The following is a 57671-nucleotide window of genomic DNA, read 5'->3' on the forward strand; positions in this document are numbered from 1 at the left end:
CGCGTGCGGGTTCACAAATTGTCAGGAACAATTTGTATCGCCACCAGGCGCCCGCAGGGGCAGCGCCAGGGATGGCGCTGAATACAATCCCGCCAGCTCCACCACATAACAAAGGCTCGCCATTCGGCGGGCTTTTTTTGTGTCATGAGTTTATTGAGTTTGAAGCCGCGTGCGGGTTCACAAATTGTCAGGAACAATTTGTATCGCCACCAGGCGCCCGCAGGGGCAGCGCCAGGGATGGCGTTGAATACAATCCCGCCAGCTCCACCACATAAAACAACCCTGTGCCATAAGGCATGGGGTTTTTTTATGTTTTGAATTTGGATGGACTTGAAGCCGCGTGCGAGCGAACGAAGTGAATGCTTAGCGCGACCTGTTAGTGAGTATCGTTAACTGGCCAGATGAACTTACGAGCCACTAAAAAAGTTACGACGCCTATGAATGCTGCGGCAGTACCACCGAAAAATTGTGCTACTGGCCACATTGAAGCCCCACCCCCTTGGTAAGGTACAAAATACTCGGTATACAGCAATACACCTAAAAGGCCTAACCAAGGTAGACCACCGGCAGCAAAAACTGATAATTTATGTCGCATATACTTAGCGACTAATAAGCCAACTACACTCGAAAGAGTTATTAAAATCAACCATACATGCATAATGAGCCTCATGGTCACTAACACACCGCTTAGAACAATAACACGTGGGCTAAAATGTTGAACAAAGTGAAAACAGCCAGCTCTATTTTTCCGTTTGAAGCGTTTGGTATGTGTTAACTTGAAACGCCATTATGAACTTAGTCTCCTCAACGCAAACCACCTGAAATCCATGGTTATTATACAGTTTTACGAGATGAGCTTCACAACGTAGATAAAAAGCCGATAGCTGTAACTCAATGGCCCTGGATTTCGCAAAATCTATTAATGCTGTTGATATACCCTTGCCCCGATGTTCTAAAGATACGTATATTCCATCTAACCAATAGTTGTAACCTGAATATTGCGGGTACTCACAATATTTTAGTTCACCAGCGCCAGCTAATTCTCCATTAATATGTGACACAAACACGGTTCTGTTGTCACGCGATGACACCTTTGCTATAACACTTTCTAGCGTCGCTTCAGGATCTTTATTATCCCACTCATTAAAGTACCATTTAGCAACAGTCTCAATTTCACTTGAACAATCAGATAAAACCGATATTTTCATATTTCTACGATAACACATAACCTTTCAATAACGGTGTAGGCTCGTACGGTATATCGCGAGGCCGCCCTGCGTGAATGTGTCCCCGCAAACGCAGTAAATGTGCTAATCAGCTTGTTATGTTGCATTACGCCAATCCCTGTTCAAATCGTTTTAAACCGTCGATCTTATTTACCCACTCTAATTGGGATTCGCAAAAGATATTTACAGCCGGACTGATCTCAAATTGTGAGTCTATAGCCCCCAGATGAACGATGATTACCCCCCCAAGCCTGGGGTTTGTGTTGAAAATTGGTGTACCACAACGAGAACAGAAATGTTTGGTGGCGTTTTCAGACACTTTGAATGAGCTAAGGTCTTGACCCGTGATAGAAAAGTCGTATTCGGGTACCACTACGTAGGTAGAAAATGAAGAGCCATTCATTTTTCTGCATAAATTGCAGTGACAATTCACAACCGCTTTAATTTCTTGGTTTGAAGTGAACGAGATGCTTTTACAGTTACAACTTCCTTTCATTTTTAATCCTTTATCTTCACTAAGCAGCATAACGTGATGTTCAGCCACAGTGTGTAGGTTGTGGTGTGTTGGGGAATACTTTGCGACGCAAACCACAAAGGCGCAACTTACACATTGTCCGGCGTCGCAGACACACGTTGAAGCCTCTTGTTAATATTTTTCTTACTGAATTTTGCAGCTGCACTTGCATGTGCTTCTTTAATTAAAGGTAGTATTTCAGTAAACGTTGATTCACTTGGATTAAGAATTTGAACCCAATTCATCCATCCGTAGATTGGATGTGGCATTAAAGTATTGAGTTCAGTAAAGTCATGACCAGTATTAATAATTCCACCCTTGGCAGGCCTTGGTGGTTTTGCACCAAATAATTTTTCATAGCTATTTTTATTAATGCCGATACTTACCCTAAAAATTCCAGCCCTGTCTAATTCAGCTGACTTGTCATTCTCGCCGTTATTTTCTTTGATTGTGCAGAAATAAACCCCATTAGGTAAGACCTTACCGGGATTATAGAATAGAGAGGTTTCGCCCCAGCTAGATTTCGGACTAACACCATGAAAATTTTCAGTGATGTACTTAATAATATTTTCAGGTTTCATCAACCTTCCTTACTGGTGATATCAACACACCGCTTAGGGACAGTAACACGTTGGCTAAAATCCGAGTGAAGCGACAAAGTCGATGTATTCCTGTCCCAGCGAACCTCAGAGTGACTTAATGGGTTTGATACAACTGTGCTTATACAGCACAAAATGCTTTAGCCACCTCGAGATTATTGGCTGAACTGTCATAAAAATCTAACTGTACAACACGCCTGATAGGTTGCCTTGCTGAGTTACTTTCTGTTGATTTCCAGCGCCATTTTCTGAGAGCTTCTTCTGATGTCTGAACAAACTGATTAGCAGGAAAACTTTCAATAAAATTAATGTCCGTTGTTGCTCCTGTCTCGTCGATTGTGACCTCGAATCGAGCACAGCCAGATTGTTTACGGATTGCTGCTGTAACCGGAAATTTAGGCTTAACAATTTTAGTGCTTACCCAGTATTCGGTAGCGGTTAAACGGTCAGTTATTTGTAATGGCGCTTTAGCTTGATAAACAGGCGAAGTAGTTGAACATGCGACCAGACAATTGACTGCCACAATAGATAAAATTCCCTTTACCATACATATCCTGCAAAAGTTGTAACTTTTAAATGAGGGTAGATAACCCGTAGGGCATAATGGCGAAGCCGCCCTGCCCGTATTCTTCCCATAGAAGGCATTGATTGTGTTAATTGAGCTGTATGGCATGTTCACCCACAACCTTCAGTTGCGATATGTCCATTACCCTTATATGCGTTTGGTAATAAAATTTACCAGTACGCTTACCCTCTGATAGAAATGCAATCTTCACCCGCTGAGCCTTACCATCAACCACTATTGTTTTATCTACAAAGTATTCCTGGGGTGGCATTCCATATTTCGCCGATAATTGTGAAATTACTTTAGGGTGTAAGGCTACCGTTATTGCTCGCTGATCACGGTAGTCTTTTTCTGTATTTAAATAGACATATTGACCTTGACGCCCCGTGGCGACTATTTGAAGAGTATATTGGCCAGGAACACCTTTGGGCGCTGAACCGGCAGCGGCCCTTATTATTTCCATGGTATCTGAAAAGGTAAACGTAGTGTGCGAAGTTGTAGAGGTGCAACCAGCGAGTATAAAAATAAACGCTAAAACAACATTTTTCATCAATTATTTCCTTATAAATGTCTTACGCTAAGCTAATGGACAGTGGCGGGGCGGTATAATCACGAGGCGCCGCTGTGTTACTGTCACAGTGTGGCGCGCAGTGTTACTCGTGTTAAGTACTTTGTGAGCGGTCATGATTTACACGGATATTGTCAAACACTGCATTCACAGAAATCCCTTTGAACTTTATTAGGTCGGGTACAAAATCAAGCTCAAGGATTGAAAACTCAAATTCTTCCGTTCGTGTTGCACCGTTTGATTGACTTAATAGCGAATCTATCTTGCGTGCTGGTTCTAATGAAATACCGAAATCATTACTTTGTAGATATACCATTGAAGCTATTTTTTCTCCGAGCGAAAACTCCATTCCTAATGGTTCTGCAAAGTCATCTGCACTATGTTTTACTAAGGGGATCAATGTGCCGTTGGTTTCCTCTAAATAAAATAGAATAGCCAAGTTTTCTTTAGACTTTGAATTTTCAAACGTTACTTTTACCAATTTATTCCATTCACTTGTAGTGTTTACACTTTCAATAACAGTGACAAAGCTTGTGTTACAAAATGTGGATCCAACTTCCTTAACGAGCTCAGAAGATGGGCCGTCCTCGACTGAAATATAAAATGTCGTTTTCGTTTCTTCGGCTTGTTCCATTTTATTTAAATCTAACGTCGTAGTTGTTGTACAGGCTGCCAGAAAAACTGCAAATACTAAAATTGATAATCTCAAAAATACCTCCATGTTAAATGACTGCTGACGCTAAGCTTTGGGGCGCAGGCGCGTGAGCGAAAATGGCGAAGCCGCCCGCATCCCAGCGACCGAAGGGTAAGCCAACAGTGTTTCGTGCGGCATAACCTGCGCTGAATCATTCCTCTTTATTCAATAAGAAAAGTACTAGGCTTTTATATTCTTGCATCGTTTTTAAATTTTTAGTCAAAGGCTTGTATTTACCATTCACAATCAGAGTTGGTACTCCTGAAAATCCTTGACTACGAATGTCTTTAGTATTCTTCTTCATTACCTTAGCTCTGGTATTAACTGAAAAGCTTGAAAATACTTTATCGAATTTTTCGGCATCTACATCATTGACCAAAAATAAGCTTTTAATATCTTTTTCGTTGTGAAAGTCGGCTTTATCTAGATGGATGTAATTGAAGATTGCTGGCACAAGTTGCTTTTCAACGTGGAGGTATTCTGCGGTAATTAGAGCCTTGGTCAGTAAATCCTCTATCTCAGATTGTCTTCCCGGCATACCGTCAACATGATTTTTATTAAAAACAGCATCTTTAGGAAGTGATGCTTTAAGATCGTTCATAAAAGCTTCCTGCCTGAAGCAAGCTGGGCAGTAAAACGAAAAAAATTCAGTTATTTCTTTTTTCTCGGTTATTTGTCCTTCTATCTCTAGATAATGATCGCCCTCAGTAAACTCAGCGGCCTGAACTGTAAAAAAGAGGAAGAATGATGTGATAACCATGATTAACTTACGATGCATGCTATTTCCTTTTGTATGCCTAACAACTTATTATGAAGACTTCATTGTAACAACGGTACATTCCCATTCTACAAATGCTTCATAGTTAATTATTTTCAATAGCTTATATCGTTTATGATGATTATTTATACTGTTTTTTTGCGTGGTTTCAATCCATGCGTAGTAACAACATGTGCCGATCTACCTTTAATTACTTAGATTTTTTGATCTTTAGGCCAGTTGTCTCTCTTGTATGAAGCGGTTTACCAAACAATTTCAGTCACCACACTCAATAGCAAAAGCGTCATCCTAAAGACCTGAGCGAGCAAAAGGTAACGCAGTTTCTGACTTATCTAGTGGGGTGCATAAAGTTGTACATAGTGACTGTCCTGATTATTGATTTCTTGCTTAATAGTTTATCAATAGCAAATTTTGTTGGCTTAAGTCAGTTCTGGCTTATGGTACTTCACAACCGTTTTATTGCCCGATATGCGACAAGCAAGCTCGTTTTCTTAACTCTGGTAGAGAACAATATTGTATGTGCATGCATACTGAACTATGAAGTACGGAATTATCAGGATGCCGCTGGGCTCAATAGAGCAGTCACTTTGCAGCGAAACACGTTATAATGGCAGGTAAATGTAAATAGGAATGAATATGAAAGTTTGTGGTGTAGATTTAAAAGGTAACGAAGCGACGGTATGTCTGTTGTCACTGATAGATGGTTTGTTTCATGTTCCCGACTGCCGTACCCGCCGGTTAACGTTAGCCGATTCCAGCGCCAAAGGGCTAAAAAGCTTCCAAAGTACTTTCGCCAAGCTTATCGCCGACTACAACATTGATGCTGTAATAATCCGCCAGCGCCAAAGTAAGGGCAAATTTGCAGGCAGTGCCATTGGCTTTAAACTGGAAGCGGCTATTGAATTAATCGAAGGGCTAGAGGTTGTGGTATTCAACCCAACTGATATTAAAGAATCCTTACGCAGAAACCCAATCGCAGTTCCTTTTTCAGACACTGGTTTAAAGCAGTTTCAGGAGACCGCCTTTACTACTGCTTATGCCTGGTTAATGAAACGTGACAGCCCATCGCAAACATCGACTAAAGCCTAGCAAATATGGCCTGTGAATAATGAGGCAGCGCATGTTACCTTTTTAAAACAAAGCTGCCTCCACTTCACAAACAGAAAGGTCCGAAGTAGAGGCTTGAAGTAGGACAGTCACTTACTACCCCAGTCACTTACTATCTCAAAGTACAGTTGGATTTTAAGCAAGCTCCGGCACAGAGAAGACATTCTCTTTCACTTTGTATGACGTAATACCCAGACCACGTCAATGCCTTATTAGATCTGAAGTGACTGTCCTATCAATTCTGCTTCCACATCACAAACAGAAAGGCTCGAAGTAGAACAGTCACTTACTATCCCAAAGTGCAGTTGGATTTTAAGCTAGCTCCGGCACAGCGAAGACATCCTCTTTCATTTTGTATGACATTACGACCAGACCTCGTCGATGCCTTATTAGATCTGAAGTGACTGTCCTATTATTATGGATGTGACTGTCCTATCACTATAATGCTTAATGGTTGCTTTAGTGGCGGTGCTCGCCTTCAAGCGCGTTACCTTGCTGGTCGTAAAAGCCGCTCGCCCCGGCTTCAATAAAGCCTTGAGTTACCATTTTTGTAAGGAAGGGGTCGGTATGGTCATCACCGATGTCAGCATAATCTGTTGACTGATAGTTAACGCGCTGAGCAAAAAATGTACTTACATCTGCATCAAAGTCAGCATTTGTTAGTGTCCAGGTGAGGTGCATATTACCTTGCTCAATATCAAATCGTTCAATCAATTGATGCTCTACCCGCCACACTAATTTAAAGGCGCTTGTCGCTGTTTTAAATTCGTATGTGTCTGTTTGATTGCAATTTTTGCCGGTAGAGCTCACTAGCGTCATGTTATCTATAAATGCGTCACTGATAAGCTGATACCGATAAGAGAAATCAGTCTCTCTTTTGCCATGTATAGTTTCACCTGGCTGATATTCGATGGCGCGCTGGTGGCCGTCGAAGTAACGTACGGGTTTAATCAGCTTATTGTGAACCAATGTGTAAACTTCAGTAATCTGAGTTGCCGGGTACTGGTGTGCCACCTTATTGTCCTTTCGCCATAGCGACAAAGTGCTGTTGCGTGCGTTTTCACCCATGGCGGTGTGTTTGGTGCTGGTAATTGTATAGTCGGCCTTAACCTGTTGGCCATCTTCTTCGCACATCTCATTGCTATCTGCCGCGTGCAAGGTAAATGTAAGGCTATAAGCAGTCACAAGAATGAGTAACTTTTTCATTTTCGCTCCAATAACGAGGGGAGCAAGTGGCTCCCCCTGGAAGGTACAATGGCCATGAGGCTTAAGCCAGGGCCTTGTGTTGGTAGTGATATCACTTATTCCATAGCGTTTTCTGCTTGTGACACAAGGTCACCCGCAAAGTCCATAACATGGAAGATAATGCTTTGTTCATTAGTCCCGCTTACTAAGAATGCACCCGGGCCTTTAGCATAAATGCCGACGTCTTCGCCTGAGTGAGTTTCTGAGCCAAGCGGTACTAACGCTTCCTGGTGATAGCCCGGGGTTGTCGTGTCTACACCGGTGATATCTTTGCGGCCAGTATCTGCTGCAGTCAGGTACGACGCATCTGAGTTCGTTGCATCACCTAAATTTCGATAGCCAAGACCATTGGTATAACCTAGTGTGGTGTAAGGCGTGCCGTCGGCGGCGGTTGCTGCTTCGTCAGACCCTACATTCACAACTTTTCCCAGAATTGGGTTGCCGCGTTTCGGGTATCCAGCAATGGTAAACACGTGGCCATGATCGGCGGTAACAATGATAAGCGTATCTTCATCATTAGTTAGCTCGTCCGCAGCAGCGACTGCTTCAGCAAAAGCCATAGTATCGTGCAAAGCACCATAGGCGTTTCCGGCGTGGTGGGCATGGTCTATACGACCCGATTCAACCATCAAAAAGAAACCTTTCTCGTTGTTATCGAGTACCTTAATGGCCGCGCTTGTCATTTCAGCTACTGAAGGTTCGCCGGCGATATCGTTGCCGCGGTCGGCTTCATATTGCATGTGTGATTCGTTAAATAATGCAAATACGCGCTCAGTGGTCTCTGTGGCTAAACTATCGAAACCAGATTGGTCAAAAACGTAGACACCGTTGGTGTAAAGATTTTGCCATTCTGCGGTCAGGTCTCGTCCATCGGTGCGATCGCCTTCAGTACTGCTTGCAGCATCGGGGCTATTAAACGCGGCGTCTTGTGGAAGGAAATGGCGACGGCCTCCCCCCATTACCACTTCGATACCGTCAACATCTAAACCACCGAATTTAGCTTCAAGGTTGGCCTCAAATTTAATCAGCTGATCGGCAATATCGGTACAGCCGGCTGTAACCGCTGCTTCAGGCATGTCTGAGATATCCTCCCAGTTACGATCGGCAGATTTTGCGTAAGTAGCAGCAGGGGTTGCATGTGTAATGCGTGCGGTTGAGATGATACCCGTAGATTTTCCCGCAATTTCTGCCAGCTCAAGTGCAGTTACAAGATCATTACCCGCTACTGTGCCGCAATCGCCGCGCTCAATGTCTTCATCAACACCAATGACACCTACATCGGTTTTGATACCACTCATCATGGCAGTCATCGTGCCTGCTGAATCAGGTGTTTGTGCATCAACGTTATACGTTTTTGACAAACCAGAGAACGGGAAAGCATCAAAGCTTAGTTGATTCTCTTCACCCGCTAAGCCTTTCATCTGGCCGTCGAGAATACGCGCTGCAGTGACCGTTGAAACACCCATTCCATCGCCAACAAAAAGAATTACGTTTTTCGCCGTACCGCGAAGGTTTTCAACCATAGCGTCAAGCTCTTGCTTAGAGTTAGCGGTCGTTACACGTACATTTGACGAAGCCGCAGATGAGCCAGAGGTTGCATTAACCCATGCACGTTTATTGTCTTCAACTTCTGTTTGACCATCAATAAACCATTCGTTGTTTAAACTGGTCAGAATTTCACTTGTTCCAACTGAGTTGACACCCGGAGCACATACAAAGCTTGTAGAGGTAATTTCACCTTCATCTAGTGAACCACTGCTGTCGGTGTCTGAACCAGAGTCTATACGAACACCACTGTTAGGGCAGTTAGCGTCGCCCACAGGTAATTCGGTTTGAACAGTAAGGCTGTTTAAACCATTATTGCCGTCAGCGCCGGCCACGCCATCAACTCCAGCAGTGCCATCAACGCCGTCCTGGCCATCATCTCCCTCTAACGAACAGGCCGATAACCCTGCAATAGCTAGCGCAATCAAACTTAACTTAAATACATTCATTTTCTTATCTCCACTTATTCGTTAACAAGGCCAAGAGCTTGATTAATTAAGTGGAAAACAACGCTTTGTTCTACCACACCCTGGGCAAGCTGGCTTCCGGGCCCTGTTGCATGCAGAGCAATGTCTTCACCAGAGTGCGTTTCAGAACCTAAGGGAATGAGCGCCTCCTGATAAAACCCCGGAAGTGTTGTGTTGATATTGGTTAAATCAACACGGCCTGCTGCGTTATCTATCGCGTAAGTAGCATCTGAGTTGGTTTCATCGCCTAAATCCCGAAAACCAAGACCATTGGTGTAGCCCAATGTCGTATACGGTCTGCCGTCTGATGCAGTGGCGGGCTCTTCTGAGCCTACATTCACTACCTTACCCAGAATTGGATTACCCCGTTTAGGATAACCGGCAATGGTAAATACGTGACCATGGTCGGCAGTAACAAGAATCAGCGTTTCTTCTGGGTCGGTATTTTCAACAGCGGTCATCACCGCTTCTTCAAATGCTAGCGTATCAGTGAGCGCACCTGCGGCATTGCCAGCATGGTGGGCGTGGTCTATACGCCCCGACTCCACCATTAGGAAGAAACCTTCCTCGTTGTTATCGAGTACTTTAATAGCAGCATTGGTCATTTCTGATACGGATGGCTCTCCGGCAATATCGTTACCGCGGTCGGCTTCGTATTGCATATGCGACTCGTTAAACAAGGCGAATACGCGCTCTGTCGATTCGGTTTCGATAGCATCAAAACCAGCTTGATCGAATACATATACGCCGTTTTTATATTTGCTTTGCCATTCAGCAATGAGGTTACGCTCATCTGTACGATCGCCTTCTACGTCACTTTGTGCATCCGGGCTGTTGAACGTTTCGTCTTTCGGCAGGAAATGACGACGGCCCCCGCCCATTGCTACTTCAATACCGTCAATGTCTACGCCTGTGTAACGACCCTCTACATAGGATTCGAAGTTGACCAGCTGATCGGCAATATCCACACATCCGGCGGCGATGGCTGCTTCAGGCATATCTGAATTGTCTTCCCAGTTACGGTCAGCCGATTTTGCATAGGTAGCGGCGGGTGTAGCATGAGTGATACGTGCGGTAGAAATAATTCCGGTAGAAAGACCTTTAATTTCCGCAAGTTCAAGCGCAGTAATAACCTCATTTCCAGCCACGGTAGAGCAATCGCCACGTTCTATATTTTCGTCAACCCCAATAACACCTACATCGGTTTTAAGGCCTGACATCATCGCTGTCATTGTGCCGGCTGAATCTGGGGTTTGGGCATCTATGTTGTATGTTTTAACAAGCGCGGTGTAGGGAAAAGATTCGAAGCTTAAATAGCCTTCCTCACCGGGGTTACCTGCTAATTGCCCTTTATGGATACGAGCAGAGGTAAGGGTAGAAATACCCATACCGTCACCAACAAAAAGGATGACGTTCTTGGCTTTGAATTTATTATTCGTCGCCAGTTTCTCAGTCAATTTAGATTGCGCATCGGTGTACCATGCGCTATTTGTTTGATGCTCTGGCAATACTGCAGCTTGTAACCCAGCGGAGACCGCCATTGCTACTGCAGTGCATGCTATTTTCCAGTTACGATTCATGATTGTTACCTAAACATTTTATTAAAATCGGCGTTGGGTGGGCGTAAACAAGAGCAAATAGCTGTTTTCCTTTGTGCTTTTGCTCAACCGCACGCTGGAGATTAGGCAGTGTTAGTGACAGCGATTTGACAGATATATTGCTAAGTTGTCACATTTGAAAATAAAAACTGAGAATTTAGAGAAAGCACGCAGAATTTCTATTATTTATTAATTACTTAAAATTTTTATCAGCAAAAGCGAATAGCAAAAAATTATTCTTGTAGGGTGGGCCGACCAGTTTCTAAGTAGCAAACATAAAACACTTTTAAAGGAATTTAATGACATTAAGGCTAATCCATCGGGTTCTACCCCGCTGTCATGAACGGTTTGCTAAAGACGTAAATTTGCTGTCTTAATTTGTTAGTCTACGTTGCATTGTTGAAATATGGACCCGCTAAACGCAGACAAATACATCCGCACTTGCTTTGTCACGTATCTGATATTGTCGATAGTTACTGCGTTGTTATTTCAATACGCCAAAGAAGCCTTCGCAGGCGGTAATGTTAGCCCAGTGGCTTACAGCGCTCATGCTACTGATTAGGTTTTCACGCTTGAGTGATTTTTAATGTTCCCTGCTGGTAAAATAAGTTTAACCAGCACAGAGCAGCACCACATCATCGTGGCTCTGACGCGGCCAACGCGCCTTTTCGACAACTCGCACCACCCTGTTTTAACAAGTGAAAAATGTAGGTTCTGAAAATTGTAAGGTGTTAGATGCAAGTAATACAACTATTTCAAGCACTGCTTAGTGCATCATTAATAATCAGCACAACAACAACTGCAAGTGCTGCTTCATCTGAGCCGCACCCGAGTATTGCAGATACAGCTTATACACCCACGCAATGTAACAAGCTACTACAAGCAAATCGTCTCCACACGTATAGTAGTCGCTATATTATGGCCAAGCCGTTCAAATTGCTTACATGGAATATTTATAAAGCACAAAATAGGAATTTGTTTACCGATTTAAATCAACTAAACGAACAGGCTGACCTTATTTTTTTACAAGAGGCTACAGACGATCCACGCCTTGTTAAGCTTAAACCTTACCAGCGATTTTCACCTGGTTATAAAAGCGGTGACACACAAACCGGAGTTATGACACTAAGCCGCTGGCCTGCCACTACACATTGTACATGGACTCATCAAGAGCCTTGGTTGCGTACCCCTAAAGCCACTAATATTACTGAATATGCTTTGGCGGGAAACCTTCGTTTACTAAGTGTCAATATGCATGGCATCAACTTTACACTAGGTACCAAAGACTATGAAAAGCAGCTACAAGACGCTTTAGACATTATGATGCAGCATGACGGTCCGATTATCTTTGCGGGTGATTTGAATGCCTGGAATGATGCCCGCCAGCAACTTATAATTAATTCACTGACAAAACTGGGGCTTACAGAAGCACATTATGTTGATGATAAACGTACTACAACATTTGGTTTCGCTCTTGACCAAATATGGACAAGGGGCGTATCGATATCTAAAACATCAGTCAAGCAATATGAAAGCTCTGATCACAATCCAATTTTAGTGACTGTAGAGCTCAGCGAGCAATAATATTAAGTGCAAATCAACTGTTTGAACTTATCGCGCCAATAAAACCACATTTACCTGTAAGGCACATCGGTTAGCAAATAGTCGGACCAACAATAATAGCCTTTTCTTGAAGCCTCAACAGGTAAAAAGCAACGTGAGGGCTTCAGATCATATTTCGTTCTCAGGTGGTAAGGGCTTGATAGTAAAAACAGCACTGCACGTAATCGGGTTGCCAGGCGTAAGCATATTAGCGAATGGCGGCGATAGGCATACCTTAAGCACTTAAGAGCAGGTGACATGCCTTTACGACTTGCTGCCGGATATCCATTCAAGCGGGAGTTCTATGTTTGAAACATTCTTATTAATGGCACTCGCAGCGTTTGCGACAGCTTTATATCTAATTATCAGCCGTAAAAGATGGATCCCCCCTCCTGATTCAAAATTAACCACGATGGGTAATATCCAAACAGCCCTACCAAATATAGCCCGGCTCACGGGTAGTGCCTTACATCATGGTAACGAGGCAACATTGTTTCAAAACGGAAAGTTTTTGGAGGCGATGCTGGAGCATATTGCTGATGCGCAAATCACCGTACACCTCGAAACATTTGTATGGCACAAAGGCAACTTTGAGAAGCGTTTGGTCAACCTGTTATCCGAAAAAGCCCAACAGGGTGTGACAGTGAGAGTGCTGGTCGATGCGGTAGGCGCTCGAAACGCCAGTAAGAGTCAGATGGCGAAGTTGCGAGATCAAGGTGTTGAGCTTGCTTTCTACCACCCCATCAATCGCTTTAGCTTGCGCCGTTTTAACAATCGAAACCATAGAAAACTGCTTATCATTGATGGCACCTCAGCTTTTATCTTCGGCCATGGTGTTAAAGATGTCTGGTACGGAAAAGCGCATGACAGCGCTCACTGGCGAGACACCGGCGTACGGCTGCGTGGACCGTCTGTTGCCTCGCTACAGTCGGTGTTTATCAAGGATTGGATTGATGCGAAGCAACCGGTACCCACGGGTGAAGGTTGTTTTGCAGAAGATGTCGGTAATGCTGGTCCGGTGGCTGTGCATGTCGTGGAGAGTACCAGCAGACAGGGTCACTCATCCGTAGCGTTGCTCTACATGCTCGCTATCGCCAGCGCACGTAAAGAAGTGATTATCCAGAATCCCTACTTTGCGACAAAAAAAAGCGTGTTGGATCTTTTAGAACAAACCGTTAAGCGAGGAGTGAAGGTGCACCTCATGTTGCCTGGCAAACAAAACGATAGCTATTTGCTGTACCGAGCCGGCAAACATTTGTACGGATCCTTATTACGAGCCGGCGTGCGAATATATGAATATGAGCCAAATATGCTTCATCAGAAGATTGTTATTGTTGATGGAGTCTGGTCGCACATTGGCACGACAAACTTGGATACCCGTTCGCTTGCGATCAATGCCGAGGTAGGTGTTGGTTTATTGGATAAAAATATTGCGCAGGAATTGCGAAGCGCTTTTCAACAAGACTGCCAACACAGTCATGAACTGACTTTTGATAAATGGCAAAACAGAAAATGGTATCAGCGCGGAGGCGACTGGGCTGCTTATCAACTTCACGGGCAGTTGTAGCCTGCGCTACTGTTTATGGGTGTTGAGATAAAGAGAAGAGATTAATAGTCCCCTCTTCTTTTGTAACAATAATCGCGTGGGGCGGTTAAAAGTCAGGGAAGCCCCCCTTCATTTTTACTTTTAACCCGGTCTCAAATACCGTCAACTCCACCACACGACAAGGGCTCGCCAATTGCCGGGCCTTCGCGTCATTAGCTTGTTGATTTTGAAGCCATTCGCGCGTTTAATGCCAGCCTGAAAAGTCCAATTAAAATTTAATTCAGCCTCGTTGTGCTTTCTGCTTTCCAGCATAGCTAAGGACAGTCACTTATCGTCCGCTGGCAAAGTTGTGTTTTGAACTAACTTTCGAAGGTAAAAAGCGATTGTCTAATGGGTGCTGATAACGATCGCTATTCGCTCAACGCTGCCATTGGAACCTTAAATATCCAATGAGCGCTTCACGTGCAGTGCGGTCCGTCTACGAACCGTTTTTGCTGTTCAGCTTCAGACAAACAGCATACGGTCGAGCTTCTTGAGCCCGACAGCCGCTTGGTGCCGAATAGCAGCCGTTAACACCAGAGACATTGGGCATGACATAGCGTTAATATTTTTTATACTCATACGCTACGCTCTTAAATATGCGAGGATGAATAGCTGCTAACTATCTTCGATATTTTCTGGGCCGCTAATTTCCATATTGCCAGACTCCCGAGTTTATAAGCTAATTTTAAGAAGTATCGGAGATAGCTTACAAAGCTATCTCCGGATTGGGAGATTAATCGTCATTCGTTTTATAGATATGCACATCTCGCTGCGGATAAGGAATGCTAATTCCTTCTTCATCAAAAGCTTTTTTTACCTTTTCCTGCATATCCCAGTAGTAAGGCCACAAATCATCAGTGGCAACCCAGGGGCGAAACATCAGATCGACTGAGTTGTCGCCTAACCCACCCACACAAATCCTAGGTGCAGGGTCGGACAATGAGCGCTCATCCTCTTCATACAGGCGCTGCAACACTTCCTTTGCTTTGTCGATATCGTCATCATAGCCTATACCAAACGTCATGTCGCAGCGGCGCTTATCGTATACGCTGACGTTTGTTAACGTGGCATTAGACAGACTACCGTTGGGGATGACAATACGCTTATTGTCGAAGGTGTTAACTATGGTATAAAGAATTTGTATCTCTTCCACGGAACCCAAGTGACCTTCTGCTTCAATGGTGTCACCTACTTTGAATGGTTTGAAAATCAGTATTAGCACACCGCCAGCAAAATTCGCCAGGCTGCCTTGTAACGCCAGACCGATGGCCAAACCAGCTGCACCAACTACGGCGATAAATGAGGTTGTTTCAATACCGATCATAGAGGCGACAGAAATAAACAACATCAATTTTAAAACGACACTAATAAGTCCGCATAAAAACTTATTTAAAGTGGGGTCTTTTCTTCCAAGCCGGTGGTCTAATAAACCCACAAAGCGATTCACCAACCATAGCCCCACCACCAAAGTAAGAATAGCCAATAACAATTTGGGGGTATAAGTCATCACCAGTGATATGGCTTTTTCGGTCAATTCCGATAAATCGATATTAGTTCCGAAGAAATTTTCCATAAATACCTCTTTCATCAATTAATCTTATTGGTTACGTTGAAAAAAAATGTTAGATCGTATTGATTCTGCCGGAGCGGAAGTGGACCGTGTACCCCACCAAATAACGCTTGTTACAGTATGCAGCTGCTGGCTTTTTTGCTTCTGATCGACGAAAACTGAGACTCAATTGAAAAGGTCCGCTATCCATACACAACTGCAATTAGCCAAACGGAGAGTATTCCTGGCGCGGTCAAAGGCTGAATAAGTGAATAGCAGTAATAGATAGATTTTTGTTACAAATTTAAGTGCTAAGAGGCATATTTACACGACTACACTACCCAGGTGTCGAGCCTCTTTGCCTCTAACAAACTTGCGCAAAGTGCTTTTACGTCAAATCAGGATAAGGAGCGGTTATGGTCGGCAAGTCAAATACCTTTGCTCCTGTTGAATGCGCATTGCGGCAAAGCGTTTACTGGGCATTGCAGCCTGTGCTGATTGGTATTTCACTGTATTCGGCGCATACCAGAGCGTCGTTAGACAGTCATACGCTGTTTATTATCGTGGCTTTTTGCTTAATTACCCTGCTGGAAGTACTTATTCCAGCCCGGCCTGAGTGGCGCAAAAGCGTTCGCGAAAACCTGGCACTGTTTGGTTTTGTGTTTGTTGCAGCCACAGCGTATGTGGCTATTGAAATGCTTTACGAAATGTCGATATTCAAATGGATGGCCGATTTGAGCACCGCATGGCAGTTAGAGATTTGGCCTTCACAATGGCCGATAATCGCGCAGGTGCTGCTTATTTTCTCAGCGTTCGAGTTGGTGAATTATTGGTACCACAGGGCGTCACATCGGTGGAGCTGGCTATGGAAGTTATCCGGCCATAGCGCGCATCACGCATTTAAAAAGTTAAGCGGGCTGAATGCGGTGGCCAATCACCCCGTCGAAGCGTTTTTTCTGATCCTGCCTCGGGCAATAGTGGGCTTTTTATTGGGTGGCGAAGTTGTAGGCGTGGCATTTGTCTCGCTAACCACCGTTACGGCGATACTGGCTCATAGCAATTTAAACCTTAATTCAGCAATCGTCGGCTGGTTTTTCACCACCAACCGCTACCATATACACCATCATTCCCAGGTAATCAGTGAAAGTAACACCAACTATGGCTGTGTCTGCATTGTGTGGGATCGCCTGTTTGGTACATTTGCCGATGCCAATACGCAAGACACGGGAATTGGCAATAAACAGCCTAGTTATAAAGCGCTGTATTTGATGCCGTTTAAACGCTAACCTTTATTGACCGCAATACAGCACAATATTTTCGCAATATCTGAGCCCGGAGTTATTTTCCGGGGCGTGTGGCTTGCCCTTCATCTGCTTTACCGCTCTACGTATTGAGCAACTTTATCAGTGATGTGCCAACTGCCGTCGTGGTTAATCAAATTCAGGTAGTCAACGTAGCCCTGTTTACCCTCGTCACCCCAGCTAAATTCCACCGTGGCATTCGCCGCATTGCCGGTGGTTTTTAAATCGGTGATTTCAATCGTGGCATTCCATTTATTGCCGGTATCTACAAGTTTGGCAAAATCATCGCGGGTGTAGTTTTGGTACTTACCATTTTTATCATAATACTGGATGGATGCCGATGGTAAAAACGCCATCTTAATATGCTCACCCGACCCAGTTTTGACCGCGCTGATATAACTGTTTACCGCGTCTTGTGGTGAGCCGAACTCATGCGCTAACACCTTTGCTGACACTAGCAAGCTCATTGCTAACGCCGCCAGCTTTATTGAACGAACTAACATACTGGTTCCCTTATTGTTTTTTGTACAGTTAACGAAGACTAGCGGCAAATTGGGTTTTAGGCAATGTGGTGTTTGTTCTTTGAGCCAATTCAGCGATAGGAAGAATGCTATTGTTTGATGGGATTTTGCTTTTTTAGCAGTTGAAGTAGTGAGCAGGAAAGTAGTGAACAGGACAGTCGCTTATCATCCCTAAGGCAATCGTTAGTGGCAGCGCACCTAGCTGAAGTTCCGTGAACAGCAGCTTTGCCATTACGCCGACCAAGATGACGACGAAGGAAAGTGCCAACTTAATCGACACTCGGATTAGAAAATAAAGCGTATTTTTCATAAGGGCCCCTAATTGTGAGCTGTTAATTCGCGCTTGCAGACAGACTATCCACAAGATGCGCCCACAGTTGGGTTCGGTAAGCGACTGACACATAACAGGCCCCCTGATGTCACAGGCTTTAATTCCAATACCACAACGCCCTCAACGGGCTCCCATCGGGACATCCACGGGTCGCAATTACCTTTTTCAAGGCAAAGGTAGAAGTCCACAGTATCGGGAAGCGTTCGCGTAGCAACCGTTTAGGGTAAATGGTGCATAAACATTTTTTGATTGTACAACGCCTGCCCTTTTGGTAACCAGCGCTGCGCTACACAAGCATAAAAAACCGACTATACGTCGGCTTTTTTATGGCAAAAAGTTAAAACTTTAGAGGCTTAATCTACAATGCGTCCACATCGGAGTTAAGTCTATTTTGTTTAATGGCAGCGGCCAATTGTGAATAATCCGGTGACTCATACACGATATTAAGGTAACCACTACCCCGCTTTAAGCCTTTTAACTCCATAAACAGGGCGCCCTCTCCAATATCCCAAAAGCTAAGCCAGTAGCCGCACCCATCATACGCCAAACATTGATAAAACTCGTCCCATTCATCGTAAAGTTCCAGACCTACGTGTTTGAGACTCTTAGGCGCATCACCGTATTTTCCGTTTAATGCCGTCTCTATTTTTTCAAAAGTCGCTTTCCCTTCCGAGCCAGTACTGTCGCTATCAATGGTATTACCAACTACCGAAACTTTTTGCAGGCCGCTACCCTCAATGAAAACCAGATAATAAAAATCGGCAAATGATAATGGTTTGGGAGCGCCTGTCGTTTTGCATACAGCGGTGCTGTCTTCGTGCTTGCAATCTTCAGGCACTAACGATTGTTTTTTGAGCTCGCTTAACGAGATACCCCAGTTAAAACCTGCCGGCGCATCAAGTTCATTCGCCGCAGCTGTCATAGATGATAATGCCAACGTAGCGGCTAGTATTAATCTTTTCATTTTTAAAAATCTTTTTCAGGCTGTTTCATTTTTCGGTGAACTGAAAGCGATAACGTTATCCAGTTCGCTTCTATTATCGTTGTTTCAAAAATAAGCGAAATTAACTACCAGTTAACCGTCGATAGTCCGGCGAAATATAATCTGTCGCTAGGTTTGCGCTTTCTTTGTCATAGGCTTCAAGTTGCATTATGACCGTACCTGTGGGCACTTCCCATAAAGAGCCCCAGACACCACAATCCTCGTCCAGCAAACAGGTATAAAAATGTTTCCCCTTCGGCACCGTTTCTACGGAGACGGCCTCGCCAAACCCTAAAGAAAACATGGTTTTCATATCACCGTATGCTTTATGCCCGCCAGTTGCGTAGTAGTCATCAATGATGAAATGTGTCAGTACCGCAGCTTTATGCAGCCCTTCACCTTCGATAAAAAACGAGATCACCGTTGATTTTGGGCCGTAGTCCTTTGCCCAATTATCCCCATCAGCCTCGCAGATGGTCGCTTTGCCACTTTGCTCACATCGACTAAAGGTCACCCCTAACTGTTTTGTCTCTGCAAGACTTTGTCCCCATGAAATGCCAAGCAAATTTTCCACAGACATTTTGGTTGATGGGCCAGCCGCGACTGCGTTTGAGGCCAGTGGCAGTGCGATGGCACCTGCCAGTAGAGCCGCTAATTTGAGCATAATTAAGTTCCGTTTATTAGTTGTATCGAGAATTATTGTCTTAAAATCATCATGATTTGACACAAGCTTACTCACTTTAGCTGGGTGCAACAAACTGTTTTGAATCGAAAAAGCCTGCATGACAGGCATTTTCTCGCTGGACGCGAACGCGCAGGGCCCGTCAATGGTGCAAAACTTTTTCAACTCTCCCCGGCAGGCGCCTGAACTATTAGTTGTCCAATTTAAGATGCTTATTCACAGCAACCAATCAACCCCAGATTAAGATGCTATCGCATCTTACACCTTATATCCCCGCCCGATTGGGAGTATAGAGTGAAAAACTTGTCTATTAGCATGTGAGTAGTGAACAGGACAGTCACTTATCACCCGGTGCTCCTCGATGCCAATACCCTAAAACCGGTGCATGTGCTTTGCCGGGGACGGCACATGGTTGAAAACAGTCAGGCGGTGGTGTGTGGCCGATTTGAGTAAACCAGTACAGGTGGTTTTGATGAATACGTATGCAAATTCAGCGTAAGACTTTTTTAATAGATTGTTAACCGCTATCTTGCTCGATGAATTATTAATTATTTGATATTAAGAGCCTGATGTCATGACCCTTTTTCGCGCCTTTATCACCGGCAGACCTGCGTTTGCCGGTAGCTTGTTGTTATTTATTTGTTCCTTTGCACAAGCCGCTGAACTGGTTCGCCACCAGCGGCTGGACAACGGCGTTGTGCTGCATCGCGATGATGGCGTGACGGTCACTGTATCAGCGCTCACTTCTGGCAGTGTTGAAGTGCTCTACCGTCAGGCTGATGAACAGCCTCTGCCTTCACTGGCGGTGCCCGATAAAAACCGCCCAGAGCAAGCAAAGATTGAAATTAGCCAGGTTACTGACGGCCTGAATATTCTTCTGCCCGGCATCAGTGTTGAAGTACAGGCGCAGCCGTTCAAACTGGCGTTTGCGCAGGATGGCCGCGCCCTGATAGAAGAAGCTGCTGGCGGCTTTTTTTACCAGACCGTGCGCGGCGCGCAATTTGCCCTAACCGCGGATGAAAAACTGTACGGCGGTGGCCAGCGGGTGCTGGGTATGGATCGGCGCGGCAGCCGCATGCCGCTGTATAACCGCGCCTCTTACGGTTACTCAGAGGGCCCGGTAGACCAGATGTATTTTGGCCTGCCAGCAGTGATGTCTTCACGTAACTATGCCATTTTATTTGATAATACCGCTTCCGGTCATTTGGATATGGGCCATACCTCGCCCAACCGGTTGCAGTTTGATGCGGTAGGCGGCCGCTTAAGTTATATCGTGGTGGCTGCCCCTGCCCTGCCCGAGTTGGTGAAGCAAGTAGTAAGCCTGACTGGACGCCAGCCGCTGCCGCCACGCTGGGCGCTGGGCAATTTTGCTTCACGCTTTGGGTATCGCACCGAGCAGGAAACCCGCGATGTGGTCGCCATGTTTAATGAGCAAGGGATCCCGCTGGATGCCGTGGTGCTGGATTTGTATTGGTTCGGTCCGGATATTCAGGGCCATATGGGTAACCTTGACTGGGACAAAAACGCCTTCCCTACCCCACAAGCCATGATTGGCGATTTTGCCGAACAAGACATTCACACTGTAGTGATCACCGAGCCCTTTGTTTTAACGTCTTCGTCAGAATACCAAATTGCCAAAGCAAACCAGGCACTGGCGAAAGGTCTGGACGGCAACCCACACACTTTTGATTTTTATTTTGGTAACACCGGTCTGGTCGATGTGTTTAACGACAAGGGCCGCGACTGGTTCTGGCAATACTACCAACGCTTGCTGGATCAGGGCATCGCGGGCTGGTGGGGTGACTTGGGTGAGCCAGAAGTGCATCCGTACGACGCCCTGCATTCCTGGGATGGCACTACTGTAACCGCCGATGAAATACACAATGGATTTGGTCATCAGTGGGCCAAAATGGTGTATGAGCGTACGCTGCACGCACAACCAGAGCAACGTCCGTTTGTACTGATGCGCTCCGGCTTTCTGGGTAGCCAGCGCTATGGCATGATGCCCTGGACCGGGGATGTGTCGCGCACCTGGGGTGGCTTCAAAGCTCAGGTGGAACTGGCCCTGCAGATGAGTGTATTTGGCCTGGCCTATACCCACTCAGATCTGGGCGGCTTTGCCGGCGGCAATACCTTTAATGCCCAGCTTTATACCCGCTGGCTGCAGGCCGGGACCTTCTTCCCGGTATACCGCCCACACGCCCATGAAGGCATCGCGCCCGAGCCGGTATTTCATGAGAATCCGACCAAACAAATTGTCAGCCGCTTTATCCAGCTGCGTTATGACATGTTGCCGTACAATTACTCACTCAGCTACACCAACAGCCTCACCGGCATGCCCTTGATGCGGCCCATGGCTTTTGCCAATAGTGAACGATTTTTTGAAGAAGGCGACCAGTTTTTGTGGGGCGATGCTTTTTTGGTGAAGCCGATAACAGCGCCAGACCTGGAGCACACTACCGTAGCTCTGCCGGCCGGCACCTGGTTTGATTTTTTCAGCGGTAAAAAATACCACAGTGAAAGCGGTCGTAATGTAGAACATGCTCTGACCCTTGAGACCATGCCGGTGTATGTCAAAGCGGGGAGTTTTGTGCCCATGCAGCCGGGCCTGGCCCGCACCGCTGATTACAACGCTGAAAATCTGGCAGTACACTACTGGGCCGATGCTTCAGTCAGCCAGGCTGCATACCGCATGTATGAAGACCAGGGCCAGTCCCCACAAACTCTGGCTGAACAGGCCTACCTCACGCTGGATTTCAGCGCGTCCCATAACACCGACACACTGCACCTGAACATTTCGCCAAACGGCAGTTATACCGGTTTGCCCGACCAGCGCAAGCTCACCTGGAAAATCCATGGGTTAACTGAAAAACCTGCACAGATGAAGCAGATGGCCGACGAAAAGTGGCTCTGGGACTCCAAAACCGGTGTGCTGACTGTGACACAGCCAATTAGCCATGCTACTGACAGCTCGCTGCATATTGAACTGTGATTGCCACCGCGGGGGAATCGTTCAAGCAAAAATTGTACAACGGCGTTTAGTGGAGATTCACTCTGGTATTTTGCTATTGCGTGCTTATTCATTAAAGGCAGGTGGGACCTGGCATCCTTACTTTAATAATGCGAAGGTTGTTCTTAACTAATTACTTACTGGGTACACTATGCGCATTTTGGTCATGACTGTTCTATGGATGGCGGCAGCCTCAGTGTTTGCTGCCACAACGGTTGAATCCACTTTTTTGGCTCGTAGTTTTGATGGCCCGTCAGGTGAGCTCAAATACCGGTTATTGCTGCCTGAAAATTTTGATCCTGCTGAAAAATATCCGCTTGTGTTGTTTTTGCACGGGGCCGGAGAACGAGGTGATGATAATAAATCTCAGCTTACCCTCGGGGCTGAACTGTTTTTAGCAAAACGCCAACAGTTTCCAGCGGTAGTGTTATTTCCCCAGGCGCCCGAAAATGATTATTGGGCAGTGGTGGAAGCCGACCGCAGTTCATTACCCTTTAGCTTTTCTTTTCCGTATACCGGCAGCAATAATGTGCCGCCGACAAACGCGATGAATAATGTGATGGCGCTGACCAGGCAGATGATGAACAAACCGTTTATTGATACCGACAGAATGTATGTCACCGGGCTGTCGATGGGCGGGATGGGTACGCTGGAGTTACTGGCCAGGCAGCCAGACTGGTTTAGCGCGGCCATTGCTATCTGCCCGGGCGCCAACCCGGCAGTCAGCCAACAGTACTCGCCGGAACTGGCACTACGTATCTACCATGGGGCTGAGGATCAAATTGTGGTGCCGGAATTATCAGCACGGGTAGCCGAAAAAGCCAAAAACCATATTGCCATACTTGAACGAAAAGTTTATCTCGGTACCGACCATAACTCCTGGGACAAAGCATTTGCAGAACCCGACTTTTTATCCTGGCTGATGTCGAAGTGATTCTTTTTCTAGTGTCAGAGCACTTTTGTCTGACCAAGGAAAAAGCGTTTTTTAAGGTGATAAAGCATATGTTCGCCAACCTTAATTCTTCCATTCAACTTATTGGGTTAAACTTACCGTCCGTACCTGATGCCACCCAGAACACTTTTGCCCTAGTATCCAAACTTCGCAATTTAGCGGCCGCCAGCGTCCTCAAAAAGAACCAATTACCTTCCTTAACTGTATTTAATGTATGCACATATTCGCTAGGTAATAAGATGACAAGCAGTACCATTTCGGGGCTACTCGATAAGCTGGTTGAAGATACCCAAAATGAGGTAACGGTTGAGGACGTGGTATCTTCTTTTGAAGAGCGTGGCTTTGGGCCGTTACTGCTGATACCTTCTTTGATGGTTATTTTACCTACCGGAGCAATACCCGGTGTACCCTCTATTTGCGGCATAACCCTATTTTTAGTGTGTATTCAGTTAGCTGCGGGGAAAGATCACCCCTGGCTACCTAAAGCTCTTCGAGAGCGTTCTGTTTCGCACGATAAGTTGAAAAAAGCGACGGACAAGGCTCGTCCTTATATCAGTAAAATGGAAAAACTATTCACGCCGCGTTTCACGGCTATGGCTAAAAAGCCTATACGCTCGGTTATCGCTGGCATCAGTGGAATTGTAGCGTTGAGCATGATTCCACTAGAGGTCATACCGTTTGGTGCAGCATTACCCGCTTTTGCGCTTGCTTTAACGGCGATAGGGATCGCATATCGCGATGGTGTAGTGGTAACAATTGGACTGATTGCTCAGGCTTCTACCGGAATTTTGTTATACCAGGTTGTGGCGATGGCATAGCCCCCATTTATAAATGCCGGGCGACGGTTGATACTTCACATTAGCCTTCAGAGTTGCTTTCTTCGGTTTGCAAAATAAGTGTACGGTTTAGTGTATTTAATCGAAATTTGTCTAAAAAGCCGCTGAAAATGTGTATCTATACGCCTTTGCATTTAGCTATTACTTATTGGTGTAATGCAAGGTTAGCCTCTCAAAAGCTCTTAACTTCTGCTTTAGCGGCTTTATATAAATGCATCCACTCTTTTTCGGGTACCGGCATTACCGACAATCTTTGACCTTTCTTAACCACGCCGGTTTGAGTAATTTCGGGCATTGTTTTGATGGATTTTAATTCAAGCACCTTTTCAAAAGCTTCTTCAAACTGCACATCGACCCGGTACCAGCGCGGATTGTCCGGGGTCGATTTAGGGTCATAGTAATTGCTTTCAGGATTAAATTGAACCGGATCAGGGTACCCCGCTCTTACCACTACGGCTACTCCGGCAATGCCTACTTTTTTGCAGCTTGAATGATAAATAAAAACCTTATCGCCTTGTTTAATATCATCGCGCAAAAAATTGCGGGCCTGATAGTTTCTAACCCCATCCCAGGGCTCGGTCTGATTCGGTCGTGCGCGCAAATCTTCAATACTAAAAGCATCGGGTTCGGTTTTAAACAGCCAGTAAGCCATAATCGGTACTCACCAAAAATTTTACTCACATTAGCATATCATAACGTGCGCTTAATCCTGACAAGCAAAACCTGAAGCATTAAACTTTCTGGCAAATAGCGAGAAGTCTACAAAGAGGTGCTATAATATGCGCCGTTTTGAATTTTGTTGTAGATTATGCAAGCCACTATTAAAGCTGAACGCAGCCTGTTCTCTTACCCCAAATACTGGGCACACTGCTACGGTACCGCGCCGTTTTTACCTACCACCCGCGCCGAAATGGACGAACTGGGCTGGGATAGTTGCGATGTTATCATTGTAACCGGCGATGCGTACGTTGATCATCCAAGCTTTGGGATGGCGGTACTTGGACGCGTACTTGAGGCTCACGGTTTTAGAGTGGGAATTATTGCCCAGCCTGACTGGACCAGCAAAGATGCTTTTATGCAACTGGGTCAGCCTAACCTGTATTTTGGTGTCACGGCCGGCAATATGGACTCAATGATAAACCGCTACACGGCTGATAAAAAGTTGCGTCATGACGATGCCTATACTCCTGACAATGTGGGTGGCAAACGTCCTGATCGGGCGGTTACCGTGTATGCCCAGCGCTGTCGTGAAGCCTTTAAAGGTGTGCCGGTTATTATTGGTGGCATTGAAGCCAGTTTACGTCGTATTGCCCATTATGATTACTGGTCTGAAAAAGTGCGTCGTTCAGTTTTATTCGACGCAAAAGCCGACATGCTGATGTTTGGTAATGCCGAACGCCCATTAATTGAAGTCACCCATCGCCTGGCTGCCGGTGAAAATATCGCCGATATTACCGACTTACGCGGTACGGCCATTATTGTTAAACAGCCCCTGCCGGGCTGGCAAGGCGTAGACTCTACGTCATTAGACAAACCGGGTAAAATTGAGCCCATCCCCAGTCCTTATCAGGAAATTCCTGACTGCGATAAAGCTGAAACCAATAAAGATGCCGGGGCGGATAAAGCACAGCCTATTGTTATTCAGCCGCCTGAACGTCGTAAGCCGTGGGAAAATGTGTATGTCAAGATGCCCGCATTTGAGACCGTGCGCGACAATAAAACTCTGTATGCTCATACCTCACGTATTTTGCATCAGGAAGTAAATCCGGGTTGTGCCCGGGCTTTGTTGCAACGCCATGGCGATCGTCATATCTGGATCAACCCTCCGGCGATGCCGCTTGAAACTGAGGAAATGGATGCGGTATTTGATTTGCCTTATCAGCGCGTGCCTCACCCCAGCTATGGCGATGCGAAAATACCTGCCTATGACATGATTCGCTTTAGCATAAATATTATGCGTGGCTGTTATGGCGGCTGTACTTTTTGCTCAATTACCGAGCACGAAGGCCGGATTATTCAAAGTCGTTCTGAAGACTCGATTATCCGTGAAATAGAAACAATTCGTGATTCGGTACCAGGTTTTACCGGCGTGATTTCAGATTTAGGCGGACCTACCGCTAATATGTATCGACTGCGTTGTAAAAGCGCCAAAGCCGAAGCCACCTGTCGTCGGCCTTCTTGTGTGTATCCCAGCATTTGTGCGCACATGGATACCAACCATGCGCCTACTATCAGCCTGTACAAACGCGCGCGAAACTTACCCGGTATTAAAAAGGTACTGATAGCCTCGGGAGTACGTTACGATTTAGCGGTAGAAGACCCTGAGTATGTTAAGGAATTGGCGCTACACCATACCGGCGGTTATTTAAAAATTGCGCCAGAACATACTGAAGATGGGCCATTATCGAAAATGATGAAGCCCGGCATGGGCTCGTACTATCAGTTTAAAGAATTGTTTGATAAGTATTCTGCCGAGGCGGGCAAAAAACAGTATTTGATTCCGTACTTTATAGCGTCGCATCCCGGGACCACCGACGAAGACATGTTGGCTTTGGCAATTTGGCTAAAAGAAAACCGCTTTAAGTTGGATCAGGTACAAAACTTCTACCCATCGCCAATGGCCACTGCAACTACGATGTACCATACCGAGGTAGACAGCCTGCGCAAGGTCAAAAAAGACAGTGAGCATGTGCCTTCTGCCAAAGGTGAGATTCATCGCCGGTTACACAAAGCCATGTTGCGCTATCACGACCCGAAAAACTTTGCGCAAATTCGTAAGGCGCTTATTGCAATGGACCGTGAAGACCTGATTGGCCGTGGGCCGCAACATTTAGTGCCGCCAGAATCTAAAGAAGAAAAACGCCAGCAGGCTGCCCGCCCTAAGCGTGGCGAGCGCGCCTTAACTAAGCACACTGGTTTACCCCCAAAAGGCTTTAAGCATAAGCGCAAACCTGTAGCGAAAGGTAAGCCTGGCCCCCGCTAAGGCAAAGCTGTTTGGCTGGGGCGGTTTACTTGCTGCCCCAGCTTTACCTGTAGGCTGCTTTTACACTGATGCGCCAATTTTGTTTATAGCGCAAAAATATTGGTGCTGAATATCAGGTAACTAAAAAAAGCGATGTTTGCGCCGCAAGTAAACACAAATACGATTCTGAAAGTACGTTTTTGTGTTTTGTGCCTGAACAACTGTTGAGCCACGCACGCCCCCGGCCAGCCCCCCAATATTGCCATTATGTGCAAAGTTAGCTCAGACACACGCCACTTTTCATGTACAGAGGCTCGTTTGTCGCGCCAGTACCATATAAAGGTAATCAGGCTCATTACACTGTAAAGCAGCGCTACGGGAGTGAACCCGGGGTCATATTGCGCTGCCAGCCACCATGCCCCAATAAAAAGAAGCGCGACCACGGTAAATCCGGTAAGTGAACGCCTGGGCGTAGGCTTCGATGTTATTCTTGCCATCTTATTAATTCCTCTTTCTGTTCTTGGTATACATTCGTCATTGTTGCTGCGTTATTGAAATAGGTACGCGTAAACGCGCTACATCTGGCACCATCGCTGCGCATAATCTATCGAATCGCTGTGATGGGCCTGGGCTTAAATTTACAGCATTTTACGATCCAGACTCACTTAGGTGTCAAAATGCGCACGAACAAAACGGCTAAACTGTTGTAGTTTTTGAGAAGGGTATACCAGTTGCGGATGAAACATCACCATATCATTCGTATCTAGAGTGTAAGATTTTAACACCTGAGACAACCGCCCCGCCTCAATATCATCGTGTACATAGTAACTGGCAATGCGAATGATACCCTCGCCCCTTAATGCCTGTTGCCGAAGTAAGTGGTTCTCGTTGGTGATAAGACTACCGGTTACGGCAATATCGATATTACCGAGAGGCCAGGTGCGCTGATGTTGAGTTACCAGGCAATTATGTTGGAACAAGTCAGGCGGGGTCTGGGGCCAACCACCTTGCTGAAGATAGTCAGGCGCTGCTACCAACACATGTTGATAGCTAAAGAGTTTGTGAACAACCATGTCTTGTGGAGGGGTGTTGGTAGCCCGAAATGCCAGGTCAAAATTTTGCTGGTACAAATTAAAAGTGGTGTAACTGCAGTTAATCTCAAAGGTTATCTCTGGGTGCTGAGCACGAAACGCATTACACACGTCAAATAAAAAGGTTTCAGCAAACATCTTAGGCGCGGTAATTTTTAGCGGCCCACTCAGGGTATGATGATGCTCACCCACACTGCGCTCTAGCTGCAATACTTGTTTTCGTATGGTCAGTCCTTGCTCTAATGCGCGTTCGCCGGCGGGAGTCAACCTTACGCTTCGCGTGGTGCGCAACAATAACGGACACTGCCATTGGGCTTCCAGCGTTTTGATTTGTTCTGACAAATAGCCTTTTGAAATGCCCAAAGCCTGTGCAGCCCGGGTAAAGTTTAACTGTTGTGCCAGTTCAACAAACAGCATAAGCCGTTCAAACCGTTTATGTTCAAGCATATTGTATGGCTCTGATTGTTTTGTTGAGTGAACAAAGAATTTCCATATATCTTATTTTGTTTATTATAAAAAACAATATTATGGTAGCTTTAAATTCCACGGGATACATCATGTCAACATCATTCGCTCTTCAGCAATACCTGCCCAAGGCCAGTCGTCTTGTTTATGGATGCATGGGTTTGGGCGGCGGCTGGAATCAGAACCCAGTTAGCCAACAAGATATAAAACAAGCGAGCGAAATAACACAAACGGCACTGAACGCCGGCATTACTGTGTTTGATCATGCTGACATCTACACTTTTTCAAAAGCCGAACACGTTTTCGGGCAGGTGCTAAAACAAACTCCTTCGCTGCGAAATCAGCTTTATATTCAGTCAAAATGTGGTATTCGGTTTGAAGATGAACACAACGCAGGCCGTTATGACTTTTCTGCCCAGTGGGTGCGCCAGTCGGTAGAACAGAGCCTGCAGCGACTTCACTGTGAACAATTAGATGTGTTGCTGTTGCACCGCCCCGATCCCCTGATGCAATTAAACGAGCTGGCTGAAACGATTAACACGTTACATCAGCAGGGTAAAATTGCGCATATTGGGGTGTCAAATATGAACACGGCACAGATTGCATTTTTGCAAAGTGCGTTGTCACTTCCTATTGTGGCAAATCAGATTGAAATGAGTCTGGCAAAAACCGACTGGCTAGATGATAGCATTGGGGTAAATACGCCTGCGTCGGCGAATGTGGGGTTTAATACCGGCTTGTTAGAGTACTGCCAAATGCATGATATTCAGTTGCAGGCATGGGGATGCCTGGCGCAAGGAACATTTTCTGAAGCAGGCTTAAACGCCGAGGATCCTCGTATTCAAAAAACCGCCCATTATGTGAAGCAGCTGGCCGCTGAATATCAGGTGTCGGGTGAAGCCATTGTACTGGCATTTTTACTGCGGCACCCGGCTAATATTCAACCGGTTATTGGTACCACGAATACCAAACGTATTGATGCATGTGCTCAGGCAACGACGGTGTCGTTAACCCGGGAGCAGTGGTACAACCTTTATGTTTTTTCACGAGGTGAGGCTTTGCCCTGATATCGCAGAGCAAGACGGGTTGACTTAATATCGCACCGTTATTACTTCTTATAAATCCAGCCAAATTGCTGGATTTATAAGATCACTATAAAGCAATTCAGCGTCCACCTAAGGACGCGTGGGAGTCTCTTCAATAAGCTTAGCAATTTCACTGTTGTCACTGGTTTTTGCTAAATCAATAAGATAACTTTTTTGCAAATCGCCTAGCATTTCAGTTGCAAGGTATTGCTTTACGCGGTTAGTTTCGCCATTAGCAATAGCCGATTCTAACCCTTTCATGCCGGCAATACTGCGATCGCCTTGTGCTTGATTATCATTCTCCATAATGGCTCCTGTGTGGGTAGAATTAAATTTATAAATGAGGATATCTACTTTTTTCGTGCCACATGCCGTTTTGGTTTACTAAAAAATGAATATTTGTCAGATTTTAACAAAGAACCGAGATTTTTGGGCGTACCAGATACAAAAAAACGCATTGTAAAAATACGTTTTTTCAGGGGTGAAATTATCGCCTACTGACCATCATCTCGCTTAAACAAATCACCTATTTTGTCTGAGGCTTTGTTCATAAGCTTATCTTTTTCTTCATTAAGCTTTTCGCGTGCACGATCTTTTTCAGCATCGATTTTTTCCATTGCACGGGCTTTTTCGGCCTCAATTTTTTCAGCAACTTTTGCTTTGAGACGTTCACGGGCTTCGGTTTTTGCTTGCTTAATTACATTATCCAGCATTGCTTTCATAACTGCTGCGCCTACCTGATCAGCCGGTAATCCGTCCGGTTTACCAATAGGGCCAGCATTAAACGTGGGCAAGGTTACCTCATAAGACTTTTGATCAATTTCGAGTTGCGCCGTTTGTAGTTCTTCAAAGTTCAACCGCAGTGTGGTGTTGCTTACCGTTACATTTTCTACAATAACACGGGGCATGGCCTGGTCAGACTCGGTCTGCTTCGGCTCTTCAGACGTGGCGGGCATATTAGCTTCGATGTTGTCTTTCAATACCAACAAGTTACTTTGACCTGACGCGTTGACTTCGTACAAAATATCCGGCGCTGCCACACTGACATTTTGAATAACATAAGGTTCAGACGTGGCGCCGCCCAAATCCAACGACATTTCACCTAAAGCAATGGCGTTGTCGTCAGAAAAATTTTCTGGATTTTTTATATTGGTTCCGGCAATAGCTAAACGGCCTTCGCTATACGCCAGGTCAACATTTTCTACGGTTACAGGTGTACCGAGATAACGGGTCCCCTGCTTTTCTATCTGGGTATGAATGAAATCACCCGCTTCGCTCAGCATATACCAGATACCGCCTACTACAAGCAGTACCAGTATCAATAAAATGGTTAAGACTTTTTTCATTTTTCATTCCTTTTTGATCGGTTCAGTCTTTTGAAGTACCACAATAACTCCATTAAGATCAAAATGGTAGCTGCCTGATTAAAATATCGACACAGTATTAACTGCAATATTATTAAAACCCATTGTAATAACGGGTCACACATTTAGCCCAACCGCCTACTTGGTATGCATATCTTTTTCACTGAAAAACAACGAATATAATACTGGAACCGCCACCAGCGTGAGTAATGTGGCAAACGTTAAACCACCCATAATAGTTACCGCCATGCTGGCAAAAAATGCGTCCCATAATAGCGGCAACATCCCCAGTACAGTGGTTAATACCGCCAGAATAACCGGCCTTGCCCTGCTTATACTGGCACCGGTGATGGCCTCATGTAAATTATCGGCACTGCGACGTCGCAAGTCAGCTTCATCGACCAGCACAATGGCATTTTTAATCAACATACCTGATAAGCTCAACAGACCCAACAATGCAGTAAAACTAAACGGCAGCCCGGTAAGTAATAGCCCTGCGGTAACACCACAAATACACATGGGCACAATAATCCAGATAAGAAGAGCCTGGCGTAAGGCGTTAAACAAAAGTATGGTAATTAGTATCATAGCCAAAAAGCTAATAGGCAATTTGGTTCCCAGGCTTGCCTGTGCATCCCGCGAACTTTCAAACTCGCCGCCCCATTCAAGCGTATACCCCTGGGGCAGTTCTATATTATTTACTGCATCAACAATAGTCGCGCGCGCTGTTGCTGCTGTTACGTTACCCTGTGGTTCGGCTTGCACGGTTAATGTGCGCACCCGGTTGCGCCGATGAATGATTCCGTTTTGAGAATGCAGCTCAAAATCTTTTACTACCTGGGCTACCGGAATAAAGCTGCGCTCTGATTCACTGTAGATTAAGCGGTCTTCAAGCCAGGACATACTGCGACGTTCTTCAGCAGGCGGACGAATAACAACCGGAATTTGCCGGTCGTCTTCGCGATACACACCCACCTGGTTACCCACACTGGCAAACGCCAGAGCCTCTGCAATTTGTGTACGAGATAACCCGGCTATGCGAGCCTTTTCATCGTCTATTACCGGTTTAACCACCAGCTCACGCTGTCGCCAATCCTGACGAATATCGGTAAGCAAAGGTTCTTGCGACATTATCTTTTGAGCCTGAGCACCTAATTTTCTAAGGACTTCGGGGTCGTTGCCCATAAAGCGCGCTTCAATTTTTGCTCCTTCTGCAGGGCCAAAGAAAATACGCTTGGCGTATATTTGTGCCTGAGGATGCTCATCGGCGATGGTATTTTGGATATATTCAACAACTGCCGGTATTTGTTCGCGCGTTGTAGTGCGCACAATAAATTGTCCGTAAGCGGGATTAGGCAATTGAGGTGCATAGGTCAGCATAAAACGACTTGCGCCCATGCCAATGACACTGGTTACCTCGGCGACCTCCTGACGCTGCAAAATTTTCTTTTCTATTGCAATCATATCGTCTTCAGTAGCGCGAATATCGCTACCTTGAGGAAGATAATAATTCACATAAAAGATGGGAGTATTAGAGGGTGGAAAGAACGATTGTTTTACCTGCCCAAAGCCCACCACACATATGGCCGTAGTAACAAATAGTATAACCAGGGTTAACCGACGATGCTTAAGCGCCGTCCCTAATAAGCTTTTGTAAAACCGAAAACCGCGGCCCTGATAAATATCGTTCGTTTGTGGGTTAGTCTCGGTTTTAAATAGATAATGGCCCAGTAAGGGGGTTACCGTTACGGCTAATACCCAGCTTAGCAGCAGCGAAATTAAAATAACGGCAAACAACGAGAACATAAAGTCGCCAGTGGTGTCTTGCGATAACCCAATACCGGCGAATGCCAGAACTCCGATCACCGTGGCGGCCAATAACGGATACTGGGTTTGCTGTGCGGCTTCTTCGGCAGCCTCTACCGACTGCTTGCCTTTTTGCATATTTAGCAGCATTGATTCAGCAATAACAATGGCGTTATCTACCAACATGCCCATCGCAATAATAAGCGCACCCAGGGATATGCGTTCCATCTGAATAGAAAATACCCACATCAGTAATACGGTACCCAGAACGGTCAGCAACAAGGTGCCTCCGACAACCACACCTACCCGCCAGCCCATCACCAACAGTAATACCGCCACCACAATGCCTACTGATGCGGCCAGGTTGACCAAAAAGTCACTAATGGCTTCGTCAACTACGTTGTGTTGTTCGTAAATAGGGTTGATTGACACTCCTAATGGCAGTTTTTCGCGCAGTTTATTTAAGTGGGCTTCAACATTATTGCCTATATCAACAATGTTTAAGTCGCTGCGCCCGGCTATGGCCAGCGTAAACGCAGATTGCCCGTTGTGGCGTGCTAACTGCTGAGGCGTTTCGGTTTCAGCACGATACACATCAGCGATATCGCCAATATTAAGCTGTTCGGTAGTGCCTGGCACCCCAAAGCTTAAGCTTCGGATGGTTGCTGCCGAGTCGTCTCCGGCAGGAATAACTAACCGAATACGCCGATCTTCAACTCGTATGCTACCTGCATCTGCAATCGCGCTTTCGGTTTGAAATACACTGGCAATTTGTGACATTGAAATGCCCAGGCTGGCCAGTTTTTGCTGACTTGCTTCAACATAAATGGTTTCTTGCACAACGCCGGCTAATTGCGCCCGGGTTACGCCGGGCACCGTCAACACTTCACGCCGTAACCTGGAGGCCAGCTCACGCTTTTGACGATTAGAAAATCCTTCGGCTGTTACCGCATAGTACATGCCATACACATCGCCAAAATCATCATTTACCACCGGGGCACTTGCGCCAGCAGGCAGCGAGCGTTGAGCAGCGTCGACTTTTCGCCGAAGCTCATCCCACGCCTGGGGCAAATTAGATCCATCAAAATCATCGCGCAGTTCAACGGTTACCTGCGACTGGCCGGGTAACGAGCGTGAGGTAATATCGCCGAGTTGGGAAAGCTGTTGTACCGATGATTCGATAGCCTCGGTAACTTCCTGCTCTACCTCTGTAGCGGTAGCGCCTGGGTAATAGGTGGTAACAATGGCGGTTTTAATCGCAAAAGCGGGGTCTTCTAACTTACCAATCTGTATAACAGCATTTATTCCCCCCACCAGAAATAATGTCATTAACAACCAAATAGTAAGCTGGTTTTTTATCGAGTACGTCGCAATTTTCATAGCACCGGTTTCTCATTGTCAAACGGGCGTACCAGCATATCGTTCTGCAGTTCACGAATGCCGGCTGCGACTATTACTTCACCGGCTTTAATGCCACTGATAATTTGTGCATTTTGGTCACGAATAATGCCTAACTTTACTGGTTGGTAAGACACACTACCCGCTGACTTATCAAACACCCACACGGCAAATTCTTCAGGTCCTGAGGTATCAATAGCGCCCATAGGCACCCACCAACCTGAATTGTTATTGCCGCGCTCAATTTCAATACGCGCGGTCAATACCATGCCAGGAAGCAGTTCTACGCCCTCAAGACGAGGTAGTTTAAAAGTGACCTGATAGGTTTGCGTGGCACTATTAACCTCTGTTTTGTGTTCAAGGTAACTCAGCTCTACCGGCTCACCCGCCTGATTTAAAATTTTATCGCCTTGTTTGTTTTCCAAAAACACCTGGTAGTGCGGCGCTTCTTCTACCGCCAATCGCATTAGTTGTTCAGGAATATTCACATGCACGCGTAAAAAATTAATATTTTGTACCCGTAATACTGGCTGATTGGGCTGAACGTACGAAAATTTCTCTACCAGACGATTGGTAATAAGTGCATCAAACGGCGCATGAAGTTTGGTGTATTCCACATTCATTTGCGCATTTTCAACCGCCAGCTGAGCATTATCATAATTGGTTTTCAGCGAATCAAACTCAGAATCACTTATGTAGTTGTCTTGTTGCAGTTGCTTAGCCCGGTCAAAATCTGACTCGGCCTGGCGCATAGAAGACTGGGCCTGGCGCAAAGCGAGCTCGTAATCTTTGGGGTCCAGCGCAGCCAGCAACTTACCTTCTGAGATAACCACGCCCTGGCGGTCGGCTAGCTGAGTAATTCGACCCGCCACCTGAAATGACATATCTACGGTACTAAGCGCATCTACACGAGCCACAAAATGCCTGATGCTGGGTTGCACATCTTTACCCACTTCATAAAGTTGAACCAAAGGCGCCGGCTTAGCTTTTGTTTCTTCATTCTGCTTTGAGCATGCCATAAGAGTTAGTACGCCAAGCATTAGCAGGACAAATCGCTGCGAACAATTAATTTTCACCGGTGGTTTCTCCTAATGATTCAGCCATGCTGATCAATTTATTGCGTATACTATTACGTTGGTTTTCACTGAAGGGGCTGACCGACAATAGCTCCTGAAAGCTTAGGCCATCTATGGCCAGCCACAACAAAAGACTATCGAAGTACAGCTGAGGCTCACCTTGCAGTTCTTGCTCAAACTCTTCCATATGAGCTTTAACACTGTGTAGCAATTCAGGGTTTTCGGTAGCAGCCACCAGCAATATACGGGCATAGTCCAGGTTTACGTGCTCATGCACTCTTTGGCGGGTTCGCAGCATTCGTGAAATAGGCAGTAAGTTATCATAGTCATTGCTGATGCCGCCTTCGTAGCTTTTCACTGTATCCATCAGGTTATCAAGCAGCGCTTCTAACAGCATTTCTTTATTTTTAAAGTAATGCATTACGCCGCCTTTGCTCATGGCGCAGTCACTGGCAACTTTATCCAGGGTCAATGTTTTCGGACCCTGATTAATAGCAATGTTTATAGCGGCATCGATAATGCGTTGACGTGAAGTAATTTTATCTGACGACATAGCAAACCCAATAACAAACCAACTGGTCGGTTTTACATTATACAAAAAATATCAAAAACTGACATACAAGATTCACGCTTTAATGAAATTATTTGGGTAGGAACAATGTGATGGTATTGATAGATGTAAAAGGTGGAGCGAGGGGCGAACATAAAAAAACCGGCCTTAGAGGGCCGGTTTATAAGTCTAGCTGAAAAAAATCAGATTTATTAAGCTGCGCTAGCTTCTGCTTCTTTATCAGCCTCGTGGGTCAGTAAATACTCAAAGGCTGCCAGGGAGGCTTTCGCGCCCTCGCCCATTGAGACTACAATTTGCTTGTACGGCACCGTGGTCACATCGCCTGCGGCATAAATACCCGGCTCTGACGTGTTGCATTTTTCGTCAATATTAACTTCACCATGTTTAGTCAGCTCTACTACTTCTTTCAAAAACTGACTGTTTGGCACAAGTCCGATTTGAACAAATACACCTGCCAATTCAAGCGTATGCACCTGCTCGGTGCCACGATCCTGATATTCGATTGCACTGACTTTGCCATTACTTGCAACTATCTGCCGTGTTGCAGCATTACGAATAATAGTAATGTTGTCGCGTTTTTCAGCTTGCTTAACCAAGACCTGATCTGCTTTTAAATCGGGCATAAATTCAAACACAGTCACCGATTTTACAATTCCCGCTAGGTCCAGGGCAGCTTCAATACCTGAATTACCACCACCAATAACAGCAACATCTTTACCTTTAAAGAACGGGCCATCACAGTGCGGGCAATACGCCACGCCATTACCAACGTTTTCACGTTCACCAGGAACACCCAGCTCTCTCCAGCGTGCCCCTGTTGCTACAATCACAGAGCGGGTAGCAATTTGTTCACCTGAAGACAGATTAATGGTTTTAACATGACCTTTGTCGATGCTATCTACACGAACATGCTCTTTAAGAGTAATGTCGTAGTCTTTCATATGCTCCATTAACTTACCGACCAATTCGGGTCCGGTAGTCTTTGAAACTGAAATAAGGTTTTCAATACCCATGGTATCTTTTACCTGGCCACCAAAGCTCTCAGCAACCAAGGTAACTTTTAACCCTTTACGAGCGCTATAAATGGCAGAGCTTACACCTGCCGGACCACCGCCAATCACGGTCACATCCTGCATCGGCAGCGACTGACCTTTATTGGCGTCTTTTAAAGACGGATCGCGCTCGATAAGTTTATCGATTAACGTACCTGCCTCAACTTTACCATTGGCAAACAACTCACCGTTTAGGTAAACCGACGGTACGCCCTGAATGTCACGTTTGGCGACAAGGTCAGGATACAGCCCACCATCAATCATTTCTGTTTTGATATGTGGGTTGATAAGTGCGAACTGATTTAATGCCTGAACAACTTCCGGACAATTATGGCAGCTCAAACTTATAAATACTTCAAAGTTAAGGTCTTCTTTAACCCCTTTGACAATGCTTTGCAGACTATCGTCTACTTTTAATGCTGTACCTGATGCGTGCAGCATAGCCAGAACCAATGAATTAAACTCATGGCCTGCTGGAATTCCTGAGAATCGAATTCCTGTATCTTCACCGTCGGCTTCTAATAAAAAGCTCAGCGAGCTGCGTAAAACACCGTTAGTGTCGCGTTCTTCAAAATGAATATTTTCGCTCACCCCAGCAATATCAGACAGAAACGTCACGAGCTCGTCACGCTTGCTGTGTTCGCCAGTCTGGAGCACGAACGTTACTTCTTTTTGCATGGATTCAGCATAGCCTTTTAGCGCTTGCAAAATTTCTTTAGTCAACACGTCGAATCTGCCTCTCTTTAGTGTGGGTGATAAGGGGCAAGCTACTGCTCGCCCCTATAATGATAGTAAAAACTATCTACTGGTTAGATTTTGCCAACCAAGTCTAGTGAAGGTGCCAATGTTTCTTCACCTTCTTTCCATTTTGCCGGGCAAACTTCACCTGGGTGAGAAGCAACATACTGCGCCGCTTTCACTTTACGTACCAGGTCATCTGCGTCACGACCGATACCTTCAGATGTAATTTCCATAGCCTGAACAATACCTTCCGGGTCAACAACAAATGTTGCACGGTCAGCCAAACCCATGTTTTCACGCATACAATCGAAATTGCGCGTAATTTCGCCAGTAGGGTCACCAATCATCGCAAATTTGATTTTGTTGATGGTGTCTGAAGACTGATGCCATGCAGCGTGGGTAAAGTGGGTATCTGTTGATACAGAGAACACTTCAACACCACGAGATTGCAGTTCTTCATACTTATCAGCAATATCGCCAAGCTCTGTTGGACATACAAATGTAAAATCTGCTGGGTAAAATACAAATACAGACCATTTGTCTTTGATGTCTTCGCTGCTTACTTCTACAAACTCGCCATTTTTAAATGCGTTTGCTTTAAATGGTTTAATAGCAGTGTTGATCAATGCCATGGTTAATCTCCTTTTGAGGTTAATTTATGCTGTGAAATTTTCACCGATAAGTAAAAACTCACAGAGACTACGAATTAATGAAATTGTCGGTTTGCTTTAATTCGCTCCCCGTTCGATTGATTGAAATAATAGCGAACGTTGAAGCACAATGATAATTGGTAATGTTGAACAGTTAAATCAGTTTTTATGATTAATAATTTTCTTTTCAGCGGAATAATTGAACTACTTAGCGTCTCAAAATTTTTATAATGTTGCAAGTTTAAGGACATCACTTTTAATGAATAGCCTTGATAAAACCTCTTCGATACAAGATCGCGAAGCCTTTGTTGCAAAACAGTTATGTCGGGTAGATGGCTGTGGACCTAACCCCTTATTAGGCAAACACGCAAAAATGGCCGAAAGCCCCTATGCTTTTTATCGTGGCAGTGCCCAACTTTTTTACGCCGACCTACAATCTAATCGTTTTCATCTTCCCGACTGCCTTACGGCATTACCTCTCACCTGCGTGGTAGGTGATTGCCATGTGTCTAACTTTGGGTTCATAACCGAAGAAGGCTCCCACGGTGATACGGTAATTTTTGCGCCTAATGATTTTGACGATGCCTGCGTGGGGCTGGCGGGCTGGGATATTATGCGGTTTTTAACTTCCTTAGCTCTGGCCGGGCGGTATGCGCAAGGCATTAAAGCCGGTCGCTTTATGCATGACAAAACCCGCACCCACAAGCCCGTAGTGAACGATGAGGATATCACTGAGGCAATGGCAGGCTTTATCCAACAATATGTAACTACGTCAAAACAGCTGTGTGATGACCCTGATAAAATTAACACAGCAATAGAAAATATCGGGCCAGGTACCCGTTTAACCAAACAATATGACAAGGCCTGCAGACGGGCAGCAGGCGGACGGGAGTTCACCACAAAAAGCGCGTTGGCCAAAGCGGTTTATATGAGTGAGGACGGTCTGCGCTTTTTATGCAAAACAGAAAAGTTCACGCCATTAGCCCCGCATTACTATAAAGAGCTTGAAGCCGCTTTTGCACCCTATATGGATGATAAAATTATTGATATTGTGCAACGCAATAACGCGGGTACGGGCTCAGTGAATATGGCCCGCTATTATTTTTTGGTTGGGCCTGATAAACCGCACACCGCCGACAGCTTTTCTCAGTGCCATATCGTTGAGGTTAAACAACAACGCGAGGCTGCGCCATTGTATTACTTTGAACCGTTGTCTGCCGTAAACCGACTAAATCCGGCGCACCTCACAGCGCGATGCCAACGAAAAATGCAACGCAAGCCAGATTTGCTGTTAGATGAAGTGTGCTGGCAACAACAGCATTATCTAATCAGGTCGCGGCATCATGCCCGGGTACGTATCGATCCTGTCGATGTCACCATGGGCAATAAAAGCGTAAACGGCGGGTTTGTTGATTACGCACGATGGTGTGGTCAGGCATTAGCGCTTGCCCATGCTCGCGGCGATCGACGCTCTATCAGGTTTGAGCAAGCAGTATGTAACCAGGTGACGGGCAACGAAGACACTCTGATTTCAGCTGCGTGGGAGTATTGTCAGCAGGTTACCACTGATTATCAGACTTTTGTCAGAGCCTTATCGAACCCTGAAACATTGCAGGATTAAGGTTTATCAAAACGAACGTTTTTCTCCGCTTTGATATACCGAAGTTAGGACTGCATTGCTGTGAAATCTCGGGCAGTTTCAAAACTACCGATGAGTAAATGCCCTTGAGTTATATGCTCTTGTCAGGCTAATCGCGTTCGTCTGGCCAGATTTTCCAGGCATACTGGTTTCGGCCATTGTGCTTGGCTTCATACAAAGCGCTATCGGCACAATCCACTAATGTTCGCTCGTCTGGTTTGCAGTCGGTAATCTGGCTAAAAACAATAGTCGCAATACCAATGCTTACCGTAAGATAATCATGCTGTGAGGCATAGCGATGCTCGTAGCGTTGCTGATTGAATTGGTCAAGTATTTGAGCTGCAATTGCCACAGCGCCCACCTGGTCGGTCGCATTTAAGATAATTCCAAATTCTTCACCACCCAGACGGCTCACTACATCAGTACCCCGCCTGGCGCTGTCTTCAAGAATACGTGACACATGAATTAAGCAATCATCACCTTTGCCGTGCCCATACCCATCGTTGTAAGACTTAAAATCGTCAATATCGATGATGAGTAACGACAAACACACTTGCTCGCGTTGACAATGTTCAATCTCCCACAGCATGGTTTCATCAAATCGGCGTCGGTTCGCCAGCCCGGTGAGTGGGTCGGTCGCGGCCAGTGATTCAAGCTGTAGGGTTTGTTGATACAGCCGGGTATGGGTCTGAACTCTGGCTTTTAAAATGGCGTTTTCAACAGGCTTTGTAATGTAATCAACTGCGCCTAGCTCAAAGCCTTCGGTTTGCTGATTGACTGTATCTAATGCTGTGACAAATATTATCGGAATGGGATGGGTGCGCTCGTTTTGTTTTAGCTGCCGACACAGTTCAAAGCCACTTGTTTGTGGCATGATTACATCCAGCAGAATAAGCTCGGGCTGAAGTTCAATTGCGCGACTTAACCCATCCTGAGGAGTGGTGCTAACAAAGACATCATAGCCAGACGACAATGCTTCAGCGATCCGCTGGACCGACATCACATCATCATCAATAATTAACACTTTAGGTTTAACGCGGGTTGGCAACATACAACATCCTACTATTGTTAAGCAAAAGTACGCATAACTCTGAATTTAGAACTATTCTTGAATCAATATCGTGGCGAGCTGCCGTTTTTCTTTCTTTTCTGACTCGCTATTTGTCTATTGACAATCGTTTAAGACAATCTATAAACAGGAGAAGCAATGGATGCGACCCATATTCTTATTGTTACAGCGCACTTAGGAATTTCCTTACTCTTTTATTATTTTTACTACCGCCTTCATTCAAAGGGTATCAGGGTGGTGTTCCTGGTAGCATTTATTGTATTTCTGATGGCTGGCACTGAACGGCTATTTTCTATTTTAAACAATGCGTACAGCCCTGTTTTTATAGCCGCGATCCTTATCATTAGCGCCGCCCTGCTCACCCTGTATACAATTTATAGATGCAAACTCGCTAACACGCAATTTTCGCGGCAAAAATATCCGTTCAATGTCACTAAACCAAAGAACCAGGGACAATCCTTGAGTTCGGCCCCCCATAGCATTTTATCAAGCCCCGGCGATCTGTTATTCAACACATTGCCGGTTTGGCTGGTGAAATGCCATGAAGAAGGGTTTGTTTCGTGCTGGCAAAGTGCGCCTTTGCAACATTTATTAAAAAATAAGCCTGGCTGTTATTGGATAAACCCTGCCGACCAGACTCTGGTTTTTGAAGCAGAGCTTCACCATGGTTTGTCACAATTTGCTCTGGGCAACGAAAATGAGGCTTGTTTTTCATGTATGGAAAAGGGCCGGGTAAAAGTACGACGAGTGCAAAATAATCATCTTCTTTTAGAATTTCAGTCCGTTGACAATGACAAGGTTAAGTCAACACCCGTATTACAACACGAGTCTCTTAAGCAAGCATTCAACGCCTCTATTGCCGGGGTGTTTGTATTTGATGCCGTCAGCCAGCGTCCGTACTTTATTAACGATCGTTTTGAACAGATAACCGGGCACGAACAACAATCAACATTACAAAAAGGGCCTGTGGCATTGCTTAGGCTGGTACACAAGGAGGATCAAAAAAGGGTAATACGCCATTTTCGGCATCTTTTTTTGTACACGGGTAGCAATGCTATCAGTAGCCCGGTGCAATTCCGGTTTTTGCATGCAAAAGGAAAATGGGTTTGGTTGATGGGACAATATTCGGTTCTTAGCTTTACCCGCGATCAGAATGTTCATCGTCTTATGGGCAGTTACCTGGATATCACAGTGCTGCACCGATTACAGGATAATTTGGTTAAAGCCAAAGAAGACGCAGAGCAGGCCAACAAAACCAAAACTGAATTTCTGGCTAATATGAGCCATGAAATCAGAACCCCTATGAACGCAGTATTGGCCCTTACCGACATGCTTCTTAAAATGGAACTAGGCAACACACAGCGAGAATACTTGTCAAAAGTCCAACTGTCTTCTCAGTCGCTGCTAAATATTCTTAACGATATTCTGGATTACTCCAAACTAGAGGCTGGTAAACTTCGCATTTGTGCCGAAAACGTTGATTTGTTCACACTGCTATCAGAGGTTTTGCATCTGTTTAGTGTCAGCGCTGCTGATAAAAACCTGCAATTATGCTGTAAACTTCATCCTGAGTGCCCACGCTGGATTGTCAGCGACGGCATGCGTATTAAGCAGATATTATCTAACCTTGTGGGCAATGCTATAAAATTTACTGACACGGGTATGGTGTGTCTGCACGTGAAGCTGGACGTAACAGAGCGCGGTGATTCGCTATTGCAGTTTAAGATCTCCGATACTGGGACAGGCATGGATAAAGACCAGTTATCTCTGTTATTTGGAGCTTTTTCCCAGGCCGATAACTCTATTTGCCGACGCTATGGCGGCAGTGGTCTTGGCCTTTCAATCTCGAAAAAACTGGCCGGCTTATTAGACGGCGGCCTAACCGGCACCAGTGCTATCGGCGAAGGCAGTTGCTTTTGTTTTTCCTTGCCGCTGTTATTACCTGCCTCCCCTGTCCCCCCAAGCCTGAACACCAATATGTCTGTGGGCGTAGTTACCCCGCACCAGGGCGCCAGCCCTATATACCATTATTGCCAGATGCTACAGGTCGATGTGATTTTTGAGCATGACTTAGCACAGCTTTTTTCCCAAAATATTCCTGACTGTGACATTCTGGTGGTAGATTTGGGTGGGGCAGATTATACACAGCAACACGCTATAATGACCCATATGTTAAGTAAAAACCCAGCCACCGGCATTGCCACCAGGGTGGTGTTTATTGGCTGCGATAAATACGCTCAAAGCGCCGCCACCGATATCATCTTAAATCAGCCGTCAGTTTGGGTATTTCCGCCTTTTTTACCCAGCGATTTGGAAACTGCCTTCAATTCACTGGTATCTAAAACCGGTGCAGGTACCGGTCAAAGCGGCCGTGATAAAGTTCGTTTTCCAAATTGTGCTGCGTTGGTCGTTGAAGACAATGCAATGAATCAGTACGTCGCAAACCAGCTTTTAACCGCTATCGGTTTTACAGTGACCCTGGCCAGCAGCGGCGAACAAGCCTTGCAGCTAGTAGAGCAGCAGGCTTTTGATGTGATTTTTATGGATTTACAAATGCCAGGTATGGATGGTTACTCAACCACCCTGGCAATGAAAAAACGGCCCGCGCTAAAAAATACGCCTATAATTGCCATTTCTGCCGCAGTGCTTGAACAGGACAAACAGCGTGTTATCAATGTGGGCATGGACGCGCATATTCCTAAACCAATAGACCGGAATATGCTACTAGACACTTTATTAACCTGCCTGAAACCAAAGGCAGTTTTTGACAACCAATTAGCCTCAGACGCCCCCCAAACCTATCACGACAACAAAGTGGTGCATAAACAGTTTCGTCAGCTTTTACCCGGATTTGATATAAGTTCGGTATTTCGCCGGCTTGGAAATGACGCTGAGCAGTACCGACAACTATTGACAAACTTTAACCTGCAGTACAGCGGCGCAGAAGACTTTGCAATAAACGCTGAGTCTTCTGATAAACAACAGCGCCAGCTGCATTCACTCAAAAGCATGGCGGCGACAATCGGGGCAAACCGATTGTCGGTTTTGGCTGCTGAAGGCGAAAAAAATCTGGCAGACGGTCACCTTGTGACTGTTCGTGTCATTACTGACGAACTTGCTCTGGTCATTAAAACGATACGTCATTGTTTAACGCACCTTAATACCCAAAAGTCGCCACCTTTGTTATCAGGAGCCACCAATCTGGACGACCTTCAATCGCGTTTAGAAAAGCGTGGTTACATGCGCCACAGCGACATTGAACGTTACCGCGAGAGCCTTGAGGAAAAGTTTGGGCAACAAACAGCGCAGCAAATCTGTCTGGCTATGGCCCGTCTTGACTATAGCCAGGCTATCGACTTATTAACACAGACCGAGAATACATCCTGAAAATTATTTTGGCGGATCAATTTTGTTACCAATACTGGTATTCACCCGATACCAGCCGGCAATAGAATAACGATTTTGCCGCGCGGGTTTGACCTCGTGCGGAAATTCTTCGCTAAGAAAAAGCACCACCGTGCCCAATTCTGGATAAACCGAAACGCCGGTGGCGTCTTCATCGTGCTGATACAAAACCAGTTCGCCCTTATCCTGGGCCCCCCATTGCGGATTCAGATAGGTAACCATAGACAAAACCCGATTTGATGCCCCCCGGAATGCATCATAATGGCGTTTATAAAAATCGCCTGGCTGGTAATAAGCAAAATGGCTTTCAAACGAAAAAAGTCCCATAAATAAACGCCGGTTTAAATAGGTTTTTAATGCTTCACACCAGGCCAGCCACTGGACTCCGGCATCACTTGAACCATCGATCCAACAGACTTTGTCGGTACGAACCGACTCGTTTTTATGAAATTTCTGTTTTCTGCCAATACCTGCATTTTCAAAAGCACTGTGCGTTAGCGAGCACTGATATTGATACAACGACATAGCCATTTCATGCGACAATGCGTTTGGCTGAATACTATAGCCCTGCTGCTGTAACTGCACTGCAATACGCTCAAACAAATCGAGGTTGCTTGACGGTACCTCCGAAGTAGCGCTGTGGGGTGACATTAATAAATCTCGCGAACAGGTCATTGAGAAAGGTCAGCTTATACGGCATATCCGTTTTTTTGGCAATCTGTTTAAACCGATTAAAGATCTACTTTTTTCCATAATTTTGCTAATCTGAAAGTCCGCTGACAAGGTATATATAACCTTGCGCTAATGGTTCATTCTTGCGGCATTGTTCGCCGCGATTGTAGAGGCAGTATATGAGTCAGGATCAAACATCCGTTGAAGATACCGAACATCATCTTGAGCTTAGAAACTTAAGACTTGACGATTACGATGATGTTAAAAATTTAATGAACACAGTTTATGCGAAAGTTGGCGGAGCATGGCCCTACCGTAACTTTAAAGCGCAGGTCACAACCTTCCCGGACGGCCAGATTTGTATCGAGGATAAAGGCAAAGTTGTTGCGTTTGCTATCTCGGTTATTGTCGATTACGAACAATTTGGCGACAAGCATAGCTATGACGAAATTACCGGAGATGCGTATTTAACCACCCATGATCCAAACGGGGATGTTTTGTATGGCGTCGAAGTTATTGTGTGTCCGGGGTACCGTGGATTACGTTTGGGACGTCGATTGTACGAAGCCCGTAAAGACGTATGCCGGGCACTTAACCTGAAATCTATTATGGCCGGCGGTCGAATTCCGAACTATGGCAATTATTCGTCATTAATGACGCCATATGAATACATAGAACAGGTGAAATCGAAAGATATATACGACCCTATCTTAACCTTTCAACTGGCCAACGGTTTTGTGGTTAAGCAGGTTATGACGGCCTACTTACCTGAAGATGAAGACTCAAAAGGTTATGCTACTTTATTACAGTGGCACAATATTTATTATGAGCCCCACTCAACATCATTGATTGGTGGCAAAAAGCCCACTGCCCGGATTGGTTGTATTCAATGGCAAATGCGCTACTTTAATAATGTGGAAGAGCTGCTTCAGCAGGTAGAATATTTTGTTGATGCGTTGTCAGACTATGGCTGTGATGTAGCGGTATTTCCGGAGTTTTTCAATGCGCCGTTAATGGGTCTTAGCCCTGATCCGTCTTCGATTGACGCTATCTGGCATTTAGCCACGTATACCGATGAAATACTAACTGCAGTATCGCATCTGGCAGTCTCGTACAACATCAACATTATTGCTGGTTCTATGCCAGTCGTTGAAGATGAAGAATTGTACAACGTGGCCTACATTTGCAAACGTGACGGCACTATTGAAAGTCAGTATAAATTGCACCCTACTCCGCATGAAAAAGAAGACTGGATCATGAAGGGCGGCGACAGCCTGAAAACCTTCGATACAGACTTTGGCAAAATTGGCGTGCTGATATGCTATGACGTAGAATTTCCAGAACTTGCGCGCATATTATCTGAACAAGAGATGCAAATTTTATTTGTACCCTTTTGGACAGACACCAAAAATGGATACCTACGCGTCCAACGTTGCGCTCAGGCCAGAGCCATCGAAAATGAATGTTATGTAGCTATCGCCGGAAGCGTAGGTAATTTACCTAAAGTAGACAATGTTGATATTCAGTATGGGCAAACGGCGGTTTATTCGCCTTCTGATTTTGCATTTCCGCACGATGCTATTGTGTCAGAAACGACACCGAATACGGAAATGACGTTAATCGTCGATCTTGATCTGGATAAGTTAACACGCCTTCAGAATGAAGGTTCTGTACGTAATTACCTTGATCGCCGACGCGACCTTTATCGTGTTCAGTGGATTGGTAACAAGTCTTAAAAATCTCTACAATATTATCAGGGGACTTAACCCCTGATAATATTGCCTACCCACATACCGTTTTTGTCTCTTATTTCTTTGCTGCTCAGCACTTTTTAATTATTAAATTCAGATTATTTAGTTTCAATCCTGCTTCACTTTCATTGTGTTCAACTTGCTTCGCCCCCATTGAAACTATGGCATTAGCACAGAAATCACGCTAACATGCTTTTTAGTAGTGTTAATTTCGCCAAGTGAAGCAGAAGTAAAGAGAGTTATGGCAAACGATTCAAGAAACGATGATTTTCCGACCATTCGGCTGGATGAAGAAGACCGTCGCGATTATGATAAAAAACGACATACCGCTGCACATACAATAAAACCTGAAGGAAAGTCTTCGACGTCTTCAGCGCCAGAGTCCGGGCCGGCCAAAACTAAACGTTCAGGTGCAAGTATCCTGCTGGTGATTATTGCTTTGCTGCTGGCATTAGGCAGTCTGGGCGGATGTTACTATTTGTATACTTTGCATCAACAACAGCAAGTTGTTGCGTTGGAGACCGAAAGTCGTATTGCCGAGCTTGAGCGAAAGCTTTCTGCCACTGACGAAGAAATGGGCGAATCTACTGTTGCCTTGCAGGTAAAAGTTAACGAACTGGCCGAAAAGTCTAAAGAGCTTTGGGAACAAATGGATAAGTTGTGGGCCTCTGCCTGGCGTCGAAACCAAAAAGAAATTACCGATTTGGGCGCTAAAGTAAATACCATGCAAAAAGACTTAAAAGGTTCTATCAGCACGGTCGCCGACGATGTTAACACCCATCAGAACCGGCTTAGCTCAATGAAAAGCCAACAAGCTTCTTTGGCTGACGAAATTCTTGCATTAAATGTGGCTTTAGAACAGGTAAGTAACGACAAGCGTTCAAATCAACAAACCATTCAAAATGTGAACGATAAACTGAGCGTATTAGAAAAACGTAACAGCACGTTATCTACCCGTATTAGTTCAATGGAAAACGAAATACGCAGTATTGCGACCAAAGTAATAAGCTCACCCGGCGGGCAAGCTCCCCCGAACTAGAACTAACTCACCGTTTATCTATTCAAAAAAACCACCAGCGGCCTTGGTGGTTTTTTTATTAAAGTCTGCGAACATCAGTAAATGTGCTTACCGGTATTTTCACGAGCGTAAATCGTTAAAACAGAAAGCCTGGATTTGTCTTCACGACTTTACTTCTTTTATTTATGTCATTACCCTCGTTTTAATTAATACTTATACTCGGATAGCACTTCATTTTGAGCATTCGGTTTTCACAACGACATACTGCTAAAACAACGCTTGCTGTATTGCTGGTGTTGGTGCAGTTGTTTGCTATGAGTGTCGATGTGCTTGCTTTTGAAACCCCTTCTGAGATTGACCCCCCCCATCATGAACATTGCTTTAATGACGCTACCGGGTGTCAAACCAAAAGCAACACTTTGCAAAATACCAGTGAGTCGGAGCAGTGCGATCATTGTTGTGCTTGCCACGGTCATTTTACACATGTGTCGCTGGTTACCCGCTTTTCAATAATGCCTTCTTCGATGCCTCAGGCGAAGTTACCCAACTATGTTGCAATGCATCCTTCACACATCAACTCTGGAATTGAACGCCCTCCCAGACAGTAATTCCTGATCGTGACGCATTGTCGCGTTGCGAACTAACTTTCGTGGTGGGGTTTATCGCGCTATCTGTCGGGGCGGTGTTAAATGACTTGATTATGGTGTCGTCTATTCGACCATTATCGCAAGAACATAACAAGCTGGTGGACGCCGTAACAGAGGTTGCCACCGTGCGTTTGCGACCCGTATTGATGAGAACATTGGTGGCCAATCTGGGGGTTGTATCCGCGGCGCTTAATATCGGCACCGGGGCTGAAGTTTAAAGACCGTTAGCCACCGTGGTAATAGGCGGTATTATTTCATCAACCTTACTTACGTTATTCGTATTGCCTTGTATCAGTTAGTGCACCGCAAGCGTCCATAGTTTACATTATCCCCCGGCCAGCCCAGGGGTATTAAGGATTTTTATGTCACATAATCATTCTCATCATCACTTTGAAGGCGACGACCAAAGTTCAAAAAAAATTGGTTGGGCGTTCTTTCTTAATTTTAGTTTTACCATCATCGAATTTATCGGGGGCTGGCTAACTAACAGTACCGCCATAATGGCCGATGCCGTACACGACCTGGGCGATACCCTATCTATTGGCAGTGCCTGGGTACTTAACAAGCTAGGGCACAAACAGGCTAATTCACAGTTTACCTATGGCTACAAGCGTCTGAGTTTATTTGGTGCATTATTTAATGCCATTGTACTTACCATCGGCTCAATCTGGGTATTCAGCGAGGCCATACCCAGACTGTTTAACCCGCAAATGCCCCAAACCGAAGGTATGATGTTATTAGCGGTTCTGGGCATTGCCGTCAATGGTTTCGCCGCCTACAAACTGCATGGCGGTTCCACACTTAATGAAAAAGTGCTGAACTGGCATTTACTTGAAGATGTACTGGGCTGGGTAGCGGTGTTAATTGTAGCTATAGTTATGCAGTTTGTTGATTGGCCTATTTTAGATCCCTTGCTTTCGATAGCGTTTACGCTGTTTATCATGCTTAACGTGATCAAACACGCCATCGAAACCATGAGACTCTTTTTTCAGGCATCGCCTTCCTCACCCTCGGTCGACGAGGTAAAAAAAGAACTATTGAATATAAACCAAGTACAGGAAATTCATCAACTGCATATCTGGTCACTAGATGGTGAATATCATGTAGCAACAGCGCATGTAGTAAGTTACTGCACCTCGCTGACAGACTACAATGCTGTCAAAAGCCAGGTAGCCAGTGTTCTTAAACCTTTCGGTTTTGCCAATACCACTATTGAAGTGGAGTTGGCCGAAGAAAATTGTCGGGATAACTAAACCGAAACAAAACAACAGAATTTGTGTATTACTGCCCTAAAGTATCTTGCGAGCAACTTCGTGAAGTTGTTTTATACGTAATGGCTAAACCGAATATGTCTAGCCTGAATGTGACTCTTTGTTGCTAAGGTTTTTTAGGGCTACCTTTTTCTAATTTTTCCTCTCTTTTCTTTTTCTTCCGTTTGTTCTTATCGGTTACGATTTTAACCGCTTCATCCTTGGTTAAATTAGGGTGCTTTTCAACCAGCTCTTTAACCCTCTCATCAAATTTTGTCATCTTTAAGTCTCTCATCTTGAATGTTTGAACATAATAGCAATTTTAAGCTACGAACGTGGACAGATATATAACGCTTTGAATAGGCGCTGCAAAAGCGGCCAGGACACATTCTCGGTTGTTTCTGCAAGCATGCCAGCGGCTACGATAGCTAAAGCGCATTCGAAAAAGCATTTCAGGACAGTCACTAGTAGGACTGCGTTTTAGAGCAGCATTTCAGGACATTCACTAGTAGTAATAAGCATTTCAGGACAGTCACTTACCATCCCACTCTCTTACCATCCCAAGATACAGTTGGATTTTGGGCTAACTTCAGCATAATTGATATACGCTTCTTAATGTTTGTTTGCCGCCATGCCCAGACCTCGTAAAAGCCTTATCAATCTTACTGATACACCTTACTACCACTGTGTATCTCGCTGCGTGCGCAGAGCTTTTTTATGCGGTGAAGATAAGCAGACTGGAAAAAGCTTTGAACATCGTCGTCAATGGGTAGAAGACCGGTTATTATTTCTGGCTGACGTGTTCTGCGTAGATGTATGCGCCTATGCGGTAATGAGCAATCACACCCATGTAGTATTGCGCATTAACAAGCAAAAGGCTGAGTCGCTATCGGCAAAGGAGGTTATACAGCGTTGGCATAAGCTTTTCAAAGGCATGATTCTGGCGCAGCGTTATATCGACCCCGTCGATAGTGACTCGCTGTCTGAGGCAGAAATCGAAACAGTAAAAAGTCTTGCTGAAGTGTATCGCAACCGATTGTTCGATATAAGCTGGTTTATGCGGTTACTTAATGAATATATTGCCCGACAAGCCAATAAAGAAGACGATTGTACGGGACATTTCTGGGAAGGACGCTTTAAGTCTCAGGCATTGATGGATGAAGTGTCACTCGCAGCCTGTATGGCGTACGTGGACTTAAACCCAGTGCGAAGCCGCCTCGCAAAAACACCGGCAGCATCTGCTCATACCAGCATTCAAAAGCGTATTGAAGTTGCAAAAGCTCATCGACAACCCCATCGGCTTCTTCCTTTCTCAGGCAATTCGTTTGACAAAATATCTGATGGATTACCTTTTCGTATCGAAGATTATTTTGCGTTAGTCGAACAAACCTTACATCAGTTTCGCTCAAACAAGCGCGGTAAAATAGATCATGCAGTCTCCCCTATACTCATCCAAAATGGACTGGGGCATACGGACTGGATGACATTGGTGTGTGGAATTGAAACGAAGTTTAAAACTACAGTTTGTCTTACAATGCTGCCCTCGAAACGCAGAGAAAATATAAGAGACAATTCAGCCTAATCTAACCAGAGACTCTTCATTAACCACCTCTTTTGATTATTCACATCGTCCAAAGCTTGTCGATATACTTCATCATCTCAACAATCCAATCTGACCATTGCCACAAGTAAGTAACGGCAAAAGCACTACTCGCCACCGATAGTACTGTACTTCATGATCCGAAAGCCTCCGTCCGCTTAGCAGATAAACTTGTATCAAATGTAAATTGATCTATTTTTGTAAGGATGAGTGACAGGATGAGTGACTGTCCTATGTTCTCTCTCTCTCTACTATGTTCTCTCTACAGGGACTGTCCTATGTAAGAATGAATGACTGTCCTATGTACTCCTAGTACTCCTAGTGACTGTCCTTCGTCCTCTAGTCCTAAGTACCCTATATGCACTATATGCCTTGGCGAAGCGGTTGTTGTATAGCAGCTGATTACATATATCAGCTATTTTTCTATCTATACTAAAAACTAAGTTGACAGGTAGAATGATTACTCTACCATAAGGGTAGAATATTCACTCTACCTGATTCATCGATTATGCTGAAACAAGAGATAGCGGCAGCGCTTGAGGTCGCCTTTAGTCAACTTGGGTTTTCTGAGCCGAGTGTAGCCAAACTGCAAAAACTCAGTGGGGTTAGCTTACGCACCCTTTATAAATATTACCCTTCAAAACAATCAATGATTATTGCTGCGCTGGAATACCGACATATCCGATATATCAGTTTTTTGCTTGATAACGCCCCGGCTCCCGGCCCCGATGCAGCATTACATATTTTTGATCAGCTTAAATTATGGATGCAGAAGTTTGCTCCGAAAGGCTGTTTATCTATTAATGCGCTGGCGGCTTTCCCCGAAGACGACGTTATTAATAATGCGGTGCAAAATCACAAAAACGCGGTAAAACATTTGTTAGGGGAACAATGCTTAAATCACTCACTCGCAAATACCCTGTTTTTACTCCATGAAGGGGTATCAAATGCGTGGCCTGTAATGGGTGACGAGGCGGTTTTATCGGCAAAACAAAGTATTCTGGAACTAATGTAAGGAGCTTCTTAATGGCAAATTTACCGACTACAATGCATGGCGTTCAACTTACCGGATATGGTGATTATGATGTTCTTAACTATGCCACCGATATAGCCGTACCTTCACTTGCAAGCAGCGATGTGCTTATAAAAGTGATGGCGGCGGGAGTAAATAATACCGATTTAAATACCCGTTTAGCCTGGTACGCAAAAGAAGACCAGGACGAAAATGATGCCAGCTGGTCTGGTGGTGAATTGGTATTCCCACGCATACAAGGGGCTGATGTATGCGGCGTAGTTGTGGCTGTGGGCGAAGAGGTTGATAAAAGCCGTATTGGCGAACGAGTTTTGATAGAGCCTTGCTTAGTCAAAGCCAATGGCGAAACGCTATCGTCCCCCTGGTATTTTGGCTCTGAGTGCGATGGCGGTTTTGCCCAATATACTGTCGTAGATTCTTTCCATGCCTATAAAATTAATAGCAGATATAGTGATGTAGAGCTTGCCTCGTTTCCCTGTTCGTACTCTACTGCCGAAAATATGCTTTATCGCTCTAATCCGCAACAAGGACAAACTGTGTTGATAACAGGGGCTTCGGGTGGTGTTGGCTCTGCGGCGGTGCAATTAGCGAAAGCCCGGGGGGCTAATGTTATTGCTGTTACAAGCGAAAGCAAATCACAAAAAATAAAAGAACTGGGTGCCGATAAGATCGTATTACGTGACGACGATTTAGTGCAGTCTCTGGGTAAAAATAGTGTTGATGTCGTTGTCGACTTAGTGGCCGGTAAGCAATGGCCAACTCTGCTTGAGGTATTAAAGCCCAAAGGTCGTTACGCCGTATCCGGCGCTATTGGTGGCGCGTTAGTCGAGCTTGATGTGCGTACACTGTATTTAAAAGACTTAACATTTTTTGGCTGTACCGTAATAGAGCCAGAGGTATTTAAAAGCTTAATTGATTTTATTGAGCAGGAAAAAATCAAACCTATTGTGGCACAAACCTTCCCGCTTAATGAAATAGTGACTTCTCAGCAAGTATTTGCCCAAAAGCAGCATGTGGGAAAGATTGTTTTAACAATACCGCACGACGAATAATGCTCTGGCGATAAAGCTAAAGACAGTAACGTAGCGGCCTGGTGGCAAAGTGCCGCGATGTTATCTGATTTAGGCCCGCTAGCACCCGTTTGCCTTATTGATATCTAACTTTTCAATATTGATGGTCTGCTTAAGCCCCGTGCACCTGCCGCTGCTTTGCCAACTCAAAAATGCGGGTTTATAAAAGCCAATTTATTACCCGCCTTTTCCAGCTCTGTTCTCTTTAATATCTTTGATCATTACGTAAATATTGTGAATGGTTAAGAACAAACAGGCCAGAGCAACAATCGTGAAGGGTAGAAAAATCTGGAGCAGCTCACCGTAGCTAACGTAAGCTAAAATGCCACAGATAATACATAAAGAAAGCTCAACAAACGTCGCTTCGAATACGGTTTTTATATCGGTAATAATTGGTCTGGGGAAGTAAGTAAATTTATAACCCATATTGCTTCCTTAAAAAAACGCCCTACCTGCGACTATGCTTATTAATCAATCTACATATCGCGGTATTACTCACCCTTAAGGCAGTTTGCGCTTTTGCAACGCGCATTTCATACTTCTGCGCATGGGTTAAACCGGCTTCGAACTGCTGGCGCACCCGTTATTGCTTTAGCTTAAACGCGGACTCCATAGCCGCTAACATATAGCCGTATTTCTGTTCTGACAACTGCCTGGCTTTGAAGTGTTAGAGTGTAAGCAACAACTACCCAGCAGCTAACACTACTGTATGGACCTGCTTCACTATCGCCGCACTCTAATTAACTTTGATATTTCCTTTACGTGCCTGCTGCGTAGCCGTATAGGGAATAATTATAGTGTCAGCTGCAAATGACAACGCGGTATCAAACAAAATATACGTCACGGCACCGGGTCGGGCGCCAGAATTAACATGTGGTCCGGGTTCGCCATACAACATACACAGGTTATGCATTACGCCGCTATAGACTCTTGGAATTTCTTTGCAATAGCTTTTATTGCCCATGTAGCTTATGGGAACCTTACCGTAGGCTGGGTCAGCAGTCAGTATCGTCGCACATCCGTTACATAGTAACAAAATTAACCCTACCATCATCAATTTCATGTTTAATTGCCCATGCTGCCAACGCCACTTTTTTATAATATGCAAAATAGAGATCATGTTGATTTGAAAACCATTTCTCCAATCCCATTTTCTTATCAGAAACTATGAGAATAGACCTAAAGCGTAGTTGCGACGCCCTACGCGCTATGTTCACTTTATGCAGTTATGGTCTTAATACACCACTAATTCCATTGAATACGCGACCGGTTTATCGTCTATTTCTTCAAAGTATATTTTTGCAACATAATCGTCGCGTTCAAACTCAACATAATCGTTCATTGCAAAGGCATTATCGCCCGCTAACTTTATCGCTTTGTCTTTGGGCATATTGAATGAAAACTCACCAAATTTCCACGGTGTGTCTTTTACATATTTTTCTGCCATAAGATCGGGGGTAACAATAATGCGACTTACCGAAAAGCCCACGGTTTCGACCAAGGTGTGAGGGTCATATAAATAATAACGTTTTTTGTCCGAGGTTTGTGTTTTACCGAGCGGCTTAACAACAATGTCCCGCACATCAATTACCGAGGCTGATTCTAGGTTTTGCAACTTTTGGTTTAACTGGGCCAGTAAGCTATTGGCTGATTTGGTAAAGTCATACACGGGTGCATTATCTGTATTTGCTGATGATAATGTGAAGCCGCTTATCTCTACTGTCTTGTATTCCTGATTGTTTTTAAATAACACATCGGTATGTAATATTAATGAGGCGCTACTGCTATTGTTCTGACTGAGAGCTGCAAGTTGCTGCTGTTCTACCTCGCTACCTTGCTTTAATTCGTTCATCACTTCCCATTTGCGATCGTCAAACCGATCATCGAACTCAAAGTAATTAGTCAGGGTATTATTGAATAGGGTAGATTCAAACTGAGCTCTTATCAGCTTATTGTTATGAAAGGTCAGCCAGTGATCACGACCATAGGCAACGATGGTGGTATCCTCTGTTGGCTTAAAGATGAATCCTGGCGTGCCAAATTGTTTTCCGATATCTTGATAAGAGGAACCAATAGGCTGACCATAGAGTCCGGAGATTGCAGAAACGGTGTGATCGCTGCCCAAACTGGGTCTATAGGGTGAGTCTGGGGTTGGTAGCTCAATAGAATAACCCGGACTTATGATTTTTGATTTGATTTTATATTGCGTTTTTATAGAATTGTCCGCAGCACTAACATTGGTAGCCCCCACGCACAAAACCAATACACTTATCCCTGTTATTGCCTGGGCGAAAAACTTCATTATATATTCCTTTATCTGATGAAGTTTTAAACCATATCAACTTAGTTTCTATAAGTCATTAAAATGCATTAAATACCAGACACAAAAAAAGCGCTCCGAAGAGCGCTTTTTTCAGCAAATCTTATTTTAGCGACGGATGCCCAGACGCTTGATCAGGTCCAGATAACCCTGAGCATTTTTGCCCTTCAGGTAATCAAGAAGCTTACGACGCTGGCTAACCATACGCAACAGACCACGACGTGAATGGTGATCTTGCTTGTGAGCTGAAAAGTGAGACTGAAGTTTACCGATGTTGTGAGTTAACAACGCGATTTGAACTTCTGGTGAACCAGTATCACCTTCTTTTACGCCGTAATCGGCTACGATGTCTGCAGTTTCTTTTTTAGTTAGTGACATAATGTTCTCCTAATAAGGATGTGAAAGTTGGCCAATCACTAATTCAGCCAACTTATGAAGAGCGCGTATTATAATGACCCAGCGCTATGAAGCAAGCGTAAATTAAGCTAATGCCTAACTTTCACTAAAAACGACACGCCGTTTGGGACTGACAAAAATTTTATCGGTACCGCGAAATGTAGGTTGGTCCATGGGGGTTTTAACACCCTCGCCCACCCCTAAAAACACAGCTTCATCATTACTGCTACTAAAAACCTGATAAAACGTGTTTTCCTGAATATCAGGTTGCTTGGGGTCGGTCACACTCTGGCCATTATCAAATCGCATGCGCTGAGCATCATCAATATGTATGACAGGCAAGCGCGAAACCGCTGTTTGCATTGAAAGCAATAACTTGTCCATGCCTTCGAAATCGGGATACTTATCATCTGCACCTCGAAGCGCTTCTAACTGCTCAATGGTGACCATTTGGTCGGTCGGGTAATCGGCTACCTCGGTGCGGTGGAGCCGGGTGACATACGCCCCGCAACCAAGTTTCTGACCAATATCGTCAACCAATGAACGAATATAAGTACCTTTACTGCACTTTACCCGAAGTTCAATCTCAGGCAGCTCAATACGCTTTATCTCTAGCTCAAGAATATCAATATCCCGAGGTTCACGCGGTACTTCTATACCCTGACGGGCATAATGATATAGCGGCTTACCCTGATATTTAAGCGCCGAAAACATAGAAGGAATTTGCTTACTTTTTCCTAAAAAGCTTAAGCAAGCCTGCCTGACATCTGATTCACAAACCGCTACCGGTTTTTCTTCAACTATGTCGCCATCGGCATCTGAGGTTGTAGTACGCACACCCAGTTTAGCGGTAACTTCATACGCTTTTTCTGCTTCAAGCAAAAACTGCGAAAACTTTGTTGCCTCACCTAAGCAAATGGGTAGCATACCACTGGCTAAGGGGTCTAACGCGCCGGTGTGACCCGCTTTTTGAGCCTGATACAACCAACGCACTTTTTGCAATAACTGATTAGATGAGCCGCCCACCGGTTTGTCTAATAAGACAATTCCGTTAATGGCGCGACCCTTTCGACGTTTAGCCATTTAGTCCTGCTCTTCACCTTTATCCTGATGTCGGGCTTCATCTTTAGCTACAACCTCTGACACCAGTGAAGAAATTCTTACCCCTTCGGTAAGCGAATTATCTTCAAAGAAATGCAGATGAGGAACCGAACGCATACGCAAACGCTTTGCCAGCAAGCTTCGCATAAAGCCTTTGTTGTCTTCAAGTCGTTTGACCT

Annotated in this window: 53 protein-coding genes and 1 pseudogene (1 of these 54 running past the window's edge); 20 read left to right on the forward strand and 34 right to left on the reverse strand. The window is 45.0% G+C overall.

Annotated features, from left to right (window positions below; translation table 11 throughout):
• Positions 1–275 (forward strand): hypothetical protein (locus JK130_RS02960; protein ID WP_218352728.1); only part of this gene is annotated, 275 nt, incomplete at its 5' end.
• Between the two features lie 101 nt (positions 276–376).
• On the opposite strand, the gene JK130_RS02965 is transcribed toward JK130_RS02960, so the two are convergent.
• The 8 genes from JK130_RS02965 to JK130_RS03000 form a co-directional block, all read right to left on the reverse strand.
• Entirely contained in the window at positions 377–658 is a 282-nt protein-coding gene (locus JK130_RS02965) for a hypothetical protein (protein WP_218352729.1), read from the reverse strand.
• Positions 659–740: 82 nt separating this feature from the next.
• Positions 741–1208: a GNAT family N-acetyltransferase gene (locus JK130_RS02970; protein ID WP_218352730.1), complete on the reverse strand. Its 468-nt coding sequence runs from the start codon at positions 1206–1208 to the stop codon at positions 741–743.
• A gap of 124 nt (positions 1209–1332) precedes the next feature.
• Positions 1333–1752, reverse strand: a complete 420-nt coding sequence (locus JK130_RS02975; protein ID WP_343210975.1) for a GFA family protein — start codon at positions 1750–1752, stop codon at positions 1333–1335.
• 77 nt (positions 1753–1829) lie between these two features.
• Entirely contained in the window at positions 1830–2321 is a 492-nt protein-coding gene (locus JK130_RS02980) for a DUF6194 family protein (protein ID WP_218352732.1), read from the reverse strand.
• Positions 2322–2460: 139 nt separating this feature from the next.
• The gene (locus tag JK130_RS02985; protein WP_218352733.1) at positions 2461–2886 is read right to left on the reverse strand and encodes an energy transducer TonB; all 426 of its coding nucleotides are present in this window, start codon (positions 2884–2886) and stop codon (positions 2461–2463) included.
• A 106-nt stretch (positions 2887–2992) separates the two neighbouring features.
• On the reverse strand, positions 2993–3454 hold the full coding sequence (locus JK130_RS02990) for a hypothetical protein (RefSeq protein ID WP_218352734.1): 462 nt from the start codon (positions 3452–3454) through the stop codon (positions 2993–2995).
• Positions 3455–3566: 112 nt separating this feature from the next.
• Complete coding sequence (locus tag JK130_RS02995) at positions 3567–4181, reverse strand: hypothetical protein (protein ID WP_218352735.1); 615 nt, start codon at positions 4179–4181, stop codon at positions 3567–3569.
• A 136-nt stretch (positions 4182–4317) separates the two neighbouring features.
• Positions 4318–4944, reverse strand: coding sequence for a thiol:disulfide interchange protein DsbA/DsbL (locus JK130_RS03000; RefSeq protein WP_218352736.1), 627 nt, complete (start codon positions 4942–4944; stop codon positions 4318–4320).
• A 636-nt stretch (positions 4945–5580) separates the two neighbouring features.
• Between JK130_RS03000 and JK130_RS03005 the strand changes: the two genes are divergently transcribed.
• Positions 5581–6033, forward strand: a complete 453-nt coding sequence (locus JK130_RS03005; protein WP_218352737.1) for a DUF3010 family protein — start codon at positions 5581–5583, stop codon at positions 6031–6033.
• Positions 6034–6510: 477 nt separating this feature from the next.
• Here the strand turns inward: JK130_RS03005 and JK130_RS03010 are convergent, their stop codons facing one another.
• From JK130_RS03010 to JK130_RS03020, 3 genes are all read right to left on the reverse strand, one after another.
• Positions 6511–7257, reverse strand: a complete 747-nt coding sequence (locus JK130_RS03010; RefSeq protein ID WP_218352738.1) for a hypothetical protein — start codon at positions 7255–7257, stop codon at positions 6511–6513.
• 95 nt (positions 7258–7352) lie between these two features.
• On the reverse strand, positions 7353–9290 hold the full coding sequence (locus JK130_RS03015) for an alkaline phosphatase (protein ID WP_218352739.1): 1938 nt from the start codon (positions 9288–9290) through the stop codon (positions 7353–7355).
• A 14-nt stretch (positions 9291–9304) separates the two neighbouring features.
• Positions 9305–10888, reverse strand: coding sequence for an alkaline phosphatase (locus JK130_RS03020; RefSeq protein ID WP_218352740.1), 1584 nt, complete (start codon positions 10886–10888; stop codon positions 9305–9307).
• Positions 10889–11641: 753 nt separating this feature from the next.
• Here JK130_RS03020 and JK130_RS03025 point away from each other — a divergent pair.
• Together JK130_RS03025 and JK130_RS03030 are read left to right on the forward strand one after the other, a co-directional pair.
• Positions 11642–12490 (forward strand): endonuclease/exonuclease/phosphatase family protein, encoded by an 849-nt coding sequence (locus JK130_RS03025; RefSeq protein WP_218352741.1) that lies wholly within the window; start codon positions 11642–11644, stop codon positions 12488–12490.
• A 322-nt stretch (positions 12491–12812) separates the two neighbouring features.
• Complete coding sequence (locus JK130_RS03030; RefSeq protein WP_218352742.1) at positions 12813–14075, forward strand: phospholipase D-like domain-containing protein; 1263 nt, start codon at positions 12813–12815, stop codon at positions 14073–14075.
• 754 nt (positions 14076–14829) lie between these two features.
• On the opposite strand, the gene JK130_RS03035 is transcribed toward JK130_RS03030, so the two are convergent.
• The gene (locus JK130_RS03035; RefSeq protein ID WP_218352743.1) at positions 14830–15669 is read right to left on the reverse strand and encodes a mechanosensitive ion channel family protein; all 840 of its coding nucleotides are present in this window, start codon (positions 15667–15669) and stop codon (positions 14830–14832) included.
• Positions 15670–16061: 392 nt separating this feature from the next.
• Between JK130_RS03035 and JK130_RS03040 the strand changes: the two genes are divergently transcribed.
• Positions 16062–16931 carry a sterol desaturase family protein gene (locus tag JK130_RS03040; protein ID WP_218352744.1) on the forward strand — a complete coding sequence of 290 codons (870 nt, stop codon included), beginning with the start codon at positions 16062–16064 and terminating at the stop codon, positions 16929–16931.
• Between the two features lie 89 nt (positions 16932–17020).
• On the opposite strand, the gene JK130_RS03045 is transcribed toward JK130_RS03040, so the two are convergent.
• The 3 genes from JK130_RS03045 to JK130_RS03055 all read right to left on the reverse strand — a co-directional run bounded on the left by JK130_RS03045 (position 17021) and on the right by JK130_RS03055 (position 19573).
• Positions 17021–17449: a nuclear transport factor 2 family protein gene (locus JK130_RS03045; protein ID WP_218352745.1), complete on the reverse strand. Its 429-nt coding sequence runs from the start codon at positions 17447–17449 to the stop codon at positions 17021–17023.
• A 707-nt stretch (positions 17450–18156) separates the two neighbouring features.
• On the reverse strand, positions 18157–18762 hold the full coding sequence (locus JK130_RS03050) for a hypothetical protein (RefSeq protein WP_218352746.1): 606 nt from the start codon (positions 18760–18762) through the stop codon (positions 18157–18159).
• A 100-nt stretch (positions 18763–18862) separates the two neighbouring features.
• Positions 18863–19573, reverse strand: a complete 711-nt coding sequence (locus tag JK130_RS03055; protein WP_218352747.1) for a hypothetical protein — start codon at positions 19571–19573, stop codon at positions 18863–18865.
• 463 nt (positions 19574–20036) lie between these two features.
• Here JK130_RS03055 and JK130_RS03060 point away from each other — a divergent pair, with 463 nt between their 5' ends.
• From JK130_RS03060 to JK130_RS03070, 3 genes are all read left to right on the forward strand, one after another.
• Positions 20037–22454, forward strand: a complete 2418-nt coding sequence (locus tag JK130_RS03060) for a TIM-barrel domain-containing protein (RefSeq protein ID WP_218352748.1) — start codon at positions 20037–20039, stop codon at positions 22452–22454.
• 169 nt (positions 22455–22623) lie between these two features.
• A complete protein-coding gene (locus JK130_RS03065) occupies positions 22624–23406 on the forward strand; it encodes a carboxylesterase family protein (RefSeq protein ID WP_218352749.1) in 783 nt (260 codons plus the stop codon).
• Positions 23407–23663: 257 nt separating this feature from the next.
• Positions 23664–24242 (forward strand): exopolysaccharide biosynthesis protein, encoded by a 579-nt coding sequence (locus JK130_RS03070; protein ID WP_218352750.1) that lies wholly within the window; start codon positions 23664–23666, stop codon positions 24240–24242.
• 190 nt (positions 24243–24432) lie between these two features.
• On the opposite strand, the gene JK130_RS03075 is transcribed toward JK130_RS03070, so the two are convergent.
• Positions 24433–24912 carry an EVE domain-containing protein gene (locus JK130_RS03075; protein WP_218352751.1) on the reverse strand — a complete coding sequence of 160 codons (480 nt, stop codon included), beginning with the start codon at positions 24910–24912 and terminating at the stop codon, positions 24433–24435.
• 156 nt (positions 24913–25068) lie between these two features.
• On the opposite strand from JK130_RS03075, the gene JK130_RS03080 reads away from it, so the two are divergent.
• The gene (locus tag JK130_RS03080; RefSeq protein ID WP_218352752.1) at positions 25069–27243 is read left to right on the forward strand and encodes a YgiQ family radical SAM protein; all 2175 of its coding nucleotides are present in this window, start codon (positions 25069–25071) and stop codon (positions 27241–27243) included.
• A gap of 83 nt (positions 27244–27326) precedes the next feature.
• Here JK130_RS03080 and JK130_RS03085 read toward each other — a convergent pair whose 3' ends face one another.
• On the reverse strand, positions 27327–27719 hold the full coding sequence (locus tag JK130_RS03085; RefSeq protein ID WP_220099458.1) for a DUF1294 domain-containing protein: 393 nt from the start codon (positions 27717–27719) through the stop codon (positions 27327–27329).
• Positions 27720–27887: 168 nt separating this feature from the next.
• Positions 27888–28760 (reverse strand): LysR family transcriptional regulator, encoded by an 873-nt coding sequence (locus tag JK130_RS03090; protein ID WP_218352753.1) that lies wholly within the window; start codon positions 28758–28760, stop codon positions 27888–27890.
• 110 nt (positions 28761–28870) lie between these two features.
• Between JK130_RS03090 and JK130_RS03095 the strand changes: the two genes are divergently transcribed.
• Entirely contained in the window at positions 28871–29845 is a 975-nt protein-coding gene (locus tag JK130_RS03095; protein ID WP_218352754.1) for an aldo/keto reductase, read from the forward strand.
• A gap of 108 nt (positions 29846–29953) precedes the next feature.
• On the opposite strand, the gene JK130_RS03100 is transcribed toward JK130_RS03095, so the two are convergent.
• The 7 genes from JK130_RS03100 to ahpC form a co-directional block, all read right to left on the reverse strand.
• Entirely contained in the window at positions 29954–30169 is a 216-nt protein-coding gene (locus tag JK130_RS03100; protein WP_218352755.1) for a hypothetical protein, read from the reverse strand.
• Positions 30170–30357: 188 nt separating this feature from the next.
• A complete protein-coding gene (locus tag JK130_RS03105) occupies positions 30358–31209 on the reverse strand; it encodes an ATP synthase subunit B family protein (protein ID WP_218352756.1) in 852 nt (283 codons plus the stop codon).
• A gap of 156 nt (positions 31210–31365) precedes the next feature.
• Positions 31366–34413 (reverse strand): efflux RND transporter permease subunit, encoded by a 3048-nt coding sequence (locus tag JK130_RS03110; RefSeq protein ID WP_218352757.1) that lies wholly within the window; start codon positions 34411–34413, stop codon positions 31366–31368.
• Positions 34410–35507 carry an efflux RND transporter periplasmic adaptor subunit gene (locus tag JK130_RS03115; protein ID WP_218352758.1) on the reverse strand — a complete coding sequence of 366 codons (1098 nt, stop codon included), beginning with the start codon at positions 35505–35507 and terminating at the stop codon, positions 34410–34412. Before JK130_RS03115 ends, JK130_RS03110 begins: the two co-directional genes overlap by 4 nt.
• Entirely contained in the window at positions 35497–36060 is a 564-nt protein-coding gene (locus JK130_RS03120; protein WP_218352759.1) for a TetR/AcrR family transcriptional regulator, read from the reverse strand. The genes JK130_RS03115 and JK130_RS03120 overlap by 11 nt, the downstream gene beginning before the upstream one ends.
• A 209-nt stretch (positions 36061–36269) precedes the next feature.
• Complete coding sequence (gene ahpF, locus JK130_RS03125; protein WP_218352760.1) at positions 36270–37856, reverse strand: alkyl hydroperoxide reductase subunit F; 1587 nt, start codon at positions 37854–37856, stop codon at positions 36270–36272.
• Between the two features lie 83 nt (positions 37857–37939).
• Entirely contained in the window at positions 37940–38497 is a 558-nt protein-coding gene (gene ahpC / locus JK130_RS03130) for an alkyl hydroperoxide reductase subunit C (protein WP_425514582.1), read from the reverse strand.
• Between the two features lie 283 nt (positions 38498–38780).
• On the opposite strand from ahpC, the gene JK130_RS03135 reads away from it, so the two are divergent.
• Entirely contained in the window at positions 38781–40142 is a 1362-nt protein-coding gene (locus JK130_RS03135) for a DUF2252 family protein (protein ID WP_246587678.1), read from the forward strand.
• Positions 40143–40269: 127 nt separating this feature from the next.
• On the opposite strand, the gene JK130_RS03140 is transcribed toward JK130_RS03135, so the two are convergent.
• Positions 40270–41211, reverse strand: coding sequence for a diguanylate cyclase (locus JK130_RS03140; RefSeq protein ID WP_218352762.1), 942 nt, complete (start codon positions 41209–41211; stop codon positions 40270–40272).
• A 477-nt stretch (positions 41212–41688) separates the two neighbouring features.
• Here JK130_RS03140 and JK130_RS03145 point away from each other — a divergent pair, with 477 nt between their 5' ends.
• A complete protein-coding gene (locus JK130_RS03145) occupies positions 41689–44616 on the forward strand; it encodes a response regulator (protein ID WP_218352763.1) in 2928 nt (975 codons plus the stop codon).
• 3 nt (positions 44617–44619) lie between these two features.
• Here JK130_RS03145 and JK130_RS03150 read toward each other — a convergent pair whose 3' ends face one another.
• Complete coding sequence (locus JK130_RS03150) at positions 44620–45285, reverse strand: 2OG-Fe(II) oxygenase (RefSeq protein WP_218352764.1); 666 nt, start codon at positions 45283–45285, stop codon at positions 44620–44622.
• 200 nt (positions 45286–45485) lie between these two features.
• On the opposite strand from JK130_RS03150, the gene JK130_RS03155 reads away from it, so the two are divergent.
• From JK130_RS03155 to JK130_RS03175, 5 genes and pseudogenes are all read left to right on the forward strand, one after another.
• Positions 45486–47042, forward strand: coding sequence for a carbon-nitrogen hydrolase family protein (locus JK130_RS03155; RefSeq protein ID WP_218352765.1), 1557 nt, complete (start codon positions 45486–45488; stop codon positions 47040–47042).
• A gap of 256 nt (positions 47043–47298) precedes the next feature.
• Positions 47299–48096: a hypothetical protein gene (locus tag JK130_RS03160; RefSeq protein WP_218352766.1), complete on the forward strand. Its 798-nt coding sequence runs from the start codon at positions 47299–47301 to the stop codon at positions 48094–48096.
• A gap of 215 nt (positions 48097–48311) precedes the next feature.
• On the forward strand, positions 48312–48683 hold the full coding sequence (locus JK130_RS03165) for a hypothetical protein (RefSeq protein ID WP_218352767.1): 372 nt from the start codon (positions 48312–48314) through the stop codon (positions 48681–48683).
• 44 nt (positions 48684–48727) lie between these two features.
• Positions 48728–49021 (forward strand): annotated as a pseudogene (locus tag JK130_RS03170) (efflux RND transporter permease subunit); the annotation flags it as partial.
• 63 nt (positions 49022–49084) lie between these two features.
• Complete coding sequence (locus JK130_RS03175; protein WP_218352768.1) at positions 49085–49975, forward strand: cation diffusion facilitator family transporter; 891 nt, start codon at positions 49085–49087, stop codon at positions 49973–49975.
• 124 nt (positions 49976–50099) lie between these two features.
• Here JK130_RS03175 and JK130_RS03180 read toward each other — a convergent pair whose 3' ends face one another.
• On the reverse strand, positions 50100–50252 hold the full coding sequence (locus JK130_RS03180) for a hypothetical protein (protein ID WP_218352769.1): 153 nt from the start codon (positions 50250–50252) through the stop codon (positions 50100–50102).
• Positions 50253–50603: 351 nt separating this feature from the next.
• Between JK130_RS03180 and JK130_RS03185 the strand changes: the two genes are divergently transcribed.
• The 3 genes from JK130_RS03185 to JK130_RS03195 all read left to right on the forward strand — a co-directional run bounded on the left by JK130_RS03185 (position 50604) and on the right by JK130_RS03195 (position 53657).
• The gene (locus JK130_RS03185; RefSeq protein ID WP_218352770.1) at positions 50604–51554 is read left to right on the forward strand and encodes a transposase; all 951 of its coding nucleotides are present in this window, start codon (positions 50604–50606) and stop codon (positions 51552–51554) included.
• 526 nt (positions 51555–52080) lie between these two features.
• The gene (locus tag JK130_RS03190) at positions 52081–52587 is read left to right on the forward strand and encodes a TetR/AcrR family transcriptional regulator (protein ID WP_218352771.1); all 507 of its coding nucleotides are present in this window, start codon (positions 52081–52083) and stop codon (positions 52585–52587) included.
• A gap of 11 nt (positions 52588–52598) precedes the next feature.
• A complete protein-coding gene (locus JK130_RS03195; RefSeq protein ID WP_218352772.1) occupies positions 52599–53657 on the forward strand; it encodes an alcohol dehydrogenase family protein in 1059 nt (352 codons plus the stop codon).
• 195 nt (positions 53658–53852) lie between these two features.
• Here JK130_RS03195 and JK130_RS03200 read toward each other — a convergent pair whose 3' ends face one another.
• The 6 genes from JK130_RS03200 to rbfA form a co-directional block, all read right to left on the reverse strand.
• Positions 53853–54101, reverse strand: coding sequence for a hypothetical protein (locus JK130_RS03200; protein WP_218352773.1), 249 nt, complete (start codon positions 54099–54101; stop codon positions 53853–53855).
• Positions 54102–54411: 310 nt separating this feature from the next.
• Positions 54412–54738: a YceK/YidQ family lipoprotein gene (locus tag JK130_RS03205; protein ID WP_218352774.1), complete on the reverse strand. Its 327-nt coding sequence runs from the start codon at positions 54736–54738 to the stop codon at positions 54412–54414.
• A 171-nt stretch (positions 54739–54909) separates the two neighbouring features.
• Positions 54910–55977, reverse strand: coding sequence for a hypothetical protein (locus JK130_RS03210; protein ID WP_218352775.1), 1068 nt, complete (start codon positions 55975–55977; stop codon positions 54910–54912).
• Between the two features lie 126 nt (positions 55978–56103).
• On the reverse strand, positions 56104–56373 hold the full coding sequence (rpsO, locus tag JK130_RS03215; RefSeq protein WP_218352776.1) for a 30S ribosomal protein S15: 270 nt from the start codon (positions 56371–56373) through the stop codon (positions 56104–56106).
• 114 nt (positions 56374–56487) lie between these two features.
• Complete coding sequence (truB, locus tag JK130_RS03220; RefSeq protein WP_218352777.1) at positions 56488–57474, reverse strand: tRNA pseudouridine(55) synthase TruB; 987 nt, start codon at positions 57472–57474, stop codon at positions 56488–56490.
• A protein-coding gene (gene rbfA / locus JK130_RS03225) for a 30S ribosome-binding factor RbfA (protein ID WP_218352778.1) crosses the window boundary here: on the reverse strand, positions 57475–57671 show its end. The gene runs 199 nt beyond the window's last position; only the last 197 of its 396 coding nucleotides appear in the window; the start codon falls outside the window, past its right edge — the gene reads right to left on this strand; the stop codon is at positions 57475–57477.

Source organism: Alteromonas lipotrueiana (assembly GCF_019249245.1).
Classification (GTDB): domain Bacteria; phylum Pseudomonadota; class Gammaproteobacteria; order Enterobacterales; family Alteromonadaceae; genus Alteromonas; species Alteromonas lipotrueiana.

What these genes read in the sequence shown, in the direction of transcription:
- JK130_RS03010 (WP_218352738.1), bottom strand. Translation starts at nt 7,257, where the DNA reads ATGAAAAAGTTACTCATTCTTGTGACTGCTTATAGCCTTACATTTACC.
- JK130_RS02990 (WP_218352734.1), bottom strand. Translation starts at nt 3,454, where the DNA reads ATGAAAAATGTTGTTTTAGCGTTTATTTTTATACTCGCTGGTTGCACC.
- JK130_RS03140 (WP_218352762.1), bottom strand. Translation starts at nt 41,211, where the DNA reads ATGTTGCCAACCCGCGTTAAACCTAAAGTGTTAATTATTGATGATGAT.
- JK130_RS03100 (WP_218352755.1), bottom strand. Translation starts at nt 30,169, where the DNA reads ATGGAGAATGATAATCAAGCACAAGGCGATCGCAGTATTGCCGGCATG.
- JK130_RS03160 (WP_218352766.1), top strand. Translation starts at nt 47,299, where the DNA reads ATGGCAAACGATTCAAGAAACGATGATTTTCCGACCATTCGGCTGGAT.
- JK130_RS03105 (WP_218352756.1), bottom strand. Translation starts at nt 31,209, where the DNA reads ATGAAAAAAGTCTTAACCATTTTATTGATACTGGTACTGCTTGTAGTA.
- rpsO (WP_218352776.1), bottom strand. Translation starts at nt 56,373, where the DNA reads ATGTCACTAACTAAAAAAGAAACTGCAGACATCGTAGCCGATTACGGC.
- JK130_RS03135 (WP_246587678.1), top strand. Translation starts at nt 38,781, where the DNA reads ATGAATAGCCTTGATAAAACCTCTTCGATACAAGATCGCGAAGCCTTT.
- JK130_RS03190 (WP_218352771.1), top strand. Translation starts at nt 52,081, where the DNA reads ATGCTGAAACAAGAGATAGCGGCAGCGCTTGAGGTCGCCTTTAGTCAA.
- JK130_RS03085 (WP_220099458.1), bottom strand. Translation starts at nt 27,719, where the DNA reads ATGGCAAGAATAACATCGAAGCCTACGCCCAGGCGTTCACTTACCGGA.
- JK130_RS03075 (WP_218352751.1), bottom strand. Translation starts at nt 24,912, where the DNA reads ATGGCTTACTGGCTGTTTAAAACCGAACCCGATGCTTTTAGTATTGAA.
- JK130_RS03045 (WP_218352745.1), bottom strand. Translation starts at nt 17,449, where the DNA reads ATGTTAGTTCGTTCAATAAAGCTGGCGGCGTTAGCAATGAGCTTGCTA.
- JK130_RS03150 (WP_218352764.1), bottom strand. Translation starts at nt 45,285, where the DNA reads ATGTCACCCCACAGCGCTACTTCGGAGGTACCGTCAAGCAACCTCGAT.
- JK130_RS03005 (WP_218352737.1), top strand. Translation starts at nt 5,581, where the DNA reads ATGAAAGTTTGTGGTGTAGATTTAAAAGGTAACGAAGCGACGGTATGT.
- JK130_RS03020 (WP_218352740.1), bottom strand. Translation starts at nt 10,888, where the DNA reads ATGAATCGTAACTGGAAAATAGCATGCACTGCAGTAGCAATGGCGGTC.
- JK130_RS03120 (WP_218352759.1), bottom strand. Translation starts at nt 36,060, where the DNA reads ATGTCGTCAGATAAAATTACTTCACGTCAACGCATTATCGATGCCGCT.
- JK130_RS03000 (WP_218352736.1), bottom strand. Translation starts at nt 4,944, where the DNA reads ATGCATCGTAAGTTAATCATGGTTATCACATCATTCTTCCTCTTTTTT.
- JK130_RS03030 (WP_218352742.1), top strand. Translation starts at nt 12,813, where the DNA reads ATGTTTGAAACATTCTTATTAATGGCACTCGCAGCGTTTGCGACAGCT.
- JK130_RS03095 (WP_218352754.1), top strand. Translation starts at nt 28,871, where the DNA reads ATGTCAACATCATTCGCTCTTCAGCAATACCTGCCCAAGGCCAGTCGT.
- JK130_RS03080 (WP_218352752.1), top strand. Translation starts at nt 25,069, where the DNA reads ATGCAAGCCACTATTAAAGCTGAACGCAGCCTGTTCTCTTACCCCAAA.
- JK130_RS03185 (WP_218352770.1), top strand. Translation starts at nt 50,604, where the DNA reads ATGCCCAGACCTCGTAAAAGCCTTATCAATCTTACTGATACACCTTAC.
- JK130_RS03175 (WP_218352768.1), top strand. Translation starts at nt 49,085, where the DNA reads ATGTCACATAATCATTCTCATCATCACTTTGAAGGCGACGACCAAAGT.
- JK130_RS03090 (WP_218352753.1), bottom strand. Translation starts at nt 28,760, where the DNA reads ATGCTTGAACATAAACGGTTTGAACGGCTTATGCTGTTTGTTGAACTG.
- JK130_RS03155 (WP_218352765.1), top strand. Translation starts at nt 45,486, where the DNA reads ATGAGTCAGGATCAAACATCCGTTGAAGATACCGAACATCATCTTGAG.
- JK130_RS03015 (WP_218352739.1), bottom strand. Translation starts at nt 9,290, where the DNA reads ATGAATGTATTTAAGTTAAGTTTGATTGCGCTAGCTATTGCAGGGTTA.
- JK130_RS03210 (WP_218352775.1), bottom strand. Translation starts at nt 55,977, where the DNA reads ATGAAGTTTTTCGCCCAGGCAATAACAGGGATAAGTGTATTGGTTTTG.
- JK130_RS02985 (WP_218352733.1), bottom strand. Translation starts at nt 2,886, where the DNA reads ATGGTAAAGGGAATTTTATCTATTGTGGCAGTCAATTGTCTGGTCGCA.
- JK130_RS03200 (WP_218352773.1), bottom strand. Translation starts at nt 54,101, where the DNA reads ATGGGTTATAAATTTACTTACTTCCCCAGACCAATTATTACCGATATA.
- JK130_RS03110 (WP_218352757.1), bottom strand. Translation starts at nt 34,413, where the DNA reads ATGAAAATTGCGACGTACTCGATAAAAAACCAGCTTACTATTTGGTTG.
- JK130_RS02965 (WP_218352729.1), bottom strand. Translation starts at nt 658, where the DNA reads ATGCATGTATGGTTGATTTTAATAACTCTTTCGAGTGTAGTTGGCTTA.
- JK130_RS03025 (WP_218352741.1), top strand. Translation starts at nt 11,642, where the DNA reads ATGCAAGTAATACAACTATTTCAAGCACTGCTTAGTGCATCATTAATA.
- JK130_RS02970 (WP_218352730.1), bottom strand. Translation starts at nt 1,208, where the DNA reads ATGAAAATATCGGTTTTATCTGATTGTTCAAGTGAAATTGAGACTGTT.
- JK130_RS03195 (WP_218352772.1), top strand. Translation starts at nt 52,599, where the DNA reads ATGGCAAATTTACCGACTACAATGCATGGCGTTCAACTTACCGGATAT.
- JK130_RS03065 (WP_218352749.1), top strand. Translation starts at nt 22,624, where the DNA reads ATGCGCATTTTGGTCATGACTGTTCTATGGATGGCGGCAGCCTCAGTG.
- JK130_RS03205 (WP_218352774.1), bottom strand. Translation starts at nt 54,738, where the DNA reads ATGAAATTGATGATGGTAGGGTTAATTTTGTTACTATGTAACGGATGT.
- JK130_RS03035 (WP_218352743.1), bottom strand. Translation starts at nt 15,669, where the DNA reads ATGGAAAATTTCTTCGGAACTAATATCGATTTATCGGAATTGACCGAA.
- JK130_RS03040 (WP_218352744.1), top strand. Translation starts at nt 16,062, where the DNA reads ATGGTCGGCAAGTCAAATACCTTTGCTCCTGTTGAATGCGCATTGCGG.
- JK130_RS03055 (WP_218352747.1), bottom strand. Translation starts at nt 19,573, where the DNA reads ATGCCTGTCATGCAGGCTTTTTCGATTCAAAACAGTTTGTTGCACCCA.
- truB (WP_218352777.1), bottom strand. Translation starts at nt 57,474, where the DNA reads ATGGCTAAACGTCGAAAGGGTCGCGCCATTAACGGAATTGTCTTATTA.
- JK130_RS03180 (WP_218352769.1), bottom strand. Translation starts at nt 50,252, where the DNA reads ATGACAAAATTTGATGAGAGGGTTAAAGAGCTGGTTGAAAAGCACCCT.
- JK130_RS03050 (WP_218352746.1), bottom strand. Translation starts at nt 18,762, where the DNA reads ATGAAAAGATTAATACTAGCCGCTACGTTGGCATTATCATCTATGACA.
- JK130_RS03060 (WP_218352748.1), top strand. Translation starts at nt 20,037, where the DNA reads ATGACCCTTTTTCGCGCCTTTATCACCGGCAGACCTGCGTTTGCCGGT.
- JK130_RS02980 (WP_218352732.1), bottom strand. Translation starts at nt 2,321, where the DNA reads ATGAAACCTGAAAATATTATTAAGTACATCACTGAAAATTTTCATGGT.
- JK130_RS03070 (WP_218352750.1), top strand. Translation starts at nt 23,664, where the DNA reads ATGACAAGCAGTACCATTTCGGGGCTACTCGATAAGCTGGTTGAAGAT.
- JK130_RS02975 (WP_343210975.1), bottom strand. Translation starts at nt 1,752, where the DNA reads ATGCTGCTTAGTGAAGATAAAGGATTAAAAATGAAAGGAAGTTGTAAC.